This is a genomic window from Pseudomonas sp. NPDC089530 (assembly GCF_050280705.1).
Taxonomy (GTDB): domain Bacteria; phylum Pseudomonadota; class Gammaproteobacteria; order Pseudomonadales; family Pseudomonadaceae; genus Aquipseudomonas.
Window position 1 is genome coordinate 1 of sequence record NZ_JBNNVU010000041.1, and the last position, 49,180, is coordinate 49,180.

A 49,180-nucleotide genomic window follows, 5' to 3' on the forward strand; every position below is an offset into this window, starting at 1 on the left:
CTTCCAGCTCTTTTTCGAGATTGTGAGCAAACTTATTCCGCAACTGATTCAAATGTTTCAACGGTCTTGCCAAATTTGCAGGTAAACCTGAAGCGATTGCTGCAGTCAATTTTTCGTTGAAATACTTCAGAAGTTCAGCTTTATTTCCTTTACCGGTAGTAAAAAACTCTAGGTTTTCTGGAGGTATCCTTTCACTAAGGTAAACGCTCAAAAATCTTTCACAAATAAGCTGGAGACGTAATACGCAAGCTGCCTCATCATTCTTCGCTATCAGATCCGCATATATACTTGGATCAACAAATTTCACCAAATCATGATTAACTTCAACGTAAGCCATAAATCCCTCTATGCAATTTCACCTTTCAGTTACAGACTTATAACACAAACATGATTAACATGTAAAACACATCCAATCAAACATCCGCATGACTACAGGATCAATTACTACTTGAGAAAATTTCAGAATTTACTTATTACTGCCCCCTCAACAACCTGTCCATTCGCATCGACAACCGTACTCGAGGGCACCCCTGTTATAAACCTTTATCAAAGGCAGTGATAGCAGAGGCAAAAACCCTTATATACCTGCCCCTGCCAAGATCTTAGATTTCTTTCCCACTTGAATCTATAGCTTTTGTCGAGGGATATTTAAAGGATGCAAATCGGACAACAAAAATTGAGAAAGCAAGTAGCAAAATCCCACCACAAACATACAAAAGTCCAGCATCAGGATCTTTATGGTGTGACACATCACCAATTAACAACCTTGTCAAAGCAGTAATAGCAACATAAAGAAGAAACCTAATTGGCATATGATTTGTTTTAAAATAAATACCTACCATTGCCCCTAACTCTAGGTAAATGAATAGCAAAAGGATGTCGTCAACACTGACACTGCCTTCGCCTAGCATTCTAATAAAGGTAACAACGGCAGCATAGGCGGTGATAGCTCCAATGCCAAACAGGGCTAGATAATGGAAGGCCTCAACACACAGATTCCCCAGAGAATCAGCCGAGCAATGAAGGTTTTTGCGGAGCTTGTCAGCCCAATTCAGGTTATCCATTTTCTACCGCTCCAATCAGATACAACACCAAGACGATGAAATGCAATACACAGGGTCAGGCAGCCAGAAGTCCGTTTCGGCTTGGTTTTGAGTTTATTTCGAGTGTTAGTAACGTTGGGTTGGTCTTGAAGTAGATGCCGACCATGGCGCCCAGTTCGAGGTAGATGAACAGCAGGAGAATGTCGTCGATCTTGATATGGCCCTGCTCGAGCATCCCGAGGAATTCCATCACCGCCGCCCAGGCCGTCACCGCGCCGATGGCGAACAGCGCCAGGTAGTGGAACGACTCGACGAACAGATTGCCCAGGGACTCGGCCAGATGATGGACGTTCTGCCGCAGTTTCTCGGCCCAATTGATTTTCACGATGGTTCTTCCTTAGGTCGCTTCGACCGGATGATGCGGGTTGGACGTGACGGTTGTTCTGCATGCAGAAAAAAGGCCAGCGTCGGGGTGTGAGATGGCGATCGGGGGCGGCTGGACACTTCTGTGGGCTTGCCCGCGATTGGATCGACGCCGATCAACTGACAAACCTCGAAACCCGGCTACATTGAAAAGCCACTATTCAAGGCGAAGAGATTCGCTTATCCTTCTCGCTGTATATAAATACAGTAGTAGCAAAGACCCATTATCGTGAAGGCATGTGAGGTGGTGAATGGCCGTCGAAGTGGTATACCGCAGCAGCCGAGATCTGGAGCGCTTGTTCATGGATAAAGCCGAAGCTGACCGTCATGACAAAATGCTCGAACTGGCTGAACTGCTGGCGCAAGTGTTGCAAAAAGCCGTGCCGTCCCTGACCGAGCAGCAAGTGGAAGAAGCCGGGATCTACATGGCGAAGAACCGCGATGTGTTCGCCAAGGCCTTCAAGAGCCAACCGGACGCCCTGTCCGAACTGCTCAGCGAGCCTGTTGTGGCGGCCGTACCCGAGGCTCCCGCGGCAGCCTCCGAACCGGCGGAACCCGCAGCTGCGGCCAAGCCCGCCAAGGCGAGCAAAGCCGCCAAGTAAGCCGGTTGCGAATCGAGAAGGCCCTGGGTTTCCCGCCCAGGGCCTTTTTCATACCTGTGGAAAACTACGCCTCGGGTTGCTCCAGCGCCTCTACCAATACCTTGAAAAACCGCGCGGCCTCCCCACCGGTCACCACCCGGTGGTCGAAGGTCAGGGACAGCGGCAACAGCGGATGCACCGCCACCGCGCCGTTCACCGCCACCGGTTCATCGCGGATCGCTCCGGCGGCGAGGATCGCCACTTGCGGCGGCATCACCACCGGGTTGGCGTAACGCCCGAACAGGGTGCCGAAGTTGGACAGGGTCAGGGTCGCGCCCATCATTTCCTTGGGCGGAATGGAGCGGGCCTGGACATCGGCGCGCAAACGCGCCACTCCTTCCTTGAGGTCCGCGGCATCGCGCTGGCCGACGTTGCGCAGCACCGGCACGAACAGGCCGTCGGGGGTGTCCACGGCGATCCCGAGGTCGAGGTGCCGATGCTGCTTGAGCGACAGGGTCTTGCCGTCGAACGCGCTGTTGAGCACCGGCTCCACCGCACAGGCCGCCGCCAGCGCCTTGGCCAGGCGGATCAGCGGGTCCCGGGCCTGCCCCCAGCGATACAGGTCGGCGTCGGCGAAAATCGTCACCGGCACCACCTCGGCATGGGAACGGGCCATGTTCAGCGCCATGCTCCGGCGTACCCCGCGCAGCCGGTCGCCACCGAAGCGCTCACGCTCCTGCTGCGCGGCGCTTTCCACATCGCTGCGGGTAATCAGCCCGTCCTTGGCCGAACCCCTCAGGGCATTCACATCCACCCCCAACTGCCGGGCCAGCTGGCGCACCGCCGGCGTGGCGCGCACCGCCATGTGTTCGCGGGTCGAGGGCGCGGCGCCGACAAAGAACCGGTCCTCCTGGCCGGCCCCACCGCCGTCGAGGCGTCCGACCACGGTGCCGGCATCCGCCTCGCCTTCGTAGCCGAGCAAGGGTTCGCCGACATGCAGGATATCGCCCGGGGCACCGTAGGTTTTCGCCACCACCCCGTCATAGGGCGCGGGAATGTCCACCAGGGCCTTGGCGGTTTCCACCGACACCAGCAACTGGTCGGCTTTGACTGTATCGCCAGCCCTGACGTGCCATTCGACGACCTCCGCTTCCTGCAGGCCTTCGCCCAGATCGGGCAGTTTGAAATATTTCATCGCGGCCTCCTCAGGCAAAATTCAGGGTGCGGTCGCAGGCGTGGAGAATGTCTTCGACGCTAGGGATGTACAGCGACTCCAGGCGATACAGCGGCGGCGGAATGTCCGGCGCGGTGACCCGCAGGATCGGCGCCTGCAACTCCAGCAACACCCGCTCGTAGAGGCTGGCGGCGATTTCCGCGCCGACCCCGCAAGTACGCGGCGCCTCATGCACGATCACGCAACGCCCGGTCTTGCGCACCGAGGCTTCCAGGGTGTCCAGGTCCAGGGGCTTGATGCTGGCGACGTCGATCACCTCCGCCGACACGCCCTGCTCGGCCAGCGCGCTGGCGGCCTGCAAGGTCTCGACGATGCTCGCGCCCCAACTGACGAGAGTGATGTCGCTGCCTTCGCGCAGGGTGAAGCAGCTGTCCAGGGGCAGGCGCTTACCGTCGTCCACCAGCGGTTGCGGGCTCATGCGGTAGAGCCGGGCCGGTTCGAGAAACAGCACCGGGTCGGGATCGTCGATGGCTGCCAGCAGCAGGCCGTAGGCCCGCGCCGGCGAGGACGGCACCAGCACCCGCAGCCCCGGAATATGGGCGAACAGCGCCTCGGTGCTTTCACTGTGGTGCTCCGGCGCGCGAATGCCCGCGCCCATGGGGGTGCGCAGCACCATCGGGCAGGTGAGGCGACCACGGGTGCGGTTGCGCAGGCGGCTGGCGTGGGAGATCAGGTGCTCCATGGTCGCGTAGATAAAGCCCATGAACTGGATTTCCACGACCGGCTTCAACCCCTGGGCAGCCATGCCCACCACCAGCCCGCCGAGCATGGTTTCCGCCAGCGGCGAGTCGATCACCCGCTTGAAACCGAAGCTGTCCCGCAGCCCCAGGGTGGCGCGGAACACCCCGCCGTTCACGCCGACGTCCTCACCCAGGACGATCACGTTCTCGTCCTCGGCCATGGCCCGGTGCAGCGCCAGGTTCACCGCCTCCAGCAGGCTGAATGTGCCGTTACTCATGGCCCGCACCTCCCCTGCGCCGCGCCAGCCGTTCGAGGAACATCTCGCGCTGCTCGGCCAGGGCCGCCGGCCACTGCGCGTAGACATGCTCGAGTACCGATTCGGGGGCCTGGGTGCCTGCCGCATCGAAGTTGTCCACAGCCTGCTGCACCAACCCCTGGCATTCCGCGATCAGCGCCTGCTCGCGGTTTTCGTCCCACACCCCCTGCCCGGCCATGAAACGTTGCATACGCTTGATCGGCTCTTCCAGCCAGGCCTGCTTGACCTCGTCCGCGGCCCGATAACGGGTGGCGTCGTCGGCAGTGGTGTGGTCGCCCAGGCGATAGCTCAGGCACTCCAGCAGCACCGGGCCCTTGCCATGCCGGGCGCGCTCCAGGGCGGCCCGCACCCGGTCGTACACCGCCAGCATATCGTTGCCGTCGACCTGTTCGCCGTGGAAGCCGGCACCTATGGCTTTCTGCGCCAGGGTCGGCGCGCCGCACTGGATGCGCCGCGGCACCGAGATCGCCCATTGGTTGTTGTTGATCACGAACACCACCGGCAACTGCCAGGCGCCCGCCACATTCAGGGCTTCGAGGAAGTCGCCCTTGCTGGTGGCGCCATCGCCACAGGTGGTCACCGCCACCCGGTGCTCGCCACGGATCTTGAACGCGCTGGCCACGCCGCAGGCATGCAGGGCCTGGGTGGCAATCGGCACGCAGATCGGGAAGTCCTCGGCCGCCGCCGGGTCGGCGAAGTCGCTGCCGCGCTCGTCGCCGCCCCAGTACAGCAGGATCTCCTCCATGCGCACTCCGCGCATCAGTTGCACGGCGGTGTCGCGGTAATAGGGCACCAGCACGTCTTCGGCGCGCATCAGGCTGCCGATGGCCACGCCTATGGCTTCCTGGCCGAGGGTCGGCGCGTAGGTGCCGATGCGGCCAGTGCGTTGCAGGGCTACGGCCTTCTGGTCGAACAGCCGGGTCAGGACCATCTGCCGGTAGAGCCGGGTCAGCAGATTGAAGTCGTCGGCCCAGGCCGGCAGGTCGCCGAGCAACTGGCCGTCCGGAGACAAATGGCGGGTATAGGGCAACGTGACCTTGTGGGACATCACAGGGCTCCTGGCACGCCGGGTCAGCGTGCAGTTGTCGCGCCCCGCGCTTGTGGCCCGGGGCTTACAAGGCGCAATGGCCGGGTAAGGCCTGCGCGCCTAGCGGTACAGCACACGCTCCGCCAGGTCGTCGGCCACCCGCGCCGGGGAGCGCTTTTCGGCCTGGGCGTGGGCGAAGACTTCGGTGAGGCGCTGGCTGATCTTCGACAGATGGGCAGTGATGGTCGACAGTTCTTCGCCGTGATGCTTGAGCGAGACGTAGATCAGCCCGCCGGCGTTGATCACGTAGTCCGGGGCATACAGGATGCCGCGATTTTCCAGCTGGTCGGCGACCTGCAGGTTGGTCAGCTGGTTGTTGGCCGAACCGGCCACCGCCGAGCAGCGCAGTTGCGCCACGCTGTGGCTGTTGAGCACCCCGCCCAGGCCGCAGGGCGCGAGGATGTCGCACGGGGTGCTGAGCAAGGCTTCGTGGGCGATCGGATGGGCGCCCAGTTGCTCCATGGCCAGTTGCACCTTGCCGGGGTCGATATCGCTGACCAGCAGTTCGGCGCCCGCCGCATGCAGCTGTTCGGCGAGGGCGAAGCCGACATTGCCCAGGCCCTGGATCGCCACTCGCAAACCTTCGAGGTTGTCGCTGCCCAGGCGCGCCATGGCGGTGGCACGGATGCCGGTAAACACTCCCATGGCGGCATGGGGCGCCGGGTCGCCGGAGGCCGTGGTGCTGGTGACATGCCGGGTCTGTTGCGCGATGCAATCCATGTCGGCGACCGAGGTGCCGCTGTCGATGGCGGTGATGTAGCGGCCGTCGAGTTGCTCGACACAACGGCCGAAGGCTTCGAACAGCGCGGCGCGGCTTTCGACATGGGGCGGACGGATGATGACGGCCTTGCCGCCGCCGTGGGGCAAGCCGGCCAGGGCGGCCTTGTAGCTCATGCCCTGGGCCAGGCGCACGGCGTCGACCACGGCACTTTCGTCGTCGGGGTAGGCCAGGTAGCGGCAACCTCCCAGGGCGGGCCCCAGGCGACTGCTATGAATGGCAATCACCGCCTTCAACCCGGTGGCCGGATCGACGCTCAGGTGCAGCGATTCAAGGCGAGTGCTTTGCATGAGAGCGAACATCGTAGGGCTCCCGAATCACTTCTTGTAGTCGCCAGTATAGGCTTGTGCATGAAAATTGCTGGAGCGCGCGGGAATAAGCCTGGGGGCCTTTGCGGGCTTTAGGAAATAACCTGCTACGGCATGTGTGCGGCACTGGACGAACGCCGGCGACGGGGCTAAAACGAGGCATTCGCCGGAGATTTCGATGAACCCGCGCCAAGCTTTCTTCGCCTGCCTGCAACAGTCCCCACCCGCGTTTTTCGAGGCGGCGCTGTGGATTGCGGCCGAACACAATGCCGAAGTCTCGCCCGGGGCATTGCTGCAGGATTTCCAGGAGCTGCAACAGCGGGTCAGCAGCGGCTTGCCGCTGTTGGCGGTCAGCGAACTGGGCCAGCCGCTGCTGCGGCGCCTGAACGACCTGGGTTTCCAGCAAGACGAATTCCTGCCGTTGCGGCCCCAGGCGGCGCTGCTGGACAAGGTCCTGGCCACCCGCCGCGGACAACCGCTGGTGTTGGCGCTGATCGCCCTGGAGCTGGCGCGGCGCCTGGAAATCCCCATGGTCGGGGTCAACTTCCCCGGGCACTTTCTGTTGCGCGTGCCCGGCGCCGACCATCTGCTCGATCCCTGCGGCGGTCGCCGCCTGTACCCCCACGATTGCCGTGAACTGCTGGAACGCCAGTACGGGCCGAACATCAAGCTGGCGGCCGAGCATCTGGCCACGGCCAGCCCGCAGCAGATGCTCCAGCGCCTGTCGCGCAACTTGCGCCAGCTGCACCTGAGCCACGACGACCATCTCAATGCGCTGATCGACGCCGAACGGGTGCTGGAACTGGGCAACGGCATCGCTTCCGACTACCTGGCCCGCGCCAGTCTCTACCAGCGCCTGGAGTGCCCCAATGCCGAACGCTTCGACCTGGAGCACGCCCTGCTGCTCAGTGAAGACCCGATCCAGCGCCTGCGCCTGACTGAACGCCTGGGGCACCTGCCGCCCAACAGCATCGTCCATTGACCCGCTTCTGTAGGAGCGAAGCTTGCTCGCGATAGCGTCCGGCCTGACACACCGCGTCGCCTCCATCGCCGGCAAGCCTGGCTCCTATAGAAACCTCAGCGTTGCTCGCGGGCGAACTTCACCGCCAGCGCATCCTGCTGTTCAGGGGTAGCGACCGGGCCAGCCTCGGGCGAACGCACCTGGATGATCAACAGCGCCGCGATCACCGCCGGCACCGCGCAAAAGAAGAAGATCTGCTGCACCGGGATGTGCATCGCCAGCAGCAGGCTGCCAAACAGCGGCCCGAGGATCGAACCGAAGCGCCCGACGCCCAGGGCCCAGCCGGTGCCGGTGGCGCGCACCTGGGCCGGATAGAAGTTGCTGGCAAAGGCGTTGAGGGTCAGTTGGCCGCCGATGATGCAGAAGCCGGCAGCGAAGACGAAGGCCACCAGATAACGCGGGTTGTCGTGGTTCAAGCCCAGCAGCAAGGTGCACAACGCAGCACCGGCCAGCACCGCCGAAAGCAACCGCACTTTGCGTTGCAAGCGGTCGGCGAACCAGGCCATGCAGATCGCCCCCAGGGTGCCGGCGAACAGGAACATCGAAGTCACCAGGTTCGCCTCGTTCAACCCCAGGCCGCTTTCCAGCAGCAGCGACGGCAGCCAGCTGATCATGAAATACAGCAGGATCAGGCTGACGAAAAAGGTCGACCAGATCAGCAGTGTCGGCCGCGCGTAACCATGGCGGAACAACTCGATCACCGTGAGCGTGCTGCCCTGCCCGGCTTCGTTCTGCTGGGCCGAGGCGGCCGGCGGCTGCCAGTCCGGCAGCATGCGTGCGGTGACTTTGCGCAGGCGCGCATAAGGCGGTGGGTCGCGCAGCAGGCGCGGCAAGGACTCGGGCAGGAACCAGACTAGAAACGGAAACAGCAACAATGGCGTGACGCCGCCGGCGAGGAACACCGCCTGCCAGCCGAAGCGGTCGATAAACCCGGCGGCGACAAAACCGCCCGCCGCACCGCCAAAGGAAAAGCCGCAGGCGGCCAGGGTCACCATCAGGGTGCGCAGGCGCGGCGGCGAATACTCCGACATCAGTGCCATGGCGCTGGGCATCGCTCCGCCCATGCCGATGCCGCAGATAAAACGCGCGGCCATCAGGGTGTTCAACGAGTCGGCGAACACCATCAGCACCGTGAGGCTGGCGTAGATCAGCACGCAGGCCAGGAGGATCCGTCGCACGCCAAACCGGTCGGCCAGCGGGGTCACCGCCAGCGAGCCCAGGGTCAGGCCCAGCAGGTTGGCGCTGAACACCGGACCGAACGCGGCCTTCTCCAGGCCCCAGTCCTGGGCCAGGGCCGGCACCACATAACCCAGCACCTGGGCGTCGTAGCCGTCGGTGACCAGCAACAGGGCCAGAAGCAGAAGAAGCAACCACTGATAACGCGACACCGGACGGGCGTCGAGCGCCGCCCGGAAACTGGCAATCTGATTGTGCATCGCAAGGTACCTGTTGGTTTTTATAGTTATGGAGCGCCGCGCCTCTGGACGGGCACGGTCAACCTGTAGCCGCTGCCGCAGGCTGCGATAAGGCCAAAGGCCTTCAGCCACCTCAAGATTCACGCCCCTTCGGGGCGATCGTCCGAACGCGGCCCGAACCTACGGCAGCGGCTACAGGGCCCGCATCAGGCGGGTGTATCGGGCTGGTTGGCCGGATGGGCTTGCTGGAAGGCCGGGTGTTCCGCCGCCAGGGCCGCGACCCGGCGAATCCGCGGGTAGGCCTCCAGCGGCACCTTGAAGCGCTCGGCGGCGTACAGTTGGGGAATCAGGCAAGTGTCGGCCAGGCCCGGCTGGTCACCGAAGCAATAGCCCTGCTCGCCGATCAGCTGCTCGATCGCCGCCAGGCCGTTGCCGATCCAGTGAGCGATCCATTCCTGCACCCGGGCTTCGTCGTAGCCCCACTGGCGCAACAGGTTCTGCGTGCCGGAGTTGTGCAGCGGATGGATATCGCTGCAGACCAGCAACGCCACGGCGCGCTCGTGGGCACGGGCCGCCAGTTCCTTGGAGAGCAGCGGCACCTGTGGATAACGTTCCTCGAGGTACTCGATGATGGCCAGCGACTGGATCAGCAGCTCGCCGTCGTCGGTACGCAAGGCCGGCACCCGGCCCTGGGGGTTGATCCGCAGGTATTCCGGCTGGCGGTTGGCGCCGCCGGCGGGCACCAGCAGGTTGACCGGCAGCGCCTGGTAATCCAGGCCCTTGAGCGCCAGCGCGATGCGCACCCGGTAGGACGCGGTCGAGCGGTAGTAGGTATAGAGTTCCATGGCGCGCCTCCGTTAACGGGCTGGCAGGATTTTGCCGCGGCATTCGCCGAAACCGATGGAGGCGAAACCCTCGCGACGGCAGCGGCCGCGCAGGATGATTTCGTCACCGTCCTCGAGGAACTTGCGCACCTCGCCGGACGCCAGCTCGATCGGCTTCTTACCGCCCTCGGTGATTTCCAGCAGGCTACCGAACTGATGGCTCTGCGGCCCTGACAAAGTGCCCGAACCGAACAGGTCGCCGGCCTGCAACTGGCAGCCGTTGACGCTGTGGTGGGCGACCATCTGCGCCACGGTCCAGTACATGTACTGGGTATTGCTCAGGGTCAGGCGGTGGGCCGGCAAGCCTTGCTCGCGCATCGCCGCGGTGAGCAGCAGCACTTCCAGCTCGATGTCCAGGCCACCGGCGGCCTGGTCGCGGTTGTCCAGCAGGTAAGGCAGCGGTTGCGGGTCGCCCTGGGGACGCGGCGCCTGGGCGCGGCGGAACGGTTCCAGGGCTTCGGCGGTCACCACCCACGGTGAGATGCTGGTGATGAAGCTCTTGGACAGGAACGGGCCCAGCGGCTGGTATTCCCAGGCCTGGATGTCCCGGGCCGACCAGTCGTTGAGCAGGCAAAAACCGGCGATGTGCTCACTGGCGTCGCCAATGGCGATCGACTCGCCGATGGCATTGCCCTGGCCGATCCAGATCCCCAGTTCCAGCTCGTAGTCCAGCCGGGCGCACGGGCCGAAGGTCGGCTCGCTCTGGCCGGCGGGCAGGGTCTGGCCTTTCGGCCGGCGCACGTCGGCGCCCGAGGGGCGGATGGTCGAGGCGCGGCCGTGGTAGCCGATCGGCACGTACTTGTAGTTCGGCAGCAGCGGGTTGTCCGGACGGAACAGCTTGCCGACGTTCTGCGCATGCTCGATGCCGACGTAGAAGTCGGTGTAGTCGGCGATCTGCGCCGGCAGGTGCATCTGGCAATCGGCGGCCAGGGGCAGCAGTTTCGCCCCCTGGGCTTCGACCTTCGCCTGCAGACTGCTGCCTTCGCCGAGCAATTCCAGCAGGCGCTCGCGCAGGGCGACGCGGGCCGGGCGGCCCAGGGCGAAAAAGGCATTCAACTGGCCGCCGCGGGTGGCTAGCACCGCAGCCCTGGCCGGGCCCTCGAACAGCCCGGCGTCCAGCGCCGCTTCCAGGTCGAAGATGTGCTCGCCGATGGCCACGCCGCTGCGCGGTGCCCCGCCGTCAAGGCTGAACACGCCCAGGGGCAGGTTCTGCAACGGGAAGTCGGCGTGATCGTTGGCGGAGGCAACCCAGCTGCGGGTGATGGTTGGCTGATTCATGGGTCATTTCCGATTCGGGTTGAAGGTAGCGGGCAGCGAGGCCCAGCAAGCATCGTAGTCGTTCTGCAATTGCGGGCATTCCAGGGCGAACTGGCTCGGGCGCAGCACCTGGCTGGTCTCGAACATGAAGGCCATGGTGTTGTCGATCTTCGACGGCTGCAGCTCGACGTTGATCGCCTTGGTGCAGGTCTCGCCGTCCGGACCGTGGGCGCTCATGCAACTGTGCAGCGAGGCGCCGCCGGGCACGAAGCCTTCGGCCTTGGCATCGTAGGCGCCCTGGATCAGGCCCATGTATTCGTTCATCAGGTTGCGGTGGAACCACGGCGGACGGAAGGTGTTCTCGGCCACCATCCAGCGCGGCGGGAAGATCACGAAGTCGAGGTTGGCCAGGCCATGCACGCTGGTGGGCGAGGTCAGCACGGTGAAGATCGACGGGTCCGGATGGTCGAAGCTGACGGTGCCGATGGTGTTGAAGCGGCGCAGGTCATATTTGTACGGCACGTTGTTGCCGTGCCAGGCCACCACGTTCAGCGGCGAATGATCCAGCTCGCAGCCCCACAGCTCGCCGAGGAATTTCTGCACCAGGGTGGTCGGCTGCTTGAGGTCTTCGTAGCGGGCGACCGGGGTCAGGAAATCCCGCGGGTTGGCCAGGCCGTTGCTGCCGATCGGCCCCAGGTCGGGCAGGCGCAGCGGCGCGCCGTGGTTTTCCGCGACGTAGCCCCGGGCCTGGGCATCCAGCAGTTCCACGCGGAATTTCAGGCCCCGGGGCAGCACGGCGATTTCCAGCGGCTCGACCTCCAGTACCCCCAGCTCAGTGGCGATGCGCAGGCGACCCTGTTCCGGCACCAGCAGCAACTCGCCGTCGGCGTTGAAGAACACCCGCTCCATGGAACGGTTGGCGCAATAGGTATGGATGCTGATCCCGGCGGGTTTCTGCGCCGCCGAGTTGGCGGCCATGCTCACCAGGCCGTCGATGAAATCGGTCGGCTCGGCGGGGATCTCCAGCGGGTTCCAGCGCAGGCGGTTGGGGGTGACCTCACCCAGCGGCCCGCCGGCCAGTTGCCGCCCCAGCTTGACGAACGCCGGATGGTTGGCCGACGGCTGGATACGGTACATCCAGGTGCGCCGCGCTTCGCTGCGAACCATGGTGAAGGCGGTGCCGGAGAAGAGTTCGGTGTAGAGGCCGTAGGGGGCTTTTTGCGGGGAGTTCTGGCCGACGGGCAAGGCGCCTGGCAGGGCCTCGCTGGAAAATTCATTGCCGAAGCCCGACTGGTACACCAGTGCGGACGTCGTGGAATCGCGGTTCATGGAGCCTCCTGGGCGGGGAGATGGCAGCGACCTGCGACTCCACGGGCGGAGCTCTGGGCACGCGTGCGTTATTTTTATCGTAATCCAATTACGGATAACGTAATTTGATTGGTATTGACCGTCAAGCTATAAAGACGCCCATTCGTCCCGGGATCACACCGCCTCCATGGAAAAACCGCGCAGCACCAGCGACAGCAATGGCAAACAGAAAGTCCGTTCGGCCGAGGTCGGCACCGACATCCTCAAGGCCCTGGCCGAGCTCTCGCCCGCCACCTCGCTGTCGCGCCTGGCCGAACATGTGCAGATGCCGGCGAGCAAGGTGCATCGCTACCTGCAGGCGCTGATCGCCAGCGGTTTCGCCGAGCAGAACACCGCCACCAACCACTATGGCCTGGGCCGCGAGGCCTTGCGGGTGGGCATGGCCGCGCTGGGCAGCATGGACGTGTTGAAGGTCGCCGCCCTGCCCCTGGCCGAGCTGCGGGATGAGTTGAACGAGACCTGCTTTCTCGCGGTCTGGGGCAACCAGGGCGCGACCGTGGTGCATATCGAACCCGCCGTGCGCGCGGTGACCGTGGTGACGCAACTGGGCTCGGTGCTGCCGCTGCTCAGCTCGTCCACCGGGCTGGTGTTCGGCGCCTATCTGCCGAACCGCGAAACCGTCGACTTGCGCGCGCAGGAACTGCAGGCCCACGCGCCCCATGCCCTGGCCGACGATCAGGCTTACGCTGCGCTGTGCGAGCAAATCCGCCAGCGCGGTTTGCACCATGTGCACGGCCTGCTGATGCCCGGCGTGGATGCCTTGTCGGCGCCGGTGTTCGACGCCACCGGCAAGATCGCCGCGGTGCTGACGGTGGTCGGCCCGACCTCGCTGTTCCACGCCGACGAAAACGGCCCGGCGGCGCAACGCCTGCTGGCCGCGGCCCACGCGGTGAGCTGGCGCATGGGGTATCAGCCCTAGGCAGCGGCTACGCCCACTCCAACACTTCGCCCAAGCCTCCTCCCAGGCTTGCTGTGAATGCGCCCTCGCAGGGCATGCGCGAGCGGCGTGCACCACTATTGCCCAGGCTGTAACAGTCCTTGTCCCGAATCGCTATTTTTCCTTGGCCGGCCAGCCCTTATTCTGGCCTCGCTCTCACGGCAAAGCGCCACGCAGAGCCGCCCAGGGGTGTGACCGCGCCACCTCGGGGGCAACAGAATTCAGAAGGTTTGAAGCAACGATATTCAGATCTTCACCGGGTGTTCACTGACGTTGATTTGTTGCTCCTTGATCTAACGTCTTCCTTCGGCCGCTGCCTTGCAGCGGCCTTTTTTATGCCTGGGTTTTCTCCAGATTCTTGCCGGCGGGGAGGCCTGGAAGGGAGCGATTCAACCCTGGGTGGGCGCTTCCGGCTCGCAGTGGAATCGATGCAACAGGCGATGGGCCACCGGCGCCAGGATCAGGCCGAAGGCAGCGACGAACACCAGGTTGGTATAGAGGCCGTAACTGGCGAAGAACAGCTTGCCCCCCGCCGTGGCCGGCATGGTCGCCGGCCCGATGCCGCCGAGCATCATCGCTGCGTTGAACAGCGCGTCGTAGCCGCTGATGCCCGGCTCGAAATACAGGTGCCCGGCAATCCCCAGCAGCAGGGAGAAGCCAATCAGCCCCAGGGTGGCCAGGATGTGCAGGAACAGGCGGCGCAGGAACAGCAGGCGCGACAACAGCGGCTGGGTCTTGGATTCGTACATGGGCAGCGGGTCCTTATGCGGTCGATGTTGATCGAGCATAGAGACCAACCCACAAGGAGTACAACCGCGCGGGCCGCGGTTGTACGGAGTGATGCGGGTCAGCCGGCAGGCGGCCTCAGAGCGTGTATTTCTGCAGGTTCTGCATCATCTCTTTCAAGGCCTCGATATTGTCCTTGGGGTGGGCCGCGCCTTCGAAGTCGCAGATCTGCTGCCAGTGGGCGGCGACATCGTCCGGGGAGAAACCTTGGCGCGGGTCAAAGCCCAGGCCCAGGCTGCGCTCCCAGCGCACCTTGCCCATCCAGCCGCCGCCGACCTCGAACAGGCCGGAGGTCTCCTGGCAATTCTCGCTGCCCAGGTACACCACCAGCGGGCTGACCAGCTCGGGTTTGAGTTGCTCGAACACCTGCGGCGGAATCAGCCCCTCGGTCATCCGGGTGCCGCCGGTCGGCGCGATAGCGTTGACCAGGATGTCGTGCTTGCGGCCTTCGAGGGCCAGGGTGCGGGTCAGGCCGTAGAGGCCGAGCTTGGCCATGCCGTAGTTGGACTGGCCGAAGTTGCCGTAGATGCCGGAGGTGGACGCGGTGAAGATCACCCGGCCATAGCCCTGCTCGCGCATATGCGGCCAGGCGGCGCGGGTCACCTTGTAGGCGCCTTCGACGTGGACGCGATACACCAGGTCCCAATCGGCGTCCTCCATCTTGTGGAAGGTCTTGTCGCGCAGGATGCCGGCGTTGTTCACCACCACATCCACCCGGCCGAAGGCATCCAGGGCGTGCTGCACGATCTTGTCGCCGTCGGTCACCGAATCGTGGTTGGCCTCGGCGATGCCGCCGGCCTCGCGGATCTGTGCCACCACCCGGTCGGCCGCCGAGGCACTGGCGCCCTCGCCCTGGGTCGAGCCGCCCAGGTCGTTGACCAGCACCTTCGCCCCATGCCTGGCGAACAGCAACGCATGAGCCCGCCCCAGGCCACCGCCGGCACCGGTGACGATCACGACTTTATTCTCGAAGCGTACAGACTCACTCATACCGAACTCCCGCGGGCCAGATGGACAGGAGCCCGAGTGTCAGGCACGGGGCTCGTGGTCACAATCAACACGGCTGGGGCTGAATGGTGGGCAATAAGGCAGGGGGATGATCGAGGGACGCACCGGCCAGCCCCCGGGAGGTTGGGGACTGGGCCGGTCTATCCCGGCGTCAGGAACAGGCCAGTTGTTGCGGCGGCAACTCGAGGTTTTCGCGAAAGGCCAGATAGTGCTGGAGCACCTGGACCGGTGCCTCGGTCTGCGGGTAATGCCCGATGTCGGTCAGCAGCACCGTATCCGGGTCGGGAATCAGCTCACGGTAACGCTCGACCATGTGCGCCCCGGAAATCGGATCCACCGCCCCGTCGATCACCCGCAGCGGCACCTCGCCCCGCTGCATCGCGCTCACCCAGCGATCGCGCTGCGCCCGGCGTTCGGGAATGTAGCCGATCAGTTTGTGCAGGATCCGCACGCCGCCATTGGCGTTCACCAGGCTCCAGAAATCATCCAGCGCACTTTCGCTGGGCCGGGTCTGCGGGCCGAAAATCTGACCGAAGATCTTCGCCAGGCCTTCACGGCTGAAGGCGCGGCCGAGCATCCAGCCCAGGGGGCTGAGCAGCAGCTTCTGGGTCAGCACCGGCCGATGGGTTTCCGGGAACAGGCCGCCATTGAGGAACACGCAACTGGCGATCTCGCTCCGATCTTCGTAGTGCCGGGCGAGCAGTTCCTGGGCGACGCTGTCGCCATAGTCGTGGGCCAGCAGGTGCACCGGAGCATCGATCCCCAGGTGTTGGAGCAGTGCCTGTTGCAGGTCCGCCTGCTCCAGCAGGCTGTACTCATGCTCCCGGGGCTTGGCCGAGTCGCCGAACCCCAGCATGTCGCAGGCGATCACCCGGTAGCGAAGGGCCAGGGGTTGCCACAGGTAGTGCCAGTCCCAGGCGGCGGTGGGAAAGCCATGGATCAGCAGCAGCGGCTCGCCCTGCCCCGTGGCCCAGTAACGAATGGCCTGGCCGCGAAACTCGAAGCTATGTCCGCGCTGGCGCCACACACACAGAGGAATCTCGGTGATAGCCATCAGAATTTATAACCCGCGTCTTGTTGGTCGAGTTTGCGCAGCAGCGCCGGCCACGCCAGCGCGCCCCCCATGCCTTGAGCGCTCTTGGTGACCCCGGCGATCATCGCCCTGGCCCCGGCGAGGATCTGCGGTTCGATGGCGATCAGTTGCGCCGCGCCATTCTGCGCCAGCACCTGGATCTCGCAGGCACGCTGGAAGGTGAACATCATCAGGAAGGTGTCGGCGATGGTGCCGCCGCAGGTGAGCAGGCCGTGGTTGTGCAGCATCAGGAAGTTGCTGTCGCCCAGGTCGGCCTGCAGCCGGACCTTTTCCTCAGGGTTCAGGGCCACGCCCTCATAGGCGTGATACCCCAGGCTCGAGAGGACGAACAGCGACTGCTGGCTGATGGGCAACACCCCCTGGCGCTGCGCGGACACCGCGACCCCGGCCGCGGTGTGGGTGTGCAGCACGCAGGCCACATCGTGCCGCGCCTCGTGCACGGCGCTGTGGATGGTGTAGCCGGCGGGGTTGATGTCGTAGGGGCTGTCCATCAGCTTGTTGCCGGCCTGGTCGACCTTCACCAGGCTGGAGGCGGTGATCTCATGGAACATCAGGCCGAACGGGTTGATCAGGAAATCTTCGGTACCAGGGACCTTGGCGGAGATGTGGGTGAAGATCAGATCGTCCCAGCCATGCATCGCCACCAGGCGGTAGCAGGCGGCCAGATCGACGCGGGTCTGCCATTCGGCGGCGCTGACCCGGTCTTTCACACTCGATGTCGACTGAACGGAGGATAGGCTCACGGCGATGACCTCAGTGACGGCAGTTTTTATTGTTTTTTTTAGGGCGTGGAAACCAGTCTAGTCAGCCCCTCGGGTTCAGGTAGTTGCATTGGCAGCCAGCTTACTGACCAAACGGGTCAGTGGTCGTTTTTGTTCCGGACGGCGCCGGCAACGTCAAAGCAACGACGCCAATAAAGGCGCGGCGAACAGGTTCAGCAGGCCGGTCAGGACCATCACCAGCCCCGCCACGGAGCCCTCTTCGCCACCGACTTCATGGGCCCGGCTGACCCCGGCGCCGTGGGCGCCGACCCCGAACAGCGCACCCCGGGCCAGGGCGCTGCGCAGCGGCAGCCATTTGAGCAGGACACCGCCGAGCATCGCGCCGAACACCCCGGTGAACATCACGAACACCGCTGTCAGTTCGGGCACGCCCCCCAGGTCGTGGGCCAGCGGCATGGCGAACGGCGTGGTGATCGAACGCGGCACCAGGGACATCGTCACCGCGCTGTCCAGGGCCAGCACCCGGGCCAGCCCGAAGGAACTGGCGATGGACGCCGCGCTGCCCGCCAGCATGCCCAACAGCAACGCCGACCAATGCCGCGCCAACAGCTGCCGCTGCTGCCAGATCGGCACCGCGAACGCCACGGTGACCGGGCCCAGTACCAGCATCAGCCAATGGGTATTGGCGGAGTATTCGGCATAGGCGGTGTGCAGCGGCACGGCGATCGCCAGCAGCAGGGCCGGTACCAGGATCAGCGGCGACAACAGGTAGCGTCCGGTGCGCCGGTAGATCCAGCGGCTGAACAGGTAGGCGACCAGGGTCAGCAGCAGCCAGAACATCGGCATGGGCTCAAGCGTCATGACGCATTCTCCAGCGGCACACCCACTCCACCGTGAACGCGGTGACCAGCATCACCATCAGCGTGCTGACGCCAATCACCAGCAGAATCCGCCAACCGTCCTGGCGCAGCAGGCCGCCATAATCCAGCAGGCTCATCAGCGCCGGTATGAAGAACAGCAGCATCTCGGCCATCAGCAGCCCCGCGCCCATCTGCAGCATGGCCGGCTTGACCCAGCCCAGGGCGAACGCCAGCAACAGCAGGGCCAGGCCGATCACCCCGCCGGGAATCGGCCACGCCAGCCAAACGGCCAGCTGGCAGCCAAACAGATAAATAGCCAACAACACCGCCAGTTCGGATAACAGGCGGCCCAGGCGTTTGAAAGTGGAAGCGTTCATGGCATTCGGTCCTCGCAGGCCTACATTTTAGGCAAGCGCCTGCCATCACCGAAGCGAATTGTTAGACTGGAAGCCATTCCATAATGGAATTAACCGCAGGGAACCGAGAGCATGGACTTCAAACAGCTGCGCAGCTTCGTCGAAGTGATTCATCAGGGCGGCTTCACCCAGGCCGCCAAGACCCTGCACATCAGCCAGTCGGCGGTGAGCAAGCAGGTCGCTCAACTGGAGCAGAGCCTCGGCACGCCGCTGCTGGATCGCCAGGGCTCGCACATCCACCTCACTGCCGCCGGAGGGGTGGTGCTGCAACGCGCCGAAGGCATGCTGCGCCTGCGCAACGAGCTGCTCAGCGAACTGGACGACCTGAGCCAGCTGGCCCGCGGCGAACTGCGCCTGGGCCTGCCGCTGCTGGGCAGCGATGCGCTGTTCGCCGGCCTGTTCGCCGAGTACCGCCAGCGCTACCCGAACATCAGCGTGCAACTGCTCGAAGGCGGCAGCCTGAATATCGAACAGGCGGTGCTCAACGGCGAAGTGGAGATCGGCGGCAGCCTCACTCCCAAGGACCCGGCCTTCGCCTACCAGCCGTTCTGCGACGAACCGCTGGATGCGTTGCTGCCCACCGAGCATCCCCTGGCGAGCAAGGCCCAGGTGCGCCTGGAGGAACTGGCGGACACGCCATTCCTGCTGTATCAGCGCAGTTTTGTGCTCAACGACCGGCTGTTGCAGGCCTGCCAGCAGCTGGGGTTCACCCCCAAGGAAGGCGGGCGCAGCGGCCAGGCGGACTTTCTCGCCGCCCTGGTGGCCGCCGGGCAAGGCGTGGTGCTGTTGCCCAGCGTGGTGGCGCGCGGCCTGGTCCGCCCCGGCGTGGTGCGCCTGACCCTGAAGGCACCCGACTATCTGCGCTGGGACATCGCCTTCATCTGGCGCCAGGGCGCCTATCTGTCCAAGGCCGCACAAGCCTGGCTGGCGCTGCTGCGCGAACTCCCGGTCAGCCGCGCAAAGCGCTGATCAGCTCGGCCAGCCAGGGCTCGGCGTCGGTTTCCGGGGTCACGCTTTCGCTGGCGTCCAGGCGCAGCATGCCCAGCACTTCCCGCAGGCCCAGCTCGGCGAACAGCTCGCGCATCTGCTCGCCACCGCCACAGAAGGTATCGCCATAGCTCGAATCGCCCAGGCCGATCACCGCGCTGGGCAAACCGCGCCAGGCCGCCGGCAGTTGATCGCGCAGGGCCGAATACAGCGGCAGCAGGTTGTCCGGCAGCTCGCCCATGCCGGTGGTCGAGGTCACGGCCAGGAAGGCCTCGGGGCCGAACGCCTGGAGGTCCGCCAGGGTCGCGCGGGGGTTGTGCCAGGCTTCGAAACCTGCGGCACCGAGGAGCTTGGCGGCGTGCCGGGCGACTTCTTCAGCCGTGCCGTACACCGAGCCGGAAAGGATGGCGACTTTCATCAATCTGATCCTGAAGCTGAGTAAAAGACTGGGATATTAACAGTTGCGCGAAAAAATCCAGCCTTGTAGCGTGATTTCCCGGTAATGGCCAGTGGACAGCTCCGCGCCATCTCTTAGAATTCCCCACCTGCCGATCGACTGCGGAACACCCCCGATGATCAACGCCCACCTGCTGCAACTGGTGATCAACGCCTCCAACGACGGGATTGTCGTCGCTGAACAGGAAGGCGAAGACAACATCATCATTTACGTGAACCCGGCGTTCGAACGGCTCACCGGCTACAGCGCCGACGAGGTGCTGTACCAGGATTGCCGCTTTCTCCAGTCGGGCGACCGCGACCAACCCGGGCTGGCGGTGATTCGCCAGGCCCTGGGCAGTGGCCAGCCCTGCCGCCAGGTGCTGCGCAACTACCGCAAGGACGGCAGCCATTTCTGGAACGAGCTGTCGATCACCCCGGTGTTCAACGAGAGTGACCAGCTGACCTATTTTGTCGGCGTGCAGAAAGACGTGACGGTCCAGGTCAAGGCCCAGCAACGGCTGGCGCAGGTGGAACAGGAACTGGCCGAAACCCGCGCGCAACTCGCCGCTTTGCAGGCGACGAGCGGCTCTAACAAGACGCAGAATTAAGTGTCAGTACGTTTGATCGCCCCTGACTTTGTAACCATTTCCTTCGAGCCACATCATGCGCCGTGACTCTCTTCTCACCCAGGATGAACTGGACTTCATCCAGACCATGCAGCACAACCCGCAGCTCAATGTGCGGGATGCGACGTCGAGCCTGCTGGTCAACGGCGGCTCACAGATCCGCGACCTGCTCACCCGCCTGGCGGCCAACGAGCAGGTGACCATCCAGGCGCATTTTGAAAACCAGCAGATGACCTTCCCCCTGCACCTGGTGGAAGACGAGTTCCACGCGCTGCACCTGCGCCTGGGGGTGCCGAGCATCTTCGAAGACGGGCCGCGGGTCCGGCCCTGGCGCCTGACCCTGGACGAACCGGTGGCCCTGGAAAACATCAAGGGGCAGCCCACCCAGTTGTGGGTTCATGAGGTGTCGTTCAACGGGGTGTTGCTGGAGATTCGCAACCGGACCAAACCGCCGAAGCAGTTCGCCCAGTGGTTCAGCCCCTCGGGCTACGAGCGTATCGCCCTGCGCGGCCGCCTCGAGCGCCAGACCGACAGCGGCTTCCATGCCTATCGGTTGAGCCAGACCGACCGGGATGAAACCGAGCGCCTGCGCCAGTTCATCCTGCAACAGCACCGCCTGGCCCACCCCGACCTGCACCTCTGAGGCGGCACGTTCCCTTCAGGTATCGAGCGTACCGCCGAGGAACTGCCGCAGCCTCTGCATCATCAAGCGCCCATCACTCCCCAGGCAGCCCACCGACGCATTCAGGCTGTCCTGGGCCAATTCGGCCACCTCTCCTGCCAGCATCAGCGGACAATCCAGGGTCAGTGCCAGGCGGTTCAACCGGCGCGGCAGCTCCGCGGCCGGTGCATGATTGGAAAACAGCACCAGCGCCCGGGGTTTGATCTTCTCGCAGACCAGGGTCAGCTCATCGAACGGCTGCCCCAGCGCCAGCACCCTGACCTCCACTTCGGCACTGCCCAGCATCAGCGCCGCCACCAGCGACTCCAGCTCGTGGCCTTGATCGGCCAGCGCCGCCAGCAGCACCGGACGCGCCTGGCTGCAGCGCTGCAACAGCAGGCGCTGCACGATCCGCGCCCGCAGGAAGTGGTCGAAGAACAGCCATTCGCTGGTATGGCCGTAAGGCTCCCGCTGCTGCGCCAGATGCCTCCAGAACGGCATGAGAATGTCCTGGAACACCACCGGCAACGAATAGCTGGAGAAGATCTGCCCGTACAGCCGCTCCAGCTGTGGCTCGTCGAACTCGCCGACGGCCCGCTTGAGTTGCCCCTGCCATTGCCGGTCGCTGCCCGGTTCGCCGCTGCCGGGCAGCGCCGGGGGGGGGTCGCGGGTGGCACGGGTCTTGGCGAGGATCTGGCCGACCTTACCGACCGCGACGCCACGTTCGATCCAGCGCAGAATCTCGCGGACTGTCTCAATATCGTGCATCGAGTACAAACGACGCCCACTTTTGGTGCGCACTGGCTGGATCAACCCGTAGCGCCGCTCCCAGGCCCGCAGGGTCACCGGGTTGACTCCCGTCAGCCGTGACACTTCCCGAATGGGCAACGGATCGTCCGGCGCGGGCTGGTCGAGGGCCGGGGCCGGGCGGGCAAGTTCAGTCAGGACGGGCATCTGGGCGGCAAACACCGGAGGGCGAAGTGGCAGTCATTCTACTCCCCATCGGCGACGGTTCCTCAACAGAGGGCGAAGCGACGGCCGTCTCTGGTGTATTTGTCACAATAAGGAATAATCCTTGCTTGCTTGCAAGACGCAGCCCGACACCCCGGCGCTGCGTCCGGCGTATGGCCTTACCCAGGCCACGCATTCGTTTTACGGAGATACATAATGTCTACCTCACCCGTCACCCTGATGGTTGCCCGGCGTGTCGCCGATGGTCGTTACCAGGACCTGATCGCCTGGCTGCGCGAAGGCGAACAACTGGCCACCGACTTCCCCGGTTATCTCGGTTCCGGTGTGCTTGCCCCGCCGCCCGATGACGACGAATTCCAGATCATCTTCCGCTTCGCCGACGAGCAGACCCTGCACGTCTGGGAGCACTCCGCCTCGCGTACCGCCTGGCTGGCCCGCGGCAGCGACCTGTTCGCCCATCCCCATGAACATCGGGTCCGCGGCATCGACGGCTGGTTCGGCGCAGCCGGCCAGCGCCCGCCGCGCTGGAAGCAGGCAGTGGCCATCTGGCTGGCGTTCTTCCCGGTGTCGCTGATCTTCAACTTCATCCTCAGCCCACTGCTGGGCGAGCTCGGCCTGGTGCCCCGCGTGCTCGTCAGCACCCTGGCCCTGACGCCGCTGATGGTCTACTGGTTCATTCCGCTCTCCACCCACCTGTTGTCCGGGTGGCTGAACAGCACCCCAGCCCGCCCGCTGCCAACGGCGCCTTCCGCGCAGAACCCTTGAGCGGGCGCTGCAGGAGCCAGGCTTGCCGGCGATGAACGACAACCCGGTCTGACCGCCAGACCGCAGTGCCGCCCTCGGGTCATCGAGCATCGAGCGGCCGCTCCTGCAGCCCCTTGGGCGAAGCCGGTAGCGCGCTGTTATAGTTTGGCTCTACCCGCGACTCGAGCCGTTCATGACTACTTCCCCTGCCCCGATCCTGATCACCGGCGCCGGCCAGCGTGTCGGCCTGCATTGCGCATTGCGCCTGCTGGAAGAAGGTCACCGGGTGATCGTCAGCTATCGCAGCGAACGCCCGGGCGTCGCCACCTTGCGCGAGCGGGGCGCGATTGCCCTGTTCGCCGACTTTTCCAGCGAGGCCGGGATCCGGGCGTTCATCGCCGACCTGCACAACCACACCGACAGCCTGCGGGCGATCGTGCACAACGCCTCGCAATGGCGGGAGGAAACACCCGGCCAGGAAAGCGCGGCCTTCACCGACATGTTCAGCGTGCACATGCTCGCGCCCTACCTGATCAACCTGCATTGCGCCGACCTGTTGCGGCGTTCCAGCCCCGCCGACATCGTGCATATCGGCGACGATGTCACCCGCCGCGGCAGCAGCAAGCACATCGCCTATTGCGCCACCAAGGCCGGCCTCGACAGCCTGACCCTGTCCTTCGCAGCGAAATACGCGCCGCAGATCAAGGTCAACGGCATCGCCCCGGCCCTGTTGATGTTCAACCCCGACGACGACGCGGCGTACCGCGCCAAGGCCCTGGCCAAGTCCGCCCTGGGCATCGAGCCCGGCTGCGAAGTGATCTACCAGAGCCTGTGCTACCTGCTCGACAACCCTTATGTCACCGGCACCACCCTGACCGTCAACGGCGGGCGGCACGTCAAGTAAGCCTTCCCGCGAGGACGCTGCATGAACCTTTCCCTGCCCCAGCACTACCGCGAGATCCTCAAGGATCTGGGCGAAGACCCCGAGCGCGAAGGCCTGCTCGACACCCCGCAACGCGCGGCCAAGGCCATGCAATACCTGTGTCATGGCTATGGCCAGACGGTGGAGGACGTGGTCAACGGCGCGCTGTTCGCCTCCGACAACGATGAAATGGTCATAGTCGCCGACATCGAGCTGTATTCGTTGTGCGAACATCACCTGCTGCCCTTCATCGGCAAGGCCCATGTGGCTTATATTCCCACCGGCAAGGTGCTGGGCCTGTCGAAGATCGCGCGGATCGTCGACATGTTCGCCCGCCGCCTGCAGATCCAGGAAAACCTCACACGGGAAATCGCCGACGCGGTGCAACGGGTGACCCAGGCCGCCGGGGTCGCGGTGGTCATCGAAGCCCAGCACATGTGCATGATGATGCGCGGTGTCGAGAAGCAGAACTCGACCATGCACACCTCGGTGATGCTCGGGGCCTTCCGCGACTCCAGCACCACCCGCCAGGAATTCCTGCAATTGATCGGACGGAGCAAGTAGCAATGCCACAACTTCAGCCAGGAATGGCTCGCATCCGGGTCAAGGACCTGTGCCTGCGGACCTTCATCGGAATCAACGAGGACGAGATCCTCAACAAGCAGGATGTGCTGATCAACCTGACCATCCTGTATGCCGCGCAAGACGCCGTGCGCGACAACGACATCGACCATGCGCTGAACTACCGCACCATCACCAAGGCGATCATCGCCCACGTGGAGGGCAACCGCTTTGCCCTGCTCGAGCGCCTGACCCAGGAAATCCTCGACCTGATCATGGCCAACGCATCGGTGCTGTACGCCGAGGTCGAAGTCGACAAACCCCACGCCCTGCGTTTCGCCGAGTCGGTGTCGATCACCCTCGCGGCCAGCCGCTGATATCATCCGCGCCACATTTGATCGCACAGAGCCGAACATGACCGAGCAACAACGCCTGGAACTCGAAGCCGCCGCCTTCCGCCGCCTGGTCGCGCACCTGGACAGCCGCAAGGACGTGCAGAACATCGACCTGATGAACCTCGCCGGCTTCTGCCGCAACTGCCTGTCCAAGTGGTACAAGGCCGAGGCCGACGAACGCCAGATCGAGGTCAGCCTCGATGAAGCCCGTGAAGTGGTGTACGGCATGCCCTACACCGAGTGGAAGAATCTCTACCAGAAAGAAGCCAGCGCCGAGCAGCAAGCCGCGTTCGCCAAAGGAAAACCCCATGACTGACCTGAACACCCTGCGCGCCAGCCTCAAGAGCGGCGAGCACGTCTTCGCCGACACCCTGGCCTTTGTCGCCGCCGGCTACGACTACCAGCCCCAGGCCTTCGACAACGGTGGCGTGGCGAACGCCGCCGGGCAGAACGAAGGTTCGTGCAAGACCTTGGGCCTGGCCCTGCTGGAAGGCTTGAGCGACGAAGAAGCGCTGCTGGCGTTCGGCGAACATTACCGCTCGGTGCTGGCGACCCCCGAAGGCAGCGATCACGGCAACATCCGCGCGCTGATCGCCCATGGCCTGGCGGGGGTGAAATTCGCGCAGCAGCCGTTGACCCGCAAAGCTTGAGACCATAACCCTGTAGCCGCTGCCGCAGGCTGCGATAGGTCCGCAGGACCTCCGACGCCCTCAAAAGCTGCGCCCGCTTCGCGGTCGATCGCAGCCTCGCGCTGCTCGGCAGCGGCTACGGGATTGCGTGATCCATAAAAAAACCGGCTTGCGCCGGTTTTTTCATTGCAACGATCGCAGCATCACGCGTTCTGCAGGCCGTCCAGGTAACGCTCGGTGTCCAGGGCCGCCATGCAGCCGGCGCCGGCCGAAGTAATGGCCTGACGGTACACGTGGTCGGCCACGTCGCCGGCGGCGAAGATGCCTTCGATGCTGGTCGCGGTGGCGTTGCCTTCGCGGCCGCCCTGCACCACCAGGTAACCGTCCTTCAGGGTCAGTTGGCCTTCGAACAGCGAAGTGTTCGGGGTGTGGCCGATGGCGATGAACACGCCGTCGACCTTGATCTCGTCGAAGCTGCCGTCGTTGTTCTTCAGGCGGGCACCGGTAACGCCCATATTGTCGCCCAGCACTTCGTCCAGGTTGGCGTTGAGCTTGAGTTCGATCTTGCCTTCGGCAACCCGGGCGTTGAGCTTGTCGATCAGGATCTTCTCGGCGCGGAAGGTATCGCGACGGTGGATCAGGGTGACCTTGCTGGCGATGTTGGCCAGGTACAGGGCTTCTTCGACAGCGGTGTTGCCGCCGCCGACCACGGCCACTGGCTTGTTGCGGTAGAAGAAACCGTCGCAGGTCGCACAGGCCGACACGCCTTTGCCCATGAACGCTTCTTCCGAAGGCAGGCCCAGGTAACGGGCGCTGGCGCCGGTGGCGATGATCAGGGCATCGCAGGTGTAGGTCGCGCTGTCGCCGGTCAGGGTGTACGGCTTGGCGGCGAAGTCCACGGCATTGATGTGATCGAAGACGATTTCGGTTTCGAAACGCTCGGCGTGTTCACGCATGCGCTCCATCAGCGCCGGGCCGGTCAGGCCATGGACGTCGCCCGGCCAGTTGTCGACTTCGGTGGTGGTGGTCAGCTGACCGCCGGCCTGCATGCCGGTAATCAGCAGCGGCTTCAGGTTGGCGCGGGCGGCATAGACCGCGGCGCTGTAACCGGCAGGGCCGGAACCGAGAATAATCACACGCGAATGACGTACATCAGACATGACTCACTCCTATCGACCGGCCCGGACAACTGGCGCGGAACGCCGGATTGCCGGCTGGAATAAAAAAGGACGGCGAAAGCACTTGGGGAAGGCTTCGGGTTCGCCGGTCCAAAAATAATGGGTGCAGCGTATAGAGGGGGCGAAGATTAAGGAAATACGGTTTAACAATCCAGCTCATAGGTGGTCTCTATCCGGTACCGGCGACTTTACCGGTGCCTTTGTTACAGCTGATGTCGATCCTGCGACCACGCTTTCGCCTGTAGGGCAAAGCCGGTAAGGTCGGCGCGTTTCCCCTAGTACGGAGCTCCTTATGCCCGCCCCTGCCCTGTCCGGCCCGCAATACCTGCGCGAAGGCCTCAAGCTGGTCCTCAGCCCCGGCCTGCGCCTGTTCGTCCTGCTGCCCCTGCTGATCAACCTGGTGCTGTTCGTCGGATTGATCTATTTCGCCGGTCACCAGTTCAGTCTCTGGGTCGACCGCCTGATGCCTTCCCTGCCGGACTGGCTGAGTTTCTTGAGCTACATCCTCTGGCCCTTGTTCGTGCTGCTGGTGCTGCTGATGGTGTTCTTCACCTTCACCATGCTGGCCAACGTGATCGCCGCGCCGTTCAACGGTTTTCTCGCGGAGAAAGTCGAAGTGGTGGTGCGTGGCACCGACGACTTCCCGCCCTTCAGCTGGGGCGAACTGTTCGCCATGATCCCGCGCACCCTGGCCCGGGAAATGCGCAAGCTGGGCTATTTCCTGCCGCGGGCCATCGGCCTGTTCATCCTGTCCTTCATCCCCGTGGTGAACCTGATCGCCGCGCCGCTGTGGCTGCTGTTCGGCGTGTGGATGATGGCGATCCAGTACATCGACTACCCGGCGGACAACCACAAGATGAGCTGGCAGGACATGCTCGCCTGGCTGCGGGCCAAGCGCTGGCAGAGCATGAGCTTCGGCGGGATCGTCTACCTGGTGCTGCTGATTCCGCTGGTCAATATCCTCATGATGCCGGCCGCCGTGGCCGGGGCGACGCTGTTCTGGGTGCGTGAACGCGGTGCGGAAAATCGCGTGACCAACCAGGGCTGACGGGTCACAAATCCATCATCGCAACGTCACAATGACGACATGGCCTCGGCTGACACTGAGGCCATGACGACAGCTCTGCATATCACCCTGATCACCGAAACCTTCCCACCGGAAATCAATGGCGTGGCCAACACCCTTGGTCGCCTGTGCGATGGCCTGCGCGCCCGCGGCCATCAGGTGGAGCTGATCCGTCCGCGCCAGGGCAGCGATCAGAGCCGGGCCAGCGACGACGGCCTGCTGCTGTGCCGGGGCTGGCCGCTGCCGGGTTACCCGGGGCTGCAATGGGGCCAGTCGTCGATGCACAAGCTGCTGCGGCGCTGGAAACGCCATCGCCCGGACGTGCTGTACATCGCCACCGAGGGTCCGCTGGGCCTGTCCGCGCTAAGGGCGGCCCGGCGCCTGGGGATTTCCGTGGTCAGCGGGTTCCACACCAACTTCCAGCAGTACTCCAGCCAGTACGGCCTGGGTTTGCTGACGCGCCTGCTGACCCACTACCTGCGCTGGTTCCACAACCGCTCCAAGCTGACCCTGGTGCCCAGCGCCAGCCAGCGCCTGGAGCTGGAGCGGCGCAACTTCGAGCGCCTGGCGCTGCTGTCCCGCGGGGTCGACAGCCAGCTGTTCCATCCGACCAAGCGCCTCGGCGAATTGCGCCAAGGCTGGGGCCTGGGCGCCGACGATATCGCGGTGATCCACGTTGGCCGCCTGGCGCCGGAGAAGAACCTGGGCCTGCTCAAACGCTGTTTCGAACAGCTGCAGAAGACTTATCCACAGCAGCCCATGAAATTGATCGTGGTCGGCGATGGCCCGCAACGGGCGATCCTGGAAAAGGAGCTGCCGGACGCCGTGTTCTGCGGCTCGCAGCGCGGCGAGGCGCTGGCCAGTCACTATGCGTCGGGGGATCTGTTTCTGTTCCCGAGCCTGACCGAAACCTTCGGCAACGTGGTACTCGAGGCCCTGGCTTCAGGGCTGGCGGTGGTGGCTTACGACCAGGCCGCTGCAGCCCAGCATATTCGCCATGGCTACAACGGCGTGCTGGCGATGCCCGGGGACGAAAGCGCGTTCTGCGACGCCGCCAGCTGGCTGCTGGAGGAGCCCGAGACCTTGCGCCGGGTGCGCCTCAATGCCCGGCAGCACGCCAGCCGCCAGGGCTGGGCGGCGATCATCGAACAGTTTGAAACCCAGCTGCGCGGTGCCTGCCAGGAAGACGTGGTGGTGCCTGAGGGACGGTTGTTGCCCTAGATTCAACAGCATCGTAGGCAAGCCTCGCTCCTATAGGAATCACCCTTCGTGTAGGAGCGAGGCTTGCCCACGATGGCATTTCCAGGTTTGCGCTTACACCAGCGTCATCAACGCCTCACGGCTGAACGGCAGGATCTCCTGCTCGCGGCCGTCACGCACCTTCTGTGCCCAGTCTGGGTCCACCAGCAAGGCGCGGCCTACCGCCACCAGGTCGAACTCGTCGTTGTTCAGGCGCTCCAGGAGTTTTTCCAGGCTCGCCGGCTGCGCCACCTTGTCGGTGTTGACCATGAACTGCAGGAACTCGCCGTCGAGGCCGACGCTGCCCACAGTGATGGTCGGCTTGCCGGTGAGCTGGCGGGTCCAGCCGGCCAGGTTCAAGTCGGAACCTTCGAACTCCGGCTCCCAGAAACGCCGGGTCGAGCAATGGAAGATATCCACACCGGCGTCCGCCAGCGGCTTGAGGAACTCGCCCAGGGCCTCGGGGGTTTGCACCAGGCGGGCGCTGTAGTCCTGCTGCTTCCATTGCGAGAAACGGAAGATGATCGGGAAGTCCGGGCCCACCGCGGCGCGCACGGCCTGGATCAGTTCGATGGCAAAACGCGAACGACCGGCCAGGTCGCCGCCGTACTCGTCGGTACGCTGGTTGCTGCCTTCCCAGAAGAACTGGTCGATCAGATAACCGTGGGCACCGTGGATCTCCACGCCGTCCATGCCGATGCTCTGGGCATCCCGGGCGGCCTGGGCGAAAGCCGCGATCACCTCGCGGATGTCATCCTGGGTCATGCCGTGGACCAGCACCTGGCCGTCCTTGAGTTTTTCCGACGGGCCATAGCCCGGCACGCTGGCGTCCGGCTCGGTGCCCAGGCGGCGCACATTGCCCACATGCCACAGCTGCGGAACGATCTTGCCGCCTTCGGCGTGCACCGCATCCACCACCTTCTTCCAGCCGGCCAGGGCCGCTTCGCCATAAAAGCGCGGCACATTCGGATAACCGTTGGAGGCCTTGTGCCCGACCGTGGTGCCTTCGGTGATGATCAGGCCAACACCGGCGGCGGCACGGCGGCGGTAGTACTCGATGACTTTCGAGTTCGGCACGCCACCCGGGGAAAACGAACGGGTCATCGGCGCCATCACCACCCGGGTCGGTAGCTCCAGGGCACCCAGCTGAAAGGGTTTGAACAAGGCTTGCACAGGCATGTCGTACTCCAGGGCTGACAGTCTGAATCGCAGGGAAAGGGCACGTCGGGCGGATACGCCGACGACCTTATGATGGAGATAATATTTCCTGTTCCAGGCAACGCCCAGCACTATTGATCCGGGTGATTAAGGTGCCAAAGCGCAGGGAAACGAGGGAGGCGCGAACGCGCGGTAAAACCAGCCGGGCAGCGGGGCCCGGCGTGCAGATTCAGCTCAGGGCCTTTTCGATGGCCTGGACCACGGTCGGGTCGTCAGGCGCGGTGCGCGGGGAGAAACGCGCCAGTACGCGGCCGTCCTTGCCCAGCAGGAATTTCTCGAAGTTCCAGGTGATATCCCCCGGAAATTCCGCCCCTTCGCCCGCCAGCAGACGGTACAGCTGATGGCGCTCCGGACCGTTCACCTCCAGTTTGCTGCTCAGCGGGAAGGTCACCCCGTAGTTGAGGCTGCAGAACTCCTGGATCTCCCGTTCGGAGCCCGGCTCCTGTCCGGCGAACTGATTGCACGGCAGGCCCAGCACGCTGAAACCCTGGCCTTTGTACTGCTGGTAGAGGTTCTCCAGCGCCGCGTATTGTGGTGTCAGACCACACTTGGAGGCGACGTTGACCACCAGCACGACATGCCCCTTGAAAGGCGCGAGCGGTAGCTCCTGACCATCCAGGGCTTTCAATTTAAGGTCGTGAAAAGCACTCATGACGAACTCCAAATTCCCGTGTTCTTCCAGAAAACAGCCACTCGACAGTACCGCCTGTTACCCGGCAAGAAAAGCCGCCGACTAAAAAGGCGCCCTAGGGCGCCTCTCCAGTCAAACATGAGCTTAGCGCAGAAATCAGTGGTGATGGCCACCTTCGCCATGGACGTGACCATGGGCGATTTCTTCCTGGCTGGCATCACGGATAGCAACGACCTTGACCTTGAAGTTCAGGCGCTGGCCAGCCAGCGGGTGGTTGCCGTCGACGGTCACGTCGTCGCCGTCCAGATCGCGGATGGTGACGATCTGCATCTGGCCGTCCGGAGCGGAAGCGTGGAACTGCATGCCCACTTCCAGTTCGTCGACACCTTCGAACATGCTGCGGCTCAGGGTGCTGACCAGCTCGGCCGCGTATTCGCCGTAGGCGTCTTCCGGCTCGACGGAGACGTTCAGTTCGTCGCCGACGTTCTTGCCTTCCAGGGCCTTTTCCAGGCCTGGAATGATGTTCCCTGCGCCATGCAGGTAAACCAGCGGTGCGCCGCCGGCGGAGCTGTCGATGACCTCACCAGCGTCGTTGGTGAGGGTATAGTCGATGGAGACAGCCTTATTGGCGGCGATCAGCATGGGGCGAGACCTTTTGCATAAGAATGAAGAACTCCGAAGTTTAGCGAAGCAATCGCCCGAAAGCGAACGGAACCCTGACAAACGGAATGCGGCGCAAGGCTCGACGATCGTCGGTTTTCATCAGGACGAAGACGGCCACTGGGTCGTCGAGCTGTCCTGTGGCCATACCCAGCACCTGCGCCACCAGCCGCCCTGGCAATCCCGCGCCTGGGTCCTGGATCCACAACGGCGCCTGGAAAAAATAGGTCGCCCCTTCGCCTGCGGTTGGTGCGCTCAAGGCTCGGTTAGCGATAACCTTGACGCCTGAATTTCCGGTAGAGCGCCAGACATAGGCACCTCACCGTTGCCATGCACCCGTCGAGAATCCGCATGCAAACTTTTTTTATCGCGCCCACCGATTTTGGCGTGGGTCTGACCTCCATCAGCCTCGGGCTGGTGCGTACCCTGGAACGGGCCGGCCTCAAGGTCGGCTTCTTCAAGCCCATTGCCCAGCCTCACCCGGGCGATACCGGCCCTGAGCGCTCGACCGAGCTGGTGGCCCGCACCCATGGCCTGAAACCGCCGCAACCGCTGGGCCTGGCCCATGTCGAACGGATGCTCGGCGATGGCCAGCTGGACGAGTTGCTGGAAGAAATCATCACCCTCTACCAGCAGGCCGCCGTCGGCAAAGACGTGCTGGTGGTCGAAGGCATGGTGCCGACCCGCAGCGCCAGCTACGCCGCGCGGGTCAACCTGCACCTGGCGAAAAGCCTGGATGCCGAGGTGATCCTGGTGTCCGCCCCGGAAAACGAAGTGCTCACCGAGCTGTCCGGCCGCGTCGAGTTGCAGGCCCAGCTGTTCGGCGGCCCGCGCGACCCGAAAGTGCTGGGGGTGATCCTCAACAAGGTGCGCACCGACGAAAGCATGGAAGCCTTTTCCGCTCGCCTGAAGGAGCATTCGCCCCTGTTGCGCAGCGGCGACTTCCGCCTGCTCGGCTGCATCCCCTTCCAGCCGGAACTGAACGCCCCACGCACCCGCGACGTGGCCGACCTGATGGGCGCCCAGGTGCTCAACGCCGGCGACTACGAAAGCCGGCGCATGACCAAGATCATCATCTGCGCGCGCACCATGCGTAACACCGTGGAGCTGCTCAAGCCAGGCGTGCTGGTGGTGACGCCCGGCGATCGCGACGACATCATCCTCGCCGTGAGCCTGGCGGCGATCAATGGCGTGCCGCTGGCCGGCTTGCTGCTGACCAGCGGCACCCTGCCCGACCCGCGGATCATGGAGCTGTGCCGTGGCGCGCTGAATGCCGGCCTGCCGATCCTGTCGGTGAGCACCGGTTCCTACGACACCGCCAACCAGTTGAATGGCCTGAACAAGGAAATCCCCATCGACGACCGCGAGCGGGCGGAGATCATCACCGATTTCGTCGCCAGCCACCTGGACGCCAAGTGGCTGCACCAGCGTTGCGGCACGCCAAGGGAAATGCGCCTGTCGCCGGCGGTGTTCCGCTATCAGTTGATCCAGCGCGCCCAGGAAGCCAACAAGCGCATCGTCCTGCCCGAAGGCAGCGAGCCGCTGACCGTGCAGGCCGCGGCGATCTGCCAGGCCCGTGGCATCGCCCGTTGTGTACTGTTGGCCAAGCCGGCGGACGTCGAGGCGGTCGCCCGGGCCCAGGGCATCGAGTTGCCGCCGGGCCTTGAGGTCATCGACCCGGACCTGGTCCGCGAACGTTACGTCGAGCCGATGGTGGCGCTGCGCAAGAGCAAGAGCCTCAACGCGCCGATGGCCGAACAGCAGCTGGAGGACCCGGTGGTGATCGGCACCATGATGCTGGCCCTGGACGAAGTCGATGGCCTGGTGTCCGGCCTGATCCACTCCACCGCCAATACCATCCGCCCGGCCCTGCAACTGATCAAGACCGCCCCGGGCTGCACCCTGGTGTCGTCGGTGTTCTTCATGCTGTTCCCCGAGCAGGTGCTGGTCTACGGCGACTGCGTGATGAACCCGCACCCGAGCGCCAGCGAGCTGGCGGAGATTGCCCTGCAGAGCGCCGACTCGGCGGCCGCCTTCGGCATCACTCCGCGGGTGGCGATGATCAGCTACTCCAGCGGCGAATCGGCCAGCGGCGAAGAAGTGGAGAAAGTCCGCGAAGCCACCCTGCTGGCCCATGAGGCCCAGAGCGCGCTGCTGATCGACGGGCCGCTGCAATACGATGCCGCGGCCAACGAGGCGGTGGCCCAGCAACTGGCGCCCCACAGCCAGGTCGCGGGCAAGGCCACGGTCTTCGTGTTCCCCGACCTGAACACCGGCAACACCACGCACAAGGCCGTGCAGCGCAGCGCCGACTGCGTCAGCCTCGGGCCGATGCTGCAAGGCCTGCGCAAGCCGGTGAACGACCTGCCGCGAGGCGCCCAGGTCGACGACATTGTCTACACCATCGCCCTGACCGCGATTCAAGCCGCCAACCGACCCCTGGATATGTAAATGCTGGATTTTCTACCCGCACCACTGCGAGGCGTCATCGCCTCGCTGCTGTTGGCGCTGAACACGATATTGCTATGCTCGTTCCTGTTCTGTGTCGCACTCGTCAAGGCATTACCGTTCGCCTTCACCCAACGAATTGCCGGCTGGCTGATGAGCCACACCCACGAAGCCTGGATCAGCAACAACAAGGGCTGGATGAATCTGGTCCGCGGTACTCGCTGGCACATCAGCGGCCTGCAAGGCCTGGACTACAAACATTCGTACCTGATCACCAGCAACCACCAGAGCTGGGTCGACATCCTGGTGCTGCAATACGTACTCAACCGGCGCATCCAGCCGCTGAAGTTCTTCCTCAAGCAAGAGCTGATCTGGGTGCCGGTGATCGGTCTGGCCTGGTGGGCGCTGGGCTTTCCGTTTATGAAGCGCTACTCCAAGGCGTACCTGGAAAAGCACCCGGAAAAGAAAGGCAAGGACCTGGAAACCACCCGCAAGACCTGCGCGAAATTTCGCGACAACCCGGTGGGCATTTTCAACTTCGTTGAAGGCACGCGCTTCACCGAAGGCAAGCATGCCCAGCAGCAATCGCCATTCAAGTACCTGCTCAAGCCAAAAGCCGGCGGCATCGCGTTCGTGCTGGATGCAATGGGCGAGCAACTGGAGTCGATCATCAACGTGACCATCCACTACCCAGCCGGGCGTCCGGGTTTCTGGGACTTGCTGTGTGGCAACGTGCGTGACGTGGTGGTGCACTTTGAAGAGCTGAAGATTCCACCGACGTTCATCGGCAAGAACTACGACCAGGATGGCGCCTACCGCCTGGAGTTCCAGGGCTGGATCAACCAGCTGTGGCAGAACAAGGATGCGCTGCTGGAGCAGATGCATCGGGAGTATCCCGGCAAGCCTTGAGGCGCCTGCAAGGGCCTTATCGCGGGCCAGCCTCGCGCCGACAAGATCACCGTTGGGCTTGCCCGCGGTGACGATCTCGAAGCCACAAAAAAACCCGTCGTCGATCGCTCGACGGCGGGCTTTTTCATGGACCGCTAAGGCTTAGATCGCGCCGCGCTTGCGCAGCAGCTCCAGCACTTGCTTGACACCCTCTTCCAGCGACACGGACTGGGTGTCGATCACCAGATCGGCATCCAGCGGCACGTCGTACGGGAAGGACTCGCCCGGGATGTTGTCCCCACCAGCCGCGTACAGGCCCTGTGGATCACGCTCGGCGCAAGCCGCTGGCGAAGCCTGGACATAGACCGTCAGCAGACGCTCCTTGCCGATCAGCTCCCTGGCCTGCTCCCGACCTTCCGCGCTCGGGGCGACGAACGCCGCCAGGGTCAGCAGGCCGGCTTCGTTGAACTGCCGCGCGACGTGGGCCGCACGCCGCCAGTTCTCGGTGCGCCCGGCGCGATCCTGCTGCAGTCCCTTGTTCAGGTCGTGGCGCAGGTTCTGGCCGTCGAGGACGAACACCGCACGGCCCATGTCGAACAGCTTGCGCTCGACGGCATAGGCCAGGGTGCTCTTGCCGGCGCCGGACAGGCCGCTGAACAGCACAGTGGCCGGTTGCTGGCCAAAACGCTGGGCCCGTTCCTCGGTAGCGACATGGGCCAACTTGCCGTGATGGCTGGCGCTGCCATGGGCCACAGGCTGGGCGACGATCATGCCGGCGCCGACGGTGCCGTTGGTCAGGCGGTCGATGACGATGAAGGCGCCGGTGGTGCGGTTGCTGTCATAGCCGTCGAGGGCGATCGGCGCATCGAGGGCGACCTTGACCTTGCCGATCTCGTTCAACTGCAGGGCGCTGGCCGAACCTTCTTCGAGGGTGTTCACGTCGACCTTGTGCAGGATGCTGGCGATGGAACCCGGCACGTAGCTGGTGGCACGCTTGATGTCGTATTTCTTGCCCGGCAGCATCGGCTCTTCGGCCATCCACACCAGCATGGCTTCGAAGCTGTCGGTCACCGGCGGCACATTGTCGGCATGCACCAGCAGGTCGCCACGGGAGATGTCGATCTCGTCTTCCATGGTCAGGGTCACGGCCTGGCCAGGACCTGCATGTTCCAGTTCGCCCTCGAAGGTGACGATGGATTTCACCCGGCTGCTCTTGCCCGACGGCAGCACCACGACTTCGTCGCCCTTGTGCACGATGCCGCTGGCCAGGGTGCCGGCGAAACCACGGAAGTTCAGGTTCGGACGGTTCACGTACTGCACCGGGAAGCGCAGGTCGGTGAAGTTGCGATCGCCCGCCACTTCCACGGTCTCGAGGATTTCCATCAGCGACTGGCCCTTGTACCACGGCGAGCGCTCGGACTTGTTCACCACGTTGTCGCCCTTGAGGGCCGACATCGGCACGAAGTGCAAGCTGGTGGTCTGCATCTTCAGGCCTTCGGCGAACTTCAGGTAGTCGGCCTTGATCGACTCGAACACGCCCTGGTCGAAGTCCTTGAGGTCCATCTTGTTGACGGCCACGACGATGTGCTTGATGCCCAGCAGCGAGGCGATGAAGCTATGGCGGCGGGTCTGGGTCTGCACGCCGTAACGGGCGTCCACCAGGATGATCGCCAGGTCACAGGTGGAGGCACCGGTGGCCATGTTGCGGGTGTACTGCTCATGGCCGGGGGTGTCGGCGATGATGAATTTGCGCTTGGCAGTGGAGAAATAGCGGTAGGCGACATCGATGGTGATGCCCTGCTCGCGCTCGGCCTGCAGGCCGTCGACCAGCAATGCCAGGTCGATATCGTCGCCGGTGGTGCCGACTTTTTTCGAGTCGCGGGTAATGGCTTCCAGATGGTCTTCGTAGATCATCTTGGAGTCGTGCAGCAGGCGCCCGATCAGGGTGCTCTTGCCGTCGTCGACGTTACCGCAGGTCAGGAAGCGCAACAGTTCCTTGCGTTCGTGCTGGGCCAGGTAGGCGAGGATGTCCTCGCTGATCAATTCGGATTGATGCGACATGTTAGACCCTACTTAGAAATAGCCCTGACGTTTCTTGTCTTCCATGGAACCGGCGCCATCGTGATCGATGACCCGGCCCTGGCGCTCGGAAGTTCGCGTCAGGAGCATTTCCTGAATGATGTCCGTCAGGCTCTCGGCCTCGGACTCCACCGCGCCCGTCAACGGGTAGCAGCCAAGGGTACGGAAACGCACCTTCTTCTTGACGATGCGCGCCTTCTCCTCGTCGGAGAGGTGCTCGAGGATGCGCTCGTCGTCGATCATGATCAGGGTGCCGTTCTTCTCGATCACTTCCCGCTCGGCGGCGAAGTACAGCGGCACGATCGGGATCCCTTCGAGGTAGATGTATTGCCAGATGTCCAGCTCGGTCCAGTTCGACAGCGGGAAGACGCGGATCGACTCGCCCTTGTTGACCTTGCCGTTGTAGACGTTCCACAGCTCGGGACGCTGGTTCTTCGGGTCCCAGCGGTGCTTGCTGTCGCGGAACGAGTAGACGCGCTCCTTGGCGCGGGACTTCTCTTCGTCACGCCGGGCGCCGCCGAATGCCGCATCGAAACCGTACTTGTCCAGCGCCTGCTTGAGGCCCTCGGTCTTCATGATGTCGGTGTGCTTGGCACTGCCATGGGTGAAAGGGTTGATGCCCTGCGCAACGCCTTCCGGGTTGACGTGGGTGATCAGCTCCAGGCCCAGCTCCTCGACCATGCGATCGCGGAACTTGTACATCTCCTGGAATTTCCACTGGGTGTCGACGTGCATCACCGGAAACGGCAGCTTGCCCGGGAAGAACGCCTTGCGCGCCAGGTGCAGCATCACGGCGGAGTCTTTACCGATGGAGTACAGCATCACCGGATTGTCGAACTCGGCGGCCACCTCGCGGATGATGTGGATGCTTTCCGCCTCCAGCTGTTTCAGATGCGTCAGTTTGTCGACCATGGCTACTCACGAAAGGCTTTCTTATGGACGGCCTGCGGGCCGTGTTCGAGCGGGGCATGCTAGCACAGCGACCTCTTCTAATCAGGAAGCCAGCTAGATCGAAACGGTATATGAATATACCCGCCTGTTTGTTGGGTTTGCGTCCCTTTGCAGCCGCTACAGCAGCGGCTCAGGGCCACCATCCTCGATGGTCAGATCGGGTTCGGGCAGTCGATGAACAAGTGCTCGAGAGCGAAGCGCCGGGCCAGGTAATCCCCCAGCGCCTGCACCCCGTAACGCTCGGTGGCGTGATGACCGGCGGCGATAAAACTGATGTCGTTTTCCCGGGCGCTGTGGAAGGTCTGCTCTGACGCTTCGCCACTCAGGTACAGATCGACACCGGCCTGCACCGCCTGGTCGATGTAACCCTGGCCACCGCCGGTGCACCAGCCGACTCGTCGGATCATCTTGCTGCCTTCGATCACCAACGGCTCGCGCCCCATCACTTCCTGGACCTTGCGGGCAAAATCCCGGGCGGTCATGGGTTCGGCCAGGGAACCGACCAGCCCGACGATTTTCAGGTTATCCGGGTCCAACGGCCCCTCCACGGTTATATCCAGCTGCCGGGCCAGTTGCACGTTGTTGCCGACGTCCGGGTGCAGGTCCAGCGGCAGGTGATAGGTCAAAAGGCTGATGTCGTGCTTGAGCAGGGTCTTCAGCCGGCGCTGCTTCATGCCGGTGATGCAGGGGTTTTCGCCCTTCCAGAAATAGCCGTGATGCACCAGCACCAGGTCGGCATTGGCCTCCACCGCGGCATCGAGCAGCGCCTGGCTGGCCGTGACGCCGCTGACGATGCGCATCACCTGTGGCCGGCCTTCGACCTGCAGGCCATTGGGGCAGTAATCGGCGATTCGCGAACTGCCCAGATAGCGGTCCGCTTCCTCTACCAGAGTGCTCAGGGCGACGGCCATGCAAAGACTCCTAAATATCCCGTTCAGAGGCGCTCGCGGCCTCGTATAATGCGCGACATTATGGGCCCTGCGCAGCCCTTCGTAACCACCCAGGACTTGCTCGATGCTCAAGGCTCTGCGTTTTTTTGGCTGGCCACTACTGGCCGGCGTGCTTATCGCGTTGTTGATTATTCAGCGTTATCCGCAGTGGGTGGGCCTGCCCAGCCTGGATGTCAATCTGCAGCAGGCCCCGCAGACCACCAGTACCCTGCAGGGGCCGGTGTCCTACGCCGATGCGGTGGTGACCGCCGCGCCTGCAGTGGTGAACCTGTACACCACCAAAGTAATCAACAAGCCGGCTCATCCCTTGTTCGAAGACCCACAGTTCCGACGCTTCTTCGGTGACAACCTGCCCAAGCAGCAGCGCATGGAGTCGAGCCTGGGTTCCGGGGTGATCATGAGCCCCGAAGGTTATCTGCTGACCAACAACCACGTGACCACCGGCGCCGAACAGATAGTGGTGGCCCTCAAGGACGGGCGGGAAACCCTGGCCCGGGTCATCGGCAGCGATCCGGAAACCGACCTGGCGGTGTTGAAGATCGACCTGAAGAACCTGCCCTCGATCACCGTCGGCCGTTCGGAGAACGTCCGCGTCGGCGATGTCGCGCTCGCCATCGGCAACCCCTTCGGCGTGGGCCAGACCGTGACCATGGGCATTATCAGCGCCACCGGGCGCAATCAGCTGGGCCTGAACAACTACGAAGACTTCATCCAGACCGACGCGGCGATCAACCCGGGCAACTCCGGCGGTGCGCTGGTGGATGCCCACGGCAACCTGACCGGGATCAACACGGCGATTTTCTCCAAGTCCGGTGGCTCCCAGGGCATCGGCTTCGCCATCCCGATCAAGCTCGCCATGGAGGTGATGAAGTCGATCATCGAGCACGGCCAGGTGATTCGTGGCTGGCTGGGCATCGAAGTGCAGCCGCTGACCCAGGAACTGGCCGAGTCGTTCGGCTTGGCCGGGCGTCCGGGCATCGTGGTGGCGGGGATCTTCCGCGACGGTCCTGCGCAAAAGGCTGGCATGCAGTTGGGTGACGTGATTCTCAGCATCGACGGCGAACCGGCCGGCGATGGTCGCCGTTCGATGAACCAGGTGGCGCGGATCAAACCCAGCGACAAGGTCAGCATCCAGGTGATGCGCAACGGCAAGGAGCTCAAACTCACCGCCGAAATCGGCCTGCGCCCGCCACCCGCGCCGGTCAAGGAAGAAGAGTAACGGCAGCGCGGGCCAGCCTGTTCCCGCAGGAGCAGGCTGGCCCGCACTAGAGCTTACAGCTCGCCCAGGCCGTCGATCAGGGCCTGGTTCTGCTCCGGCGTGCCGATACTGATCCGCAGGAACTGGGCAATCCGCTCCTGCTTGAAGTGCCGGACAATCACCCCCTGCTCCCGCAGCTTGGCCGCCAGGCCCGCCGCATCGTGTTGCGGATGCCGAGCGAAGATGAAGTTGGCGGCCGACGGCAGCACTTCAAAGCCCTTGGCCCGCAACTGCGCTACGACCCACTCGCGGCTGTCGATCACCAGCTGGCAGGTCTTGGCAAAGTACTCACGATCCTCGAACGCCGCCGCGGCACCGACTATCGCCAGACGATCCAGCGGGTAGGAGTTGAAGCTGTTCTTGATCCGCTCCAGCGCCTCGATCAGGTCCGGGTGCCCCACCGCCAGGCCGACCCGCAGGCCAGCCAGCGAACGGGACTTGGACAGGGTCTGGGTCACCAGCAGGTTCGGGTAGCGATCCACCAGGCTGATGGCGGTTTCGCCGCCGAAGTCGATGTAGGCCTCGTCCACCACCACGACCGAATCCGGGCTGGCCTCAAGGATCTGCTCGACGGCCTCCAGGGCCAGCAGGCAGCCGGTCGGCGCGTTCGGGTTGGGGAAGATGATCCCGCCGTTCGGCCTGGCGTAGTCGGCGACCCGGATCTGGAACTGCTCGTCCAGCGGCAGCGCTTCGAAGTCGATGCCGTACAGGCCGCAATACACCGGATAGAAGCTGTAGCTGATGTCCGGGAACAACAGCGGCTTATCGTGCTGCAGCAGGCCGTGGAAGATGTGCGCCAGCACTTCATCGGAACCGTTGCCGAGGAACACCTGGTTGCTCTGCACCCCGTAGTACCTGGCCACCGCCTGCTTGAGCAGGTCGCTGTTGGGGTCCGGGTACAGGCGCAGGTTGTCGTTCAGCTCGCCCTGCATCGCGGCCAGGGCCTTGGGCGACGGGCCGTAAGGGTTCTCGTTGGTGTTGAGCTTGACCAGTTTGGTCAGCTTCGGCTGTTCGCCCGGCACGTAAGGCACCAGATCCTTGACGAACGCACTCCAGAATTTGCTCATGCTTATTGCCCCTGTTCCTGGTCGGCGATGATCCGGTATTCCGCGCTGCGGGCGTGGGCGCTCAGCGACTCGCCACGGGCCAGCACCGAGGCGGTCTTGCCCAGTTCGGAAGCGCCCTGCTCCGAGCAGAAAATGATCGACGAACGTTTCTGGAAGTCATACACCCCCAGCGGCGAGGAGAAGCGCGCCGTGCCGGAAGTCGGCAACACGTGGTTGGGGCCCGCGCAGTAGTCGCCCAGGGCCTCGGAGGTGTGGCGGCCCATGAAGATCGCGCCGGCGTGACGGATCTGCGGCAGCCAGGCCTGCGGATCGGCAACCGACAGCTCGAGGTGCTCCGGCGCGATGCGGTTGGCCACCTCGATGGCTTGCTGCATGTCGCGCACCTGGATCAAGGCACCGCGGCCATTGATCGAGGTCTCGATGATTTCCGCGCGTTCCATGGTCGGCAGCAGCTTGGCGATGCTCGCCGCCACCTGGTCGAGGAACCCGGCATCCGGGCTGACCAGGATCGCCTGGGCGTCTTCGTCGTGCTCGGCCTGGGAGAACAGGTCCATGGCGATCCAGTCCGGGTCGGTCTGGCCATCGCAGACCACCAGGATTTCCGAAGGACCGGCGATCATGTCGATGCCGACCTGACCGAATACGTGACGCTTGGCGGTGGCCACATAGATGTTGCCCGGGCCGACCACCTTGTCTACCTGAGGCACGCTCTCGGTGCCATAGGCCAGGGCGGCCACGGCCTGGGCGCCACCGATGGTGAACACCCGGTCGACCCCGGCGATGCAGGCCGCGGCCAGCACCAGCTCATTGACTTCGCCACGGGGGGTCGGCACCACCATCACCACTTCGGCGACACCCGCCACCTTGGCCGGGATGGCATTCATCAGTACCGAGGACGGATAGGACGCCTTGCCGCCCGGCACGTACAGCCCGGCGCGATCCAGCGGCGTGACCTTCTGGCCCAGCACGGTGCCGTCGGCTTCGGTGTAGCTCCAGGAGTCCTGCTTCTGTTTTTCGTGATAGCTGCGCACCCGCGCCGCGGCTTTTTCCAGGGCTTCGCGCTGGGCCACGGTGATCCGGGTCAGGGCCTGCTCCAGGCGCTCGCGCGGCAGGATCAGGTCCGCCATCGATGCCACTTGCAGGCTGTCGAAACGCTGGGTGAACTCCACCAGCGCCGCGTCGCCGCGCTCGCGCACGGCCTTGATGATGTCCAGTACCCGCTGATTGACCGAGTCGTCAGACACACTTTCCCAGCTCAGCAGATGATCCAGATGATGCGCGAAATCCGGGTCAGCAGCGTTGAGACGGGCAATTGCAGTGGGAGCGGTCATAGCGAGGGCCTCATTGAATGGCGAATGCTCAGGCGCCCTAAGCTACCAGTCCATTCGCGCGGGCACCTGAGAAAATTGGCTATGACACGGATAGACGGGCGCGGCTAGCGCCGCGCAGGTGGGTCAACCGCGGTGTCGCGACTCCACTGCTTTGCGCAGGGTGTCGATCAGGGCCTGGATGCGGGCGTGCTGCATTTTCATGGAGGCCTTGTTGACCACCAGACGGGAACTGATCATGGAAATCAGCTCTTGAGGTTCCAGGCCATTGGCCCGCAGGGTGTTGCCGGTGTCGACTACGTCGATGATCTTGTCCGCCAGGCCGATCAGCGGCGCCAGCTCCATCGAACCGTATAGCTTGATGATGTCGACCTGACGCCCCTGCTCGGCGTAGTAACGCTTGGCGACATTGACGAACTTGGTGGCCACGCGCAGGCGGCCCTTGGGCTCGGCCGCACCGATGGCGCCAGCGGTCATCAGCTTGCACTGGGCGATCTGCAGGTCCAGCGGCTCGTACAGGCCCTGGCCGCCGTATTCCATCAGCACATCTTTGCCGGCCACGCCGAGGTCGGCGGCACCATGCTCGACATAGGTCGGCACGTCGGTGGCGCGCACGATCAGCAAGCGCACGTCGGCCTGGGTCGTGGGGATGATCAGCTTGCGGCTCTTGTCCGGATTCTCGGTAGGCACGATGCCGGCTTCGGCCAGAAGCGGCAGGGTGTCATCAAGGATGCGGCCCTTGGACAGTGCGATGGTCAACATGGGAAACGTAAGTCCTTATCAGGATACTCATGCCCGGTCGCAAACGGCGCCAGACACGTATCGAGCCTGAACCCAGGCTCGACTTGGAACGAAACCTTCGGGCACCTCCTTGTGCCCATCACACAAACTAGCCCGGTACGCGGCGGATCTTGGCGCCGAGCATCTGCAGTTTTTCCTCGATGCACTCGTAACCACGGTCGATGTGGTAGATGCGATCGATCAGGGTGTCGCCGTCGGCAACCAGCGCCGAGATCACCAGGCTGGCCGAAGCCCGCAGGTCGGTGGCCATGACTGGAGCGCTGTTGAGCTTCTCGGTGCCGGTGACGATGGCGGTGTTGCCTTCGACCTGGATCTTCGCGCCCATGCGGTGCAGCTCGTAGACGTGCATGAAGCGGTTTTCGAAGATGGTCTCGATCACCGCGCCAGTGCCTTCGGCGATGGCGTTGAGGGAGATGAACTGGGCCTGCATGTCGGTCGGGAACGCCGGGTACGGCGCGGTGCGCACGTTGACCGCCTTCGGACGCTTGCCGTGCATGTTCAGCTCGATCCAGTCCTCGCCGGTGATGACTTCGGCGCCGGATTCCTTGAGCTTTTCCAGGACCGCTTCGAGGATGGTCGGATCGGTGTCCTTGACCTTCACGCGACCGCCGGTCACGGCGGCTGCAACCAGGTAGGTACCGGTTTCGATGCGGTCAGGCATGACCTTGTAGGTCGCCGAATGCAGACGCTCGACGCCTTCGATGGTGATGGTGTCGGTGCCGGCACCGGAAACCTTGGCGCCCATGGCGTTGAGGAAGTTCGCCAGGTCGACCACTTCAGGTTCGCGGGCGGCGTTCTGCAGCACGCTGCGGCCTTTGGCCAGGGCAGCCGCCATCATGATGTTCTCGGTACCGGTCACACTCACGGTGTCGAAGAAGAAGTGCGCGCCGCGCAGACCGCCCTCAGGCGCCTTGGCCTTGATATAGCCGCCTTCGACGTCGATCACTGCGCCCATGGCTTCGAGGCCGCGGATGTGCAGGTCCACCGGACGCGAACCGATGGCGCAACCGCCAGGCAGCGCGACTTCGGCTTCACCGAAACGGGCAACCATCGGGCCCAGCACCAGGATCGAGGCACGCATGGTCTTGACCAGCTCATAAGGTGCGACCAGGGTCTTGATGGTGCGCGGGTCGATCTCGACGCTGAGCTTCTCGTCGATCACCGGCTCGATGCCCATGCGGCCGAACAGCTCAATCATGGTGGTGATGTCGTGCAGGTGCGGCAGGTTGGCAACGGTGACCGGGCCATCGCACAGCAGGGTGGCGGCCAGAATCGGCAGGGCAGAGTTCTTTGCCCCGGAAATGCGGATCTCGCCATCAAGACGAACGCCGCCGGTAATAATCAATTTATCCATAAGAATCTCGACGCCCTTGGGCTCAGGTGCGCTCGGCCCAGGCCGCGCTGCTGAAAAATTTCATAGTGACCGCATGGATGCTGCCATCGGCGATCCACGGGTTCAAATGGGCATAGATGCTCTGCTGACGCTTGACCGGACTCAAGGCCACCAGTTCGTCACTGATCACGTTCAGCTGAAAGTTGCAGCCTTCGCCTTCAACTTCTACCTGAACGGATGAAAGAGTCTCGGACAGCTTTCCCTCAAGGAAGCTCTTCACTTCGTTGGCCTGCATGCTCAACCTCAATCGGCGCCCTGTGCGCACGGGTCGGACATCATACAAAAAAGCCCCGCGCCTGCGAACCCCGCAATAGCAGGACTCTGACGGGGGGCTTGCTTGTGAACGGGTGGTTAAGGATGCGCCAGCAGCTCGGTCAGACCGGAAACCTCGGCGATTTCGCGCATGTCTTCGGGCAATGCACGGATGCTGACCGCCTTGCCGGCGGCCGCGGCATCGCGCATGAAGGCCAGCAGCAACGACAAACCGACGCTGCTGGACTTCTCTACCGCCGAACAGTCGAGCACCAGCTCGGCTGCCTTGCTGGACGCGATCAGCGCCTGGCCCTGCTTGCGCAGGCCCGGGCCGGAGCGATAGTCCAGCACGCCGCTGATCAGCAGTTCGCCGGCTTCCCCCAGACGGACGGCCGACTCACTCATTGCGTGGCCTTCTCTGGAGAGTTTTCGGCGGCCTGCTTGGCCTTGGCCACTTCACCGGCCCAGTTGTTGATGGTCTTGTCCAGGTCGTTGCCGTTGCGCTGCATGGCGTCGGCGAACTGATCGCGGAACAGCTTGCCGATGTTGATGCCGTTGATGATCACGTTGCGCAGCTTCCACTCGCCGTTGAGCTTCTCCAACGTGTAGGACACAGGATAGATCGCACCGTTGCTGCCTTTGACGGTCATGCCGACGCTGGTGCGGTCGCCAGACTCATCCCGGGCCGGGTCAACGACGATGCCCTGGTTGTTGTACTCCAGCAGGGCGTTGCCATAGAACTGGAACAGGCCCTTCTTGAAGTTCTCTTCAAAGGTGCGCATTTGCTCCGGAGTGGCCTTGCGCGAGTACTTGACCGTCATGATGCTCTTGGAAATACCCTCGGCATCCACGACGGGACCCACGATGCTGTTCAGAGCCGCATAGAAACCCTGCGGATCCTGCTTGTATTTCTCTTTGTTGGCGGCCAGGTCGGCCAGCAAACGACTGGTGGTGTCCTGTACCAGATCATGGGCGGAAGGTGCCGCCACGGCGTTAGCCATCAACGGCAACGCTGCCAGGAATACCAACAGGCTACGTCGCAAGATAGAGATCATGAAAAATTCCTCATTTGGCGTCTTTGCTAACGGTATTGAGCAGGAACTTACCGATCAGGTCCTCAAGCACCAGTGAAGACTGAGTGTCGTGAATGGTCCCGCCATCCTTGAGCAAGGTGTCTTCCCCGCCGACGCTGATGCCAATGTATTTCTCGCCGAGCAGGCCAGCAGTCAGGATAGATGCAGTGGAGTCGGTCGGCAGGTTGTCTACGCGTTTTTCCAGCTGCAATGTGACCCGACCGGTGAAACTGTCGCGGTCCAGATCGATAGCCGTGACCTTGCCGATGGTCACACCGGCCATGGTTACCTTAGCTCTGACCGTCAAACCGGCGATATTGTCGAAATAGGCGTAAAGTTTATAGGTATCGGTGCTCGAGGTCGGGGACAAGCCACTGACCCGCAAGGCAAGCAACAGCAAAGCCAGGATGCCGGCCAGCAGGAAAAGGCCGACACCGATTTCCAGGGTGCGGTTTTGCATCAGAAATCTCCAAACATCAAGGCGGTCAGAATAAAGTCCAGGCCGAGTACAGCCAACGAGGCGTATACAACGGTCTTGGTGGTGGCACGACTGATCCCCTCTGAAGTGGGCTCACAGTCATAGCCTTGGAATACGGCGATCCAGGTCACGACAAAGGCAAAAACGATGCTCTTGATGATGCCATTGAGCACGTCATCGCTGAAGGTCACGCTGTTCTGCATGTTCGACCAGTAGGAACCTTCATAGACCCCCAGCCAGTCGACGGCCACCCACGAACCGCCCCAGATCCCCACCACGCTGAAAATGATCGCCAGCAACGGCAGAGAAATGAAGCCGGCCCACAAACGTGGCGCGACAATGTATTTGAGCGGGTCGACACCGATCATCTCCAGGCTGGAGAGCTGCTCGGTGGCTTTCATGTTGCCGATTTCCGCGGTCAGCGCCGAACCGGCCCGGCCGGCGAAGAGCAAGGCCGTGACCACTGGCCCCAGCTCGCGCAACAGGGTCAGGGCCACCATCTGCCCCACCGCCTGCTCCGAACCGTAGCTGGACAGGATATTGAACCCCTGCAGCGCCAGCACCATGCCGATGAAAATCCCGGAGACGACGATGATCACCAGGGACATCACCCCCACCGAATGCAGTTGCTTGACCAGCAGGCCGAAGCCGCCGCCGGCCTGGCTGCGCCCGAACAACACGTGAAACAGCATCAGGCTCGAACGTCCGAGCACCGCGAGAACGTCGATGCCCGAGTGACCGAACAGACGAATTCGCTCCAATAAAGATACTTTGCGCATCAGCGCTTCCCCAGAAGATCTGCGCGGTAGTCCGGCGCTGGAAAGTGAAAGGGTACCGGACCGTCGGGGTCGCCTTTCATGAACTGGCGGATCCGCGGGTTATCGGACTCCATCAGCTCGTCGGGCGTGCCCTGCCCCAGCACCTGGCCATCGCCCACGACATAGATGTAGTCGGCGATGCTCGCGGTTTCCGCCAGATCGTGGGAAACCACGATGCTGGTGATCCCCAGCGCATCGTTGAGCAGACGGATCAGACGCACCAGCACGCCCATGGCGATGGGGTCCTGGCCTACGAACGGCTCGTCGTACATGAGAATCTGCGGGTCCAGGGCGATGGCCCGGGCCAGCGCCACGCGACGTTTCATGCCGCCGGACAGTTCGTCGGGCATCAGGTCGATGGCACCGCGCAACCCGACCGCCTGCAGCTTGAGCAGGACGATATCGCGGATCATTTCATCCGGCAGCTGGGTATGGACGCGCAATGGAAAGGCAACGTTCTCGAACACATCGAGATCGGTGAACAGTGCACCACTCTGGAACAGCACGCCCATCTGCTTGCGGGCGTCGAACAGATCGCCACGCGACAAGGTGGGCAGGTTCTGGCCGTTGACCCAGACTTCCCCGCTGCTGGGGCGCAATTGAGCGCCCATCAGCCGCAGGAGCGTGGTCTTGCCGCAACCGGAAGGCCCCATGATGCCGGTGACCTTGCCCCGCGGAATACGGATATCGACATTATTGAAGATGCTGCGCGCACCGCGCTTGAAGGAAAGTCCCTTCAGCTCGACCGCGTAGGCGTTATCGGCACTCATCTAAACTCCTTGCGATGCAGCCTCTTACTCGGACGCTTGGCTCCCTGCCGGGAGTACATGCACCCAGGGCAGGCCGAACTGGCGGCGAACTATATCACTGCTGATACGGAGCCCCCAAGGCCGAAGCCATCCGCGTTCAGGATCACGACAGGCTAAAACGGGCTTTATAGACCATTGCGCCCTATGGAAAGACAAAGGCTGACGAACTTGCGTGAGGGAATCGATCATTACCGCTATAATCGCCGCCTTTTCATCAGGCTATACGATTTCTGACATGAGCCAATCCAGCGACCTGATTCAATCAGCACAACGCACTATCCGCCTCGAGATAGAAGCCGTAGAAGGCTTGCTGCCCCATATCGACGCAGATTTCGTACGCGCTTGCGAGATGATTCTAGCCAGCAAAGGCCGCGTAGTAGTGGTTGGCATGGGCAAGTCCGGGCATATCGGCAACAAGATCGCCGCCACCCTGGCCAGCACCGGCACCACCGCGTTTTTCGTCCATCCGGCCGAAGCCAGCCATGGCGACATGGGCATGATTACCCGGGACGACGTGATCCTGGCCCTGTCCAACTCCGGTTCGACCAATGAAATCGTGACTCTCCTGCCACTGATCAAGCGCCTGGGCATCCAGTTGATCAGCATCACCGGCAACCCTGATTCGCCGCTGGCCAAGGCCGCCGAGGTCAACCTCAATGTCCAGGTCAAGCAGGAAGCCTGCCCGCTGAACCTGGCCCCGACCTCCTCGACCACCGCCGCCCTGGTCATGGGCGACGCCCTGGCCGTGGCACTGCTGGAGGCCCGCGGTTTCACCGCCGAAGACTTCGCCTTCTCCCACCCCGGTGGCGCCCTGGGCCGCCGCCTGCTGCTGAAGGTGGAGAACGTGATGCACGCTGGCGACCAGTTACCACAGGTCCAGCGCGGCACCCTGCTCAAGGATGCCCTGATGGAAATGACCCGCAAGGGCCTGGGCATGACCGTCATCGTCGAGGCCGACAGGCGCCTGGCCGGGGTCTTCACCGACGGCGACCTGCGCCGCACCCTGGATCGCACCATCGATATCCATCACGCCACCATCGATGAAGTCATGACCCTTCATGGCAAGACGGCCCGCGCCGAAATGCTGGCGGCCGAAGCCCTGAAGATCATGGAAGACAGTCGGATCAACGCGCTGGTCGTAGTGGACAAGGAGGATCGCCCGATCGGCGCCTTCAACCTGTCCGACCTGCTGCGCGCGGGAGTCATGTAATGAGCACGGATCTGCTGCAACGCGGCAAGAACATCAAACTGGCGGTCTTCGACGTCGACGGCGTACTGACCGACGGTCGCCTGTACTTCCTTGAAGACGGCAGCGAGTTCAAAACCTTCAACACCCTCGACGGCCAGGGCATCAAAATGCTGATGGCCGCCGGCGTACAGACGGCGATCATCAGCGGACGCAAGACGCCGGTGGTCGAGCGCCGGGCGAAAAATCTGGGGAT

General features: G+C 63.5%; 54 protein-coding genes and 2 pseudogenes. 20 read left to right on the top strand and 36 right to left on the bottom strand.

Features of this window, described 5'->3' with window-relative positions:
* The 3 genes and pseudogenes from ACQKQA_RS16785 to ACQKQA_RS16795 form a co-directional block, all read right to left on the bottom strand.
* On the bottom strand, nucleotides 1-337 hold a 337-nt coding region (locus ACQKQA_RS16785; RefSeq protein WP_427559666.1), incomplete at its 3' end, for a hypothetical protein.
* A 265-nt stretch (nucleotides 338-602) separates the two neighbouring features.
* Nucleotides 603-1,064: a phosphate-starvation-inducible protein PsiE gene (locus tag ACQKQA_RS16790; protein ID WP_427559669.1), complete on the bottom strand. Its 462-nt coding sequence runs from the start codon at nucleotides 1,062-1,064 to the stop codon at nucleotides 603-605.
* 118 nt (nucleotides 1,065-1,182) lie between these two features.
* A pseudogene (locus tag ACQKQA_RS16795) lies at nucleotides 1,183-1,428 on the bottom strand (phosphate-starvation-inducible PsiE family protein); the annotation flags it as partial.
* A gap of 289 nt (nucleotides 1,429-1,717) precedes the next feature.
* On the opposite strand from ACQKQA_RS16795, the pseudogene ACQKQA_RS16800 reads away from it, so the two are divergent.
* Nucleotides 1,718-1,966, top strand: a pseudogene (locus tag ACQKQA_RS16800) (YebG family protein); the annotation flags it as partial.
* Nucleotides 1,967-2,132: 166 nt separating this feature from the next.
* Here the strand turns inward: ACQKQA_RS16800 and ACQKQA_RS16805 are convergent.
* The 4 genes from ACQKQA_RS16805 to ACQKQA_RS16820 form a co-directional block, all read right to left on the bottom strand.
* Nucleotides 2,133-3,242 carry a dihydrolipoamide acetyltransferase family protein gene (locus tag ACQKQA_RS16805; protein WP_427559672.1) on the bottom strand — a complete coding sequence of 370 codons (1,110 nt, stop codon included), beginning with the start codon at nucleotides 3,240-3,242 and terminating at the stop codon, nucleotides 2,133-2,135.
* 10 nt (nucleotides 3,243-3,252) lie between these two features.
* Nucleotides 3,253-4,239 carry an alpha-ketoacid dehydrogenase subunit beta gene (locus ACQKQA_RS16810; protein WP_427559674.1) on the bottom strand — a complete coding sequence of 329 codons (987 nt, stop codon included), beginning with the start codon at nucleotides 4,237-4,239 and terminating at the stop codon, nucleotides 3,253-3,255.
* Nucleotides 4,232-5,326, bottom strand: coding sequence for a pyruvate dehydrogenase (acetyl-transferring) E1 component subunit alpha (gene pdhA / locus ACQKQA_RS16815; protein WP_427559677.1), 1,095 nt, complete (start codon nucleotides 5,324-5,326; stop codon nucleotides 4,232-4,234). The genes ACQKQA_RS16810 and pdhA overlap by 8 nt, the downstream gene beginning before the upstream one ends.
* A gap of 99 nt (nucleotides 5,327-5,425) precedes the next feature.
* Nucleotides 5,426-6,445 carry a Leu/Phe/Val dehydrogenase gene (locus tag ACQKQA_RS16820; RefSeq protein ID WP_427559680.1) on the bottom strand — a complete coding sequence of 340 codons (1,020 nt, stop codon included), beginning with the start codon at nucleotides 6,443-6,445 and terminating at the stop codon, nucleotides 5,426-5,428.
* Between the two features lie 184 nt (nucleotides 6,446-6,629).
* Between ACQKQA_RS16820 and ACQKQA_RS16825 the strand changes: the two genes are divergently transcribed.
* Nucleotides 6,630-7,433: a SirB1 family protein gene (locus ACQKQA_RS16825; RefSeq protein ID WP_427559683.1), complete on the top strand. Its 804-nt coding sequence runs from the start codon at nucleotides 6,630-6,632 to the stop codon at nucleotides 7,431-7,433.
* A 95-nt stretch (nucleotides 7,434-7,528) separates the two neighbouring features.
* Here the strand turns inward: ACQKQA_RS16825 and ACQKQA_RS16830 are convergent, their stop codons facing one another.
* The 4 genes from ACQKQA_RS16830 to hmgA all read right to left on the bottom strand — a co-directional run bounded on the left by ACQKQA_RS16830 (nucleotide 7,529) and on the right by hmgA (nucleotide 12,357).
* Nucleotides 7,529-8,908, bottom strand: coding sequence for an MFS transporter (locus ACQKQA_RS16830; protein WP_427559686.1), 1,380 nt, complete (start codon nucleotides 8,906-8,908; stop codon nucleotides 7,529-7,531).
* 185 nt (nucleotides 8,909-9,093) lie between these two features.
* The gene (gene maiA, locus ACQKQA_RS16835; RefSeq protein ID WP_427559690.1) at nucleotides 9,094-9,732 is read right to left on the bottom strand and encodes a maleylacetoacetate isomerase; all 639 of its coding nucleotides are present in this window, start codon (nucleotides 9,730-9,732) and stop codon (nucleotides 9,094-9,096) included.
* Between the two features lie 12 nt (nucleotides 9,733-9,744).
* Entirely contained in the window at nucleotides 9,745-11,049 is a 1,305-nt protein-coding gene (gene fahA / locus ACQKQA_RS16840; protein WP_427559693.1) for a fumarylacetoacetase, read from the bottom strand.
* Between the two features lie 3 nt (nucleotides 11,050-11,052).
* The gene (gene hmgA / locus ACQKQA_RS16845; protein ID WP_427559695.1) at nucleotides 11,053-12,357 is read right to left on the bottom strand and encodes a homogentisate 1,2-dioxygenase; all 1,305 of its coding nucleotides are present in this window, start codon (nucleotides 12,355-12,357) and stop codon (nucleotides 11,053-11,055) included.
* Between the two features lie 166 nt (nucleotides 12,358-12,523).
* Here hmgA and ACQKQA_RS16850 point away from each other — a divergent pair, with 166 nt between their 5' ends.
* Nucleotides 12,524-13,315, top strand: a complete 792-nt coding sequence (locus ACQKQA_RS16850) for an IclR family transcriptional regulator (RefSeq protein WP_427559698.1) — start codon at nucleotides 12,524-12,526, stop codon at nucleotides 13,313-13,315.
* Nucleotides 13,316-13,722: 407 nt separating this feature from the next.
* Here ACQKQA_RS16850 and ACQKQA_RS16855 read toward each other — a convergent pair whose 3' ends face one another.
* From ACQKQA_RS16855 to ACQKQA_RS16880, 6 genes are all read right to left on the bottom strand, one after another.
* Nucleotides 13,723-14,082: a hypothetical protein gene (locus tag ACQKQA_RS16855; RefSeq protein ID WP_427559701.1), complete on the bottom strand. Its 360-nt coding sequence runs from the start codon at nucleotides 14,080-14,082 to the stop codon at nucleotides 13,723-13,725.
* A 115-nt stretch (nucleotides 14,083-14,197) separates the two neighbouring features.
* The gene (locus ACQKQA_RS16860; protein WP_427559704.1) at nucleotides 14,198-15,109 is read right to left on the bottom strand and encodes an SDR family oxidoreductase; all 912 of its coding nucleotides are present in this window, start codon (nucleotides 15,107-15,109) and stop codon (nucleotides 14,198-14,200) included.
* Nucleotides 15,110-15,278: 169 nt separating this feature from the next.
* Entirely contained in the window at nucleotides 15,279-16,181 is a 903-nt protein-coding gene (locus ACQKQA_RS16865) for an alpha/beta fold hydrolase (RefSeq protein ID WP_427559706.1), read from the bottom strand.
* A complete protein-coding gene (locus ACQKQA_RS16870) occupies nucleotides 16,181-16,963 on the bottom strand; it encodes a class II aldolase/adducin family protein (protein ID WP_427559708.1) in 783 nt (260 codons plus the stop codon). Before ACQKQA_RS16870 ends, ACQKQA_RS16865 begins: the two co-directional genes overlap by 1 nt.
* Before the next feature lie 153 nt (nucleotides 16,964-17,116).
* A complete protein-coding gene (locus ACQKQA_RS16875; protein WP_427559710.1) occupies nucleotides 17,117-17,803 on the bottom strand; it encodes an LrgB family protein in 687 nt (228 codons plus the stop codon).
* Nucleotides 17,793-18,179, bottom strand: a complete 387-nt coding sequence (locus ACQKQA_RS16880) for a CidA/LrgA family protein (RefSeq protein WP_427559713.1) — start codon at nucleotides 18,177-18,179, stop codon at nucleotides 17,793-17,795. Before ACQKQA_RS16880 ends, ACQKQA_RS16875 begins: the two co-directional genes overlap by 11 nt.
* Nucleotides 18,180-18,290: 111 nt before the next feature.
* On the opposite strand from ACQKQA_RS16880, the gene ACQKQA_RS16885 reads away from it, so the two are divergent.
* Nucleotides 18,291-19,187 (top strand): LysR family transcriptional regulator, encoded by an 897-nt coding sequence (locus tag ACQKQA_RS16885; RefSeq protein WP_427559716.1) that lies wholly within the window; start codon nucleotides 18,291-18,293, stop codon nucleotides 19,185-19,187.
* Here ACQKQA_RS16885 and ACQKQA_RS16890 read toward each other — a convergent pair.
* Nucleotides 19,168-19,623, bottom strand: coding sequence for a flavodoxin (locus ACQKQA_RS16890; RefSeq protein WP_427559718.1), 456 nt, complete (start codon nucleotides 19,621-19,623; stop codon nucleotides 19,168-19,170). The two genes, ACQKQA_RS16885 and ACQKQA_RS16890, sit on opposite strands and share 20 nt — an antisense overlap.
* Before the next feature lie 154 nt (nucleotides 19,624-19,777).
* On the opposite strand from ACQKQA_RS16890, the gene ACQKQA_RS16895 reads away from it, so the two are divergent.
* Together ACQKQA_RS16895 and ACQKQA_RS16900 are read left to right on the top strand one after the other, a co-directional pair.
* Nucleotides 19,778-20,251 carry a PAS domain S-box protein gene (locus ACQKQA_RS16895; RefSeq protein WP_427559720.1) on the top strand — a complete coding sequence of 158 codons (474 nt, stop codon included), beginning with the start codon at nucleotides 19,778-19,780 and terminating at the stop codon, nucleotides 20,249-20,251.
* Between the two features lie 55 nt (nucleotides 20,252-20,306).
* On the top strand, nucleotides 20,307-20,912 hold the full coding sequence (locus ACQKQA_RS16900) for a hypothetical protein (RefSeq protein ID WP_427559723.1): 606 nt from the start codon (nucleotides 20,307-20,309) through the stop codon (nucleotides 20,910-20,912).
* A 15-nt stretch (nucleotides 20,913-20,927) separates the two neighbouring features.
* Here the strand turns inward: ACQKQA_RS16900 and ACQKQA_RS16905 are convergent, their stop codons facing one another.
* Nucleotides 20,928-21,884 (bottom strand): MerR family transcriptional regulator, encoded by a 957-nt coding sequence (locus ACQKQA_RS16905; RefSeq protein WP_427559726.1) that lies wholly within the window; start codon nucleotides 21,882-21,884, stop codon nucleotides 20,928-20,930.
* Nucleotides 21,885-22,097: 213 nt separating this feature from the next.
* On the opposite strand from ACQKQA_RS16905, the gene ACQKQA_RS16910 reads away from it, so the two are divergent.
* The 6 genes from ACQKQA_RS16910 (at nucleotide 22,098) to ACQKQA_RS16935 (ending at nucleotide 25,174) form a co-directional block, all read left to right on the top strand.
* The gene (locus ACQKQA_RS16910) at nucleotides 22,098-22,667 is read left to right on the top strand and encodes an antibiotic biosynthesis monooxygenase (RefSeq protein ID WP_427559729.1); all 570 of its coding nucleotides are present in this window, start codon (nucleotides 22,098-22,100) and stop codon (nucleotides 22,665-22,667) included.
* A gap of 172 nt (nucleotides 22,668-22,839) precedes the next feature.
* Entirely contained in the window at nucleotides 22,840-23,550 is a 711-nt protein-coding gene (folM, locus tag ACQKQA_RS16915) for a dihydromonapterin reductase (protein WP_427559732.1), read from the top strand.
* 21 nt (nucleotides 23,551-23,571) lie between these two features.
* Nucleotides 23,572-24,132 (top strand): GTP cyclohydrolase I FolE, encoded by a 561-nt coding sequence (gene folE, locus ACQKQA_RS16920; RefSeq protein WP_427559735.1) that lies wholly within the window; start codon nucleotides 23,572-23,574, stop codon nucleotides 24,130-24,132.
* 2 nt (nucleotides 24,133-24,134) lie between these two features.
* The gene (gene folX, locus ACQKQA_RS16925; RefSeq protein WP_427559738.1) at nucleotides 24,135-24,506 is read left to right on the top strand and encodes a dihydroneopterin triphosphate 2'-epimerase; all 372 of its coding nucleotides are present in this window, start codon (nucleotides 24,135-24,137) and stop codon (nucleotides 24,504-24,506) included.
* Nucleotides 24,507-24,543: 37 nt separating this feature from the next.
* Nucleotides 24,544-24,840 (top strand): DUF1244 domain-containing protein, encoded by a 297-nt coding sequence (locus ACQKQA_RS16930; protein WP_427559740.1) that lies wholly within the window; start codon nucleotides 24,544-24,546, stop codon nucleotides 24,838-24,840.
* Complete coding sequence (locus tag ACQKQA_RS16935) at nucleotides 24,833-25,174, top strand: HopJ type III effector protein (protein ID WP_427559742.1); 342 nt, start codon at nucleotides 24,833-24,835, stop codon at nucleotides 25,172-25,174. The genes ACQKQA_RS16930 and ACQKQA_RS16935 overlap by 8 nt, the downstream gene beginning before the upstream one ends.
* A 182-nt stretch (nucleotides 25,175-25,356) precedes the next feature.
* Here ACQKQA_RS16935 and trxB read toward each other — a convergent pair whose 3' ends face one another.
* Nucleotides 25,357-26,313 carry a thioredoxin-disulfide reductase gene (gene trxB, locus ACQKQA_RS16940; protein WP_427559744.1) on the bottom strand — a complete coding sequence of 319 codons (957 nt, stop codon included), beginning with the start codon at nucleotides 26,311-26,313 and terminating at the stop codon, nucleotides 25,357-25,359.
* 310 nt (nucleotides 26,314-26,623) lie between these two features.
* Here trxB and cysZ point away from each other — a divergent pair, with 310 nt between their 5' ends.
* Both cysZ and ACQKQA_RS16950 read left to right on the top strand, forming a co-directional pair.
* Nucleotides 26,624-27,379: a sulfate transporter CysZ gene (gene cysZ, locus ACQKQA_RS16945; protein WP_427559746.1), complete on the top strand. Its 756-nt coding sequence runs from the start codon at nucleotides 26,624-26,626 to the stop codon at nucleotides 27,377-27,379.
* 39 nt (nucleotides 27,380-27,418) lie between these two features.
* A complete protein-coding gene (locus ACQKQA_RS16950; protein ID WP_427559749.1) occupies nucleotides 27,419-28,618 on the top strand; it encodes a glycosyltransferase family 4 protein in 1,200 nt (399 codons plus the stop codon).
* Between the two features lie 93 nt (nucleotides 28,619-28,711).
* Here the strand turns inward: ACQKQA_RS16950 and ACQKQA_RS16955 are convergent, their stop codons facing one another.
* The 3 genes from ACQKQA_RS16955 to ACQKQA_RS16965 form a co-directional block, all read right to left on the bottom strand.
* Nucleotides 28,712-29,815 carry an NADH:flavin oxidoreductase gene (locus tag ACQKQA_RS16955; RefSeq protein ID WP_427559752.1) on the bottom strand — a complete coding sequence of 368 codons (1,104 nt, stop codon included), beginning with the start codon at nucleotides 29,813-29,815 and terminating at the stop codon, nucleotides 28,712-28,714.
* Nucleotides 29,816-30,023: 208 nt separating this feature from the next.
* A complete protein-coding gene (locus ACQKQA_RS16960; protein ID WP_427559753.1) occupies nucleotides 30,024-30,506 on the bottom strand; it encodes a glutathione peroxidase in 483 nt (160 codons plus the stop codon).
* Nucleotides 30,507-30,641: 135 nt separating this feature from the next.
* Nucleotides 30,642-31,127, bottom strand: a complete 486-nt coding sequence (locus ACQKQA_RS16965; RefSeq protein WP_427559755.1) for an FKBP-type peptidyl-prolyl cis-trans isomerase — start codon at nucleotides 31,125-31,127, stop codon at nucleotides 30,642-30,644.
* Here ACQKQA_RS16965 and ACQKQA_RS16970 point away from each other — a divergent pair.
* The 3 genes from ACQKQA_RS16970 (at nucleotide 31,096) to ACQKQA_RS16980 (ending at nucleotide 34,502) form a co-directional block, all read left to right on the top strand.
* Nucleotides 31,096-31,434 (top strand): DUF3565 domain-containing protein, encoded by a 339-nt coding sequence (locus ACQKQA_RS16970; RefSeq protein ID WP_427559758.1) that lies wholly within the window; start codon nucleotides 31,096-31,098, stop codon nucleotides 31,432-31,434. The genes ACQKQA_RS16965 and ACQKQA_RS16970 overlap by 32 nt on opposite strands.
* 62 nt (nucleotides 31,435-31,496) lie before the next feature.
* Nucleotides 31,497-33,596, top strand: coding sequence for a phosphate acetyltransferase (gene pta, locus ACQKQA_RS16975; protein ID WP_427559761.1), 2,100 nt, complete (start codon nucleotides 31,497-31,499; stop codon nucleotides 33,594-33,596).
* Nucleotides 33,597-34,502 (top strand): acyltransferase, encoded by a 906-nt coding sequence (locus ACQKQA_RS16980; protein ID WP_427559764.1) that lies wholly within the window; start codon nucleotides 33,597-33,599, stop codon nucleotides 34,500-34,502.
* A 141-nt stretch (nucleotides 34,503-34,643) separates the two neighbouring features.
* Here the strand turns inward: ACQKQA_RS16980 and cysN are convergent, their stop codons facing one another.
* The 3 genes from cysN to ACQKQA_RS16995 all read right to left on the bottom strand — a co-directional run bounded on the left by cysN (nucleotide 34,644) and on the right by ACQKQA_RS16995 (nucleotide 38,422).
* Nucleotides 34,644-36,542 (bottom strand): sulfate adenylyltransferase subunit CysN, encoded by a 1,899-nt coding sequence (gene cysN / locus ACQKQA_RS16985; RefSeq protein ID WP_427559766.1) that lies wholly within the window; start codon nucleotides 36,540-36,542, stop codon nucleotides 34,644-34,646.
* Between the two features lie 12 nt (nucleotides 36,543-36,554).
* A complete protein-coding gene (cysD, locus tag ACQKQA_RS16990) occupies nucleotides 36,555-37,472 on the bottom strand; it encodes a sulfate adenylyltransferase subunit CysD (RefSeq protein ID WP_007929849.1) in 918 nt (305 codons plus the stop codon).
* Between the two features lie 191 nt (nucleotides 37,473-37,663).
* Nucleotides 37,664-38,422 (bottom strand): Nif3-like dinuclear metal center hexameric protein, encoded by a 759-nt coding sequence (locus tag ACQKQA_RS16995; RefSeq protein ID WP_427559770.1) that lies wholly within the window; start codon nucleotides 38,420-38,422, stop codon nucleotides 37,664-37,666.
* 103 nt (nucleotides 38,423-38,525) lie between these two features.
* On the opposite strand from ACQKQA_RS16995, the gene algW reads away from it, so the two are divergent.
* Nucleotides 38,526-39,680, top strand: coding sequence for a Do family serine endopeptidase AlgW (gene algW, locus ACQKQA_RS17000; protein WP_427559772.1), 1,155 nt, complete (start codon nucleotides 38,526-38,528; stop codon nucleotides 39,678-39,680).
* A gap of 53 nt (nucleotides 39,681-39,733) precedes the next feature.
* Here algW and hisC read toward each other — a convergent pair whose 3' ends face one another.
* The 10 genes from hisC to ACQKQA_RS17050 all read right to left on the bottom strand — a co-directional run bounded on the left by hisC (nucleotide 39,734) and on the right by ACQKQA_RS17050 (nucleotide 47,699).
* Entirely contained in the window at nucleotides 39,734-40,786 is a 1,053-nt protein-coding gene (gene hisC / locus ACQKQA_RS17005) for a histidinol-phosphate transaminase (RefSeq protein WP_427559775.1), read from the bottom strand.
* Between the two features lie 2 nt (nucleotides 40,787-40,788).
* Nucleotides 40,789-42,117, bottom strand: a complete 1,329-nt coding sequence (hisD, locus tag ACQKQA_RS17010) for a histidinol dehydrogenase (protein ID WP_427559778.1) — start codon at nucleotides 42,115-42,117, stop codon at nucleotides 40,789-40,791.
* A 123-nt stretch (nucleotides 42,118-42,240) separates the two neighbouring features.
* A complete protein-coding gene (gene hisG, locus ACQKQA_RS17015; RefSeq protein ID WP_025806433.1) occupies nucleotides 42,241-42,876 on the bottom strand; it encodes an ATP phosphoribosyltransferase in 636 nt (211 codons plus the stop codon).
* 127 nt (nucleotides 42,877-43,003) lie between these two features.
* Entirely contained in the window at nucleotides 43,004-44,269 is a 1,266-nt protein-coding gene (gene murA / locus ACQKQA_RS17020; RefSeq protein ID WP_427559783.1) for a UDP-N-acetylglucosamine 1-carboxyvinyltransferase, read from the bottom strand.
* 22 nt (nucleotides 44,270-44,291) lie between these two features.
* Nucleotides 44,292-44,543, bottom strand: a complete 252-nt coding sequence (locus ACQKQA_RS17025; RefSeq protein ID WP_007929860.1) for a BolA family protein — start codon at nucleotides 44,541-44,543, stop codon at nucleotides 44,292-44,294.
* Nucleotides 44,544-44,659: 116 nt separating this feature from the next.
* The gene (locus tag ACQKQA_RS17030) at nucleotides 44,660-44,965 is read right to left on the bottom strand and encodes an STAS domain-containing protein (protein WP_427559785.1); all 306 of its coding nucleotides are present in this window, start codon (nucleotides 44,963-44,965) and stop codon (nucleotides 44,660-44,662) included.
* On the bottom strand, nucleotides 44,962-45,615 hold the full coding sequence (locus tag ACQKQA_RS17035; RefSeq protein ID WP_427559788.1) for an MlaC/ttg2D family ABC transporter substrate-binding protein: 654 nt from the start codon (nucleotides 45,613-45,615) through the stop codon (nucleotides 44,962-44,964). Before ACQKQA_RS17035 ends, ACQKQA_RS17030 begins: the two co-directional genes overlap by 4 nt.
* 10 nt (nucleotides 45,616-45,625) lie before the next feature.
* A complete protein-coding gene (mlaD, locus tag ACQKQA_RS17040) occupies nucleotides 45,626-46,093 on the bottom strand; it encodes an outer membrane lipid asymmetry maintenance protein MlaD (RefSeq protein ID WP_007929863.1) in 468 nt (155 codons plus the stop codon).
* Complete coding sequence (mlaE, locus tag ACQKQA_RS17045) at nucleotides 46,093-46,890, bottom strand: lipid asymmetry maintenance ABC transporter permease subunit MlaE (protein WP_427559792.1); 798 nt, start codon at nucleotides 46,888-46,890, stop codon at nucleotides 46,093-46,095. The genes mlaD and mlaE overlap by 1 nt, the downstream gene beginning before the upstream one ends.
* Nucleotides 46,890-47,699 carry an ATP-binding cassette domain-containing protein gene (locus tag ACQKQA_RS17050; protein WP_427559795.1) on the bottom strand — a complete coding sequence of 270 codons (810 nt, stop codon included), beginning with the start codon at nucleotides 47,697-47,699 and terminating at the stop codon, nucleotides 46,890-46,892. Before ACQKQA_RS17050 ends, mlaE begins: the two co-directional genes overlap by 1 nt.
* A gap of 274 nt (nucleotides 47,700-47,973) precedes the next feature.
* Between ACQKQA_RS17050 and ACQKQA_RS17055 the strand changes: the two genes are divergently transcribed.
* Together ACQKQA_RS17055 and ACQKQA_RS17060 are read left to right on the top strand one after the other, a co-directional pair.
* A complete protein-coding gene (locus ACQKQA_RS17055) occupies nucleotides 47,974-48,948 on the top strand; it encodes a KpsF/GutQ family sugar-phosphate isomerase (RefSeq protein ID WP_427559798.1) in 975 nt (324 codons plus the stop codon).
* Nucleotides 48,948-49,180, top strand: a 233-nt coding sequence (locus ACQKQA_RS17060; RefSeq protein WP_427559800.1) for a KdsC family phosphatase, incomplete at its 3' end; no start/stop codon positions are given. The genes ACQKQA_RS17055 and ACQKQA_RS17060, both read left to right, overlap by 1 nt.

What these genes read in the sequence shown, in the direction of transcription:
- ACQKQA_RS16790 (WP_427559669.1), bottom strand. Translation starts at nt 1,064, where the DNA reads ATGGATAACCTGAATTGGGCTGACAAGCTCCGCAAAAACCTTCATTGC.
- ACQKQA_RS16805 (WP_427559672.1), bottom strand. Translation starts at nt 3,242, where the DNA reads ATGAAATATTTCAAACTGCCCGATCTGGGCGAAGGCCTGCAGGAAGCG.
- ACQKQA_RS16810 (WP_427559674.1), bottom strand. Translation starts at nt 4,239, where the DNA reads ATGAGTAACGGCACATTCAGCCTGCTGGAGGCGGTGAACCTGGCGCTG.
- pdhA (WP_427559677.1), bottom strand. Translation starts at nt 5,326, where the DNA reads ATGTCCCACAAGGTCACGTTGCCCTATACCCGCCATTTGTCTCCGGAC.
- ACQKQA_RS16820 (WP_427559680.1), bottom strand. Translation starts at nt 6,445, where the DNA reads ATGTTCGCTCTCATGCAAAGCACTCGCCTTGAATCGCTGCACCTGAGC.
- ACQKQA_RS16825 (WP_427559683.1), top strand. Translation starts at nt 6,630, where the DNA reads ATGAACCCGCGCCAAGCTTTCTTCGCCTGCCTGCAACAGTCCCCACCC.
- ACQKQA_RS16830 (WP_427559686.1), bottom strand. Translation starts at nt 8,908, where the DNA reads ATGCACAATCAGATTGCCAGTTTCCGGGCGGCGCTCGACGCCCGTCCG.
- maiA (WP_427559690.1), bottom strand. Translation starts at nt 9,732, where the DNA reads ATGGAACTCTATACCTACTACCGCTCGACCGCGTCCTACCGGGTGCGC.
- fahA (WP_427559693.1), bottom strand. Translation starts at nt 11,049, where the DNA reads ATGAATCAGCCAACCATCACCCGCAGCTGGGTTGCCTCCGCCAACGAT.
- hmgA (WP_427559695.1), bottom strand. Translation starts at nt 12,357, where the DNA reads ATGAACCGCGATTCCACGACGTCCGCACTGGTGTACCAGTCGGGCTTC.
- ACQKQA_RS16850 (WP_427559698.1), top strand. Translation starts at nt 12,524, where the DNA reads ATGGAAAAACCGCGCAGCACCAGCGACAGCAATGGCAAACAGAAAGTC.
- ACQKQA_RS16855 (WP_427559701.1), bottom strand. Translation starts at nt 14,082, where the DNA reads ATGTACGAATCCAAGACCCAGCCGCTGTTGTCGCGCCTGCTGTTCCTG.
- ACQKQA_RS16860 (WP_427559704.1), bottom strand. Translation starts at nt 15,109, where the DNA reads ATGAGTGAGTCTGTACGCTTCGAGAATAAAGTCGTGATCGTCACCGGT.
- ACQKQA_RS16865 (WP_427559706.1), bottom strand. Translation starts at nt 16,181, where the DNA reads ATGGCTATCACCGAGATTCCTCTGTGTGTGTGGCGCCAGCGCGGACAT.
- ACQKQA_RS16875 (WP_427559710.1), bottom strand. Translation starts at nt 17,803, where the DNA reads ATGACGCTTGAGCCCATGCCGATGTTCTGGCTGCTGCTGACCCTGGTC.
- ACQKQA_RS16880 (WP_427559713.1), bottom strand. Translation starts at nt 18,179, where the DNA reads ATGAACGCTTCCACTTTCAAACGCCTGGGCCGCCTGTTATCCGAACTG.
- ACQKQA_RS16885 (WP_427559716.1), top strand. Translation starts at nt 18,291, where the DNA reads ATGGACTTCAAACAGCTGCGCAGCTTCGTCGAAGTGATTCATCAGGGC.
- ACQKQA_RS16890 (WP_427559718.1), bottom strand. Translation starts at nt 19,623, where the DNA reads ATGAAAGTCGCCATCCTTTCCGGCTCGGTGTACGGCACGGCTGAAGAA.
- ACQKQA_RS16895 (WP_427559720.1), top strand. Translation starts at nt 19,778, where the DNA reads ATGATCAACGCCCACCTGCTGCAACTGGTGATCAACGCCTCCAACGAC.
- ACQKQA_RS16900 (WP_427559723.1), top strand. Translation starts at nt 20,307, where the DNA reads ATGCGCCGTGACTCTCTTCTCACCCAGGATGAACTGGACTTCATCCAG.
- ACQKQA_RS16905 (WP_427559726.1), bottom strand. Translation starts at nt 21,884, where the DNA reads ATGCCCGTCCTGACTGAACTTGCCCGCCCGGCCCCGGCCCTCGACCAG.
- ACQKQA_RS16910 (WP_427559729.1), top strand. Translation starts at nt 22,098, where the DNA reads ATGTCTACCTCACCCGTCACCCTGATGGTTGCCCGGCGTGTCGCCGAT.
- folM (WP_427559732.1), top strand. Translation starts at nt 22,840, where the DNA reads ATGACTACTTCCCCTGCCCCGATCCTGATCACCGGCGCCGGCCAGCGT.
- folE (WP_427559735.1), top strand. Translation starts at nt 23,572, where the DNA reads ATGAACCTTTCCCTGCCCCAGCACTACCGCGAGATCCTCAAGGATCTG.
- folX (WP_427559738.1), top strand. Translation starts at nt 24,135, where the DNA reads ATGCCACAACTTCAGCCAGGAATGGCTCGCATCCGGGTCAAGGACCTG.
- ACQKQA_RS16930 (WP_427559740.1), top strand. Translation starts at nt 24,544, where the DNA reads ATGACCGAGCAACAACGCCTGGAACTCGAAGCCGCCGCCTTCCGCCGC.
- ACQKQA_RS16935 (WP_427559742.1), top strand. Translation starts at nt 24,833, where the DNA reads ATGACTGACCTGAACACCCTGCGCGCCAGCCTCAAGAGCGGCGAGCAC.
- trxB (WP_427559744.1), bottom strand. Translation starts at nt 26,313, where the DNA reads ATGTCTGATGTACGTCATTCGCGTGTGATTATTCTCGGTTCCGGCCCT.
- cysZ (WP_427559746.1), top strand. Translation starts at nt 26,624, where the DNA reads ATGCCCGCCCCTGCCCTGTCCGGCCCGCAATACCTGCGCGAAGGCCTC.
- ACQKQA_RS16950 (WP_427559749.1), top strand. Translation starts at nt 27,419, where the DNA reads ATGGCCTCGGCTGACACTGAGGCCATGACGACAGCTCTGCATATCACC.
- ACQKQA_RS16955 (WP_427559752.1), bottom strand. Translation starts at nt 29,815, where the DNA reads ATGCCTGTGCAAGCCTTGTTCAAACCCTTTCAGCTGGGTGCCCTGGAG.
- ACQKQA_RS16960 (WP_427559753.1), bottom strand. Translation starts at nt 30,506, where the DNA reads ATGAGTGCTTTTCACGACCTTAAATTGAAAGCCCTGGATGGTCAGGAG.
- ACQKQA_RS16970 (WP_427559758.1), top strand. Translation starts at nt 31,096, where the DNA reads ATGGAGACAGCCTTATTGGCGGCGATCAGCATGGGGCGAGACCTTTTG.
- ACQKQA_RS16965 (WP_427559755.1), bottom strand. Translation starts at nt 31,127, where the DNA reads ATGCTGATCGCCGCCAATAAGGCTGTCTCCATCGACTATACCCTCACC.
- pta (WP_427559761.1), top strand. Translation starts at nt 31,497, where the DNA reads ATGCAAACTTTTTTTATCGCGCCCACCGATTTTGGCGTGGGTCTGACC.
- ACQKQA_RS16980 (WP_427559764.1), top strand. Translation starts at nt 33,597, where the DNA reads ATGCTGGATTTTCTACCCGCACCACTGCGAGGCGTCATCGCCTCGCTG.
- cysN (WP_427559766.1), bottom strand. Translation starts at nt 36,542, where the DNA reads ATGTCGCATCAATCCGAATTGATCAGCGAGGACATCCTCGCCTACCTG.
- cysD (WP_007929849.1), bottom strand. Translation starts at nt 37,472, where the DNA reads ATGGTCGACAAACTGACGCATCTGAAACAGCTGGAGGCGGAAAGCATC.
- ACQKQA_RS16995 (WP_427559770.1), bottom strand. Translation starts at nt 38,422, where the DNA reads ATGGCCGTCGCCCTGAGCACTCTGGTAGAGGAAGCGGACCGCTATCTG.
- algW (WP_427559772.1), top strand. Translation starts at nt 38,526, where the DNA reads ATGCTCAAGGCTCTGCGTTTTTTTGGCTGGCCACTACTGGCCGGCGTG.
- hisC (WP_427559775.1), bottom strand. Translation starts at nt 40,786, where the DNA reads ATGAGCAAATTCTGGAGTGCGTTCGTCAAGGATCTGGTGCCTTACGTG.
- hisD (WP_427559778.1), bottom strand. Translation starts at nt 42,117, where the DNA reads ATGACCGCTCCCACTGCAATTGCCCGTCTCAACGCTGCTGACCCGGAT.
- hisG (WP_025806433.1), bottom strand. Translation starts at nt 42,876, where the DNA reads ATGTTGACCATCGCACTGTCCAAGGGCCGCATCCTTGATGACACCCTG.
- murA (WP_427559783.1), bottom strand. Translation starts at nt 44,269, where the DNA reads ATGGATAAATTGATTATTACCGGCGGCGTTCGTCTTGATGGCGAGATC.
- ACQKQA_RS17025 (WP_007929860.1), bottom strand. Translation starts at nt 44,543, where the DNA reads ATGCAGGCCAACGAAGTGAAGAGCTTCCTTGAGGGAAAGCTGTCCGAG.
- ACQKQA_RS17030 (WP_427559785.1), bottom strand. Translation starts at nt 44,965, where the DNA reads ATGAGTGAGTCGGCCGTCCGTCTGGGGGAAGCCGGCGAACTGCTGATC.
- ACQKQA_RS17035 (WP_427559788.1), bottom strand. Translation starts at nt 45,615, where the DNA reads ATGATCTCTATCTTGCGACGTAGCCTGTTGGTATTCCTGGCAGCGTTG.
- mlaD (WP_007929863.1), bottom strand. Translation starts at nt 46,093, where the DNA reads ATGCAAAACCGCACCCTGGAAATCGGTGTCGGCCTTTTCCTGCTGGCC.
- mlaE (WP_427559792.1), bottom strand. Translation starts at nt 46,890, where the DNA reads ATGCGCAAAGTATCTTTATTGGAGCGAATTCGTCTGTTCGGTCACTCG.
- ACQKQA_RS17050 (WP_427559795.1), bottom strand. Translation starts at nt 47,699, where the DNA reads ATGAGTGCCGATAACGCCTACGCGGTCGAGCTGAAGGGACTTTCCTTC.
- ACQKQA_RS17055 (WP_427559798.1), top strand. Translation starts at nt 47,974, where the DNA reads ATGAGCCAATCCAGCGACCTGATTCAATCAGCACAACGCACTATCCGC.